Here is a 57,671-nt window from a genome sequence, read left to right as displayed (position 1 = left end):
TCGGCGCCTCGTCGAACAACAGATGCGCCTCGTCGAAAAAGAACACCAGACGCGGCCGCTCGGGATCGCCGACCTCGGGCAGGACTTCGAACAGTTCCGACAGGAGCCACAACAGAAAGGTCGCATATAGCCGGGGATTCATCATCAGCCGGTCGGCCGCCAAAACGCTGATGGCGCCGCGCCCGTCGCGAGTCGTGCGCATCAGATCGTCGATGCGCAATGCCGGCTCGCCGAAGAAATGCTTACCTCCCTGTTGTTCCAGGACCAGTAGCGAACGCTGGATGGCGCCGACCGAGGCCTTGCTGACATTGCCATAGACCTTGCTGATCTCGTCGGCCCGCTCGGCGATGTTGACCAGCATCGCCTGCAGATCCTTCATGTCGAGCAGCAGCAGGCCTTCCTCATCGGCGATGCGGAAGGCGATGTTGATCACGCCTTCTTGCGCATCGGTCAGGTTCATCAGGCGCGACAGCAGGAGCGGCCCCATCTCCGACACGGTCGCGCGGATCGGGTGTCCTTTCTCGCCGAACAAGTCCCAGAAAATCACCGGGAATTCCTGGAATTCATAGGGATCGAGCCTGATCGTCTCGGCGCGCTTGGTCAGAAAATCCTTCGTCTCCCCAATCGCGGCGATGCCGGACAGGTCGCCCTTGACGTCGGCACAGAAGACCGGAACGCCGGCATTGGAAAACGCTTCGGCCAAGATCTGCAAGGTCACCGTCTTGCCGGTACCCGTCGCGCCGGTGACTAGGCCGTGGCGATTGGCGTATTTCAGCAATAGCCGTTCGGCCGCCTGATAGCTGTCGTCGGGTTTGCGACTGGCTCCGATAAAAAGGCTGTCGTCCTGCGCCATGCTTGTCCTCTCCGGCAATCGTGCGGCAGGCCGTGGCGCCGTCCGCGTTGTTTCTTTCTATAGACAGCCCCACGCTGGCCGACAACGCCGCCGCTTCGCAGCGGACGGGAAAGACGGCCGTTTGCACATTTGCCAAAAGTCCCTGTTGCCGACCGGTTCGACCAATTGTATCGGGAAGCGCTGCCAGACCGAACCGCGGCGCCGGCACCGACACGACGTGAGCCGAATGACGGAGCACCCGCCGTACAGGCGCACCGACTTCGTTCGAGGCGATCGCCGTTGTTGCCGGTCGCGAGCGGGACCTTTAGTCTGTCGCGAGGAGATCGGGAGGATCGAGCCGGAACGCCATGAACCATAAATTGATCAGCGGGATGACGTTTCCGGACATTGACGAGGCCGGGTGGAAAGTGATCGCGGAAAAGGCGCTCAAGGGCGCCGATTTCGACGAAACCCTCGTGTCCCACACCGACGACGGCATCCGCATCGATCCGCTTTATACGCGCTCGGCCCATCCCAAGCCGATTTCACGTGTCGACCCCGCCGCGCCCTGGCGTGTCGTCCAGCGTGTCGACGATCCCGACCCGGCGCGCGCCAACCGCCAGGCGATCGCGGATGTGGACGGCGGCGCGACCGGCCTGGCGATCGTGTTCGAAGGCGCCCCCAACGCCCATGGTTACGGTCTGCCATGCACCGACGAGGCCTTTGACAGGGCCCTCGACGGCGTGCCGCTCAACAGGCTGGGGCTTCGGATCGACACCCACCCGATGAGCCGCTCGTCGATCGACTGGCTGGTCGCCTCGCTGACGGCCAAGCGCGCCGACCCGGCGCGCCTGCATCTGTCGTTCGGGATCGACCCGGCCGCGATCTTCGCCGGCACCGGACGCCTGCGCATGTCGATCGAGGCGCTCGAGGCGTCGATGCCGCAATCGCTGGCCCATTTCTTCGCGCTCGGCCTGCCGGGCGTGCTCCTGGAAGCCGACGGCCGTGTCAGCCACAATGGCGGCGCCAGCGCCGCGCAGGAACTCGGCATTATGCTCGCCTCGGCGGTGTCGCATCTGCGCATGTTCGAAAAGGCGCGCCAACCGCTGGTCTATGCCGCGCCGCATGTCGGCTTTGCGATCGCTGCCGACCAGGACCAGTTCGTGACGACCGCCAAGATGCGGGCGCTGCGCCGGTTGTGGCAGCGCGCCCAGGAGGTCTGCGGCATCGAGCCGTCGCCGGCCTCCATCCACGCCGAGACGTCGTGGCGGATGATGACGGCGCGCGACCCCGAAACGAATATCCTGCGCGCCACGATCGCCGTCTTCGCCGCCGCCGCCGGCGGCGCCGATTCGATTTCGGTGCTGCCGCATACACTCACTCACGGCCTGCCCGACGGTTTCGCGCGTCGGGTGGCGCGCAACACCCAGCTCGTGCTCGCCCAGGAGGCCGGCATCGGTTTCGTCGCCGATCCCTCGGCCGGCTCGGGCGGGATCGCCCATCTGACCGAAGCGCTGAGCGAAGCGGCCTGGGCGGAGTTTCAGCAGATCGAGCAGGAGGGCGGCGCGCTCAAGAGCCTTGCCGCCGGTGCCTTCCAGGCCAGGGTGAAGACGGCCGCGGCAGAGCGCCGTGAGGCGCTGCGCGAGGGTCGGCGCGCGATCGTCGGCACCACGCTCTATCCGCTCGCCGAGGAGCGCCCGGTCGCCACGCTTGCCGCCGAAAGCCGCCCCGCGCCATCGGACGGGACGACGTTTTGCGAGACGCTTTCGCCGCGACGCCTCGACGAACAAGTCGGAGAAGACGCATGATTCCGGATTTTTCGACGATTGGCTGGCAAAAGCCGGCGAGCCTTGCCGCGCCGGACGGCCAGGCGGTGCGCGAGACGCCGGAAGGGATCGCCATCAAGACCTTTTACGGCGAGAACGATCTCGCCGGCCTCGCCCATCTCGACACGTTTCCCGGCGCCCCGCCCTTCGTCCGCGGCCCCTATCCGACCATGTATGTCCAGCGGCCCTGGACGATCCGCCAATATGCCGGGTTTTCCACGGCCGAGGAATCGAACGCGTTTTACCGGCGCAACCTCGCCAGCGGCCAGAAGGGGCTTTCGATCGCCTTCGACCTTGCGACCCATCGCGGTTATGACAGCGACCACCCGCGGGTGGCCGGCGATGTCGGCATGGCCGGCGTTGCGATCGATTCGATCCTCGACATGCGCCAGCTCTTCGACGGCATCCCGCTCGATGAGATGACGGTGTCGATGACCATGAACGGCGCCGTTTTGCCGATCATGGCGCTTTATATCGTTGCGGCCGAGGAACAGGGCGTGGCCGAAAAGGACCTGGCCGGGACCATTCAGAACGACATCCTCAAGGAGTTCATGGTCCGCAACACATATATCTATCCGCCTAAACCCTCGATGCGGATCATTTCGGACATTTTTTCCTACACCGCCCAGCGGATGCCGAAATTCAACTCGATCTCGATTTCGGGCTATCACATCCAGGAGGCCGGCGCGACGGTCGACCTGGAACTGGCCTACACCATCGCCGACGGCATCGAGTACGCCCGCGCCGGCGTGGCGGCCGGTCTCGACATCGACAAATTCGCCCCCCGGCTGTCCTTCTTCTGGAACGCCGGCATGAATTTCTTCATGGAGGTCGCCAAGCAGCGCGCCGGCAGGCTGTTGTGGGCGAGCCTGGTCCAGAAGAATTTTGCGCCGAAGAACCAGAAGTCGCTGGCGCTGCGCGCCCATACCCAGACCTCCGGCTGGTCGCTGACTGCCCAGGATCCCTACAACAACATCGTGCGCACCATGATCGAGGCGATGGCGGCCACGCAGGGCGGCACGCAGTCGCTGCACACCAACGCCTTCGACGAGGCGCTGGCGCTGCCGACCGACCATTCCGCGCGGATCGCCCGCAACACGCAGATCATCCTGCAGGCAGAGTCCGGCACCACCCGCATCATCGACCCCTGGGGCGGCTCGGCTTTCGTGGAACGGTTGACGCACGATCTGGTGGCGCGCGCGCTCACCCATATCGAGGAGGTCGAAAGCCTCGGCGGCATGGCGGCGGCGATCGAAAAGGGCGTGCCGAAGATGCGTATCGAGGAAGCCGCGGCCCGCACCCAGGCACGGATCGATTCCGGCCGCCAGGCGCTGATCGGCGTGAACGCCTTCAAACCGGCCGAGGACATGGAGGTCGACGTGCTGAAGGTCGACAACGCCCAGGTCCGCGCCCGCCAGCTTGCCAAATTGCAGGAACTCAAGGGCACCCGCGACGTGGCCGCGGTGGAAAGCGCGCTCACCGCCCTCACCGACGCCGCGCGCGCCGGCGGCAACCTGCTCGACTTCGCCGTCAAGGCCGCCCGCGCCAAGGCCACGGTCGGCGAGATCTCGCTGGCGCTCGAAAAAGTGTTCGGCCGGCACGTCGCCACCGTCCAGACGATCGGCGGCGTCTACCGCAAGGAGATCGGCGAGGACCCGGTGGTGGAGCGGGTTCACGAGAAGGTCGAGGCCTTCCGCGAAAAGACCGGCGCGGCGCCGCGCCTGCTGGTCGCCAAGATGGGACAGGACGGCCATGATCGCGGCCAGAAGGTGATCGCGACCGCCTTCGCCGACCTGGGGTTCGATGTCATCGTCGGCGCGATGTTCCAGACACCCGAGGAGATCGCCAAGCTGGCCGCCGAGCACGACGTGCAGATCGTCGGCGCCTCCTCGCTGGCAGCCGGCCACCTCACGCTGGTGCCGGAACTGTCGCAGGCGCTCGCCAGGCTCGGCCGCGACGACATCATGATCGTCGCCGGCGGCGTCATCCCGCCGGACGATTTCGACGCCGTGTTGAAGGCCGGCGCGACGGCGATCTTTCCGCCCGGTACGGTGATCCCCGAAGCCGCCGAGGACCTCATCGACACGCTTCTGGCGCGGTAACGCAACCTCGTTCCAACGTGCGTTGCAACACATGCCTCGCCCTGTTATAATGAGCGTTGCAACGGCAAGGCCGCGACCATGAACACCGTCATCCGCAAGATCGGCAATTCCGAAGGCGTGATCCTGCCGAAAGAACTGTTGAAAAGCCTCAATCTCAAGGCTGGGGATAGTGTTGTCGTCTTCAAGGAAGGGGACGAGCTACGCATGCGACGCGTCGAGGATTCGGCCGACGAGTTCGAGCGCAAGATGAAGATCGCGCGTGAACGCATGCGAAAATACGAGGTCACGTACCGCGCGCTTGCGAAATGACGGAATTCCATACGCGGGAGTTCGTTGAGGCCATGCATGCTGAACAGCTTCGCTTGCACGGCGGAGCGCCAGGCATTCGCGATGTCGGAATGCTCGAATCCGCTTTGGCGAGACCGCCCCAGAAGGCAATCTATGGCGAACCGGACATATTCGACCTGGCAGCAGCGTACCTCTTCGGCATTGTGAAGAACCGTCCGTTTGTGGACGGAAATAGACGAACGGCGCTGGCCGCGACCGACCTTTTCCTCGTCTTCAATGGCTGGAGCCTGGAGACCGACGACGCCAGTCTGATCCAATTTGTCCTTATGGTTGCCGCCGGCGAGATCGACGAGGCTGGCGCCGCTGCGTTCTTGCGCGACCACACCGAACAAGCCTGAAGCGTCCACCTGTCACCACCAGGCACCGCCAGCGCCCGCGCCGCACCGGGCTGGCATGGCACTTGCTCCGCGACAGTGACGAATCTCGGAGCTGTGCCAATGCTGAACAGACGCGCGTTCCTGGCCGGGCTGGCCGGTGCCGGCGGGCTCGCCGCCGGCGCCGCGCAGGGCGCCGCCCTGTCCGGTATTGAGACGGCCTCGATCCGCGGCACGCTCGACGCGAGCGAACTCGGCGTACAGCCCGGGCTTTACGACGACCAGAGCGAGGCCTTCGCCCGGGTGCTCGACAAGGCGGCCGAGCGCGACGCGCCGGTCTATCTGCCGCCGGGCGACTACGTGGTTTCCAACCTGATCCTGCCGCGCAAGCTGCGCCTGACCGGCGTTCCGGGCGCCTCGCGCATCCTTTACGGCGGCAACGGCCATCTGTTCCTGGCCGAGGCGGCCGAACATCTGGAAATCTCCGGTCTGCTGATCGACGGTGCCAATCGCTGGCTGGGCGATCATGTCGACGGCCTCGTGACGGTGCGCGGCGCGCGCCATCTCCTCATCGACAATTGCAGCATTCTGGGCAGCGGCAAACACGCGCTGGCGCTGGAAAACGTCGCCGGCCGCATCGAGCGCAGCCAGATCTCGGGCGCCGCCGACGCCGGGATCTACAGCGTCCAGGCCGGCGGCCTCGCCATTACCGGCAACACCGTCGCCGATTGCGGCAATGGCGGCATTCTGGTGTATCGCTGGCAGGCGGGCGAGGACGCCACCATCGTGTCGGGCAACCGCGTCGAGCGCATCGCGGCGCGCAATGGCGGCACCGGGCCGTTCGGCAACGGCATCAATGTCTATCGCGCGGGCGGCGTCATGGTTTCCGGCAACCGGGTCGCCGACTGCGCCTTTTCCGCGATCCGGGCCAATGGCGGCAACAACATCCAGATCACCGGCAATAGCTGCCAGCGTTCCGGCGAAACCGCGATCTACTCCGAATTCGCCTTCGAGGGCGCGGCGATTTCGTCGAATATCGTCGACGGCGCGGCCAACGGCATCTCGATCGTCAATTTCAACGAGGGCGGTCGTCTGGCCGTCTGCGCTGCCAATCTGGTGCGCAACCTGTCGCAGACCGGCCCCTACCCGGCCGATTCACCCGGGTTCGGGGTCGGCATCACCGCCGAGGCCGACACCGCCGTCACCGGCAACGTGGTGGAAAACGCGCCGCTGTTCGGCCTCCATCTCGGCTGGGGACCTTATCTGCGCAACGTCACGGCGAGCGGCAATGTCATCCGCGACGCCGGCACCGGCATCGCTGTCTCCGTGGTCGAGGGCGCGGGCGCGGCGGTGATTTCCGACAATATCATCTCCGGTGCGCGCAACGGCGCCATCCGCGGCCATCGCTGGGCCGAGGCCGTGACCAAGGATATGGCGCGGGTCGGCAATGCCGGCTTTGCCCACCTCACCGTCGAGCGCAATCACGCGAGCTGACGTCGCGCCACTCCGGCGCCGGCGCGGCAGCCTCAGGCGAGCCCCTCGGTCGCCCGGATTTCGCCGACCCTGATGCCGCGTCGGCTGACGACCGGCGGGCGGGCCATATCGCGCAAGGTGGTCGCCAGCGGGTCGCCGGCGGCAAGCAGTTTCGCCAGCATCGCGGCCAGCATGGTTTCGGAGGCGCGGGTCGCGCCGTCGTCGCATTTCAACGCGACGCCGAGGCCGAGCTCGGGAATGGCGGCGCAATAGACCCCTTCGGCGCCGGTCTTGCAAAAAATCCGGCCCGCCGCGGCCGCCATCAGCCTTTCGTCGATCCGCGCGCTGCCCGACATGAAAAACGGCTCGGCCATGCAGGCGCCGAGCAGCCGCTTTGCGGCCTCAGCACGCCGCGGCGCCAGTCCCGCGCCGGTCGCCATGCGCGCAAAGCCAAACGCCAGCGCGCGCAGCGGCACGGCGTGGGTGGGGATCGAACAGCCGTCGACGGCGGCATTGTCGCGGTCGTGCACGGCGCCGGTGACCTGCTCCATCACCGCCCGCAACTCCCGCTGCATGGGATGGTCGTAGCCCGAATAGCCGCGGTGCGCGGTGCCGCCGTGGCAGCAAACGCACAGGAAGCCGGCATGTTTGCCCGAGCAATTGTTGTGCAGCGCGCTCGGCGTCTGGCCGGCGCGGGCGAGGTCGAGCGTGGCCTGTTCGCCGAGCGGCCAATGGCTGCCGCATTCGAGCGCGTCCTCATCGAGGCCGGCCCTGGCCAGCATCGCCGCCGCGCGCTCGGCATGCGCGGCCTCGCCTGAATGGGAGGCACAGGCCAGCGCCAGATCGCGGTCGTCGAAACCGCAGGCGTCGGCGGCGCCGCTTTCGACCAGCGGCAGGGCCTGGATCGCCTTGATCGCCGATCGCGGAAAAACCGGCCGGTCGACATCGCCGATCTCGAACATCGTGCGCCCGTCGGCATCGATCACCGCCACCGCCCCGCGGTGACGGCTTTCCACCAGCGCACCGCGCATCACTTCGACCAGAACGGGATTTGTCATCGCCTCACCGGAAATTCACTGCCCTGCTTGTCCCTATCGACCTATGCTTTCACACTCGCCAAGGCAAAGGAAAATCCATGGGCGCATTCCTCAGGCCGGTTGTTTTGAGCGTTGTGATGCTGTTCGCCCTGCCGACGGTTGTGACCGCCTTGTGGTGGTCGCTCGTCGACCGGCCTGCCTCCTGGCGTTCGGCGGACTGGAGCAGCAGCGGCCTCCTGCCGGCCCCGGAAAGCAGCGACGCCGCGATCTACGTGCTCGCCGCGCGCACCGGCGGTTTCAAGGGCGCGTTCTCGGCCCATAGCTGGATCGTGCTGAAAAGGCCGGGCCAGCGACACTACGACCGCTACGACAAGGTCGGCTGGGGGCTGCCCGTGCGCCGCAACGGTTTCGTGGCCGACGGCTACTGGTATTCGAACCCGCCGCGGATCGTGCAGGCGATCTCCGGCGAGGCGGCGGCATCCCTGCTGCCGGTCGTGGAGGCGGCGATCGCGGCCTATCCCTTCGCCGGCCGCTGCGACTACCGGATCTGGCCGGGGCCGAACTCCAACAGCTTCGTGGCCCATGTGCTGCGCCAGGTGCCGCGGCTCGACGTCGCGCTTCCCGCCAACGCGGTCGGGCGCGACTACGCGCCAGGCCTCGCCTCGGTCAGCCTGTCGCCGGACCGTCGCAACCTGCATGTCACGCTCGGCGGGTTCGCCGGGCTGGCGGTCGGGCGGCGCTACGGTTTCGAGATCCATCTCTTCGGCCTGGTCGCGGGCGTCGATATCGCGCGGCCGGCCCTGAAGATCCCGGCCTATGGCCGGCTGGAATTGTTGCGCCGATAGATTTCCAGAAGCCCGCGAATGGTGACGTCGGGATCGAAATGGTGAATGGCGGCGGTGGCGTCGTAAAACAGCGCCGCGATACCGCCGGTCGCAACCACCGTCATGTGCTCGCCGCGCTCGGCCTGGATGCGCGCGATCATGCCCTCGATCAGGCCGATATAGCCCCAGAACACGCCCGACTGCATGGCGCTGACAGTGTCGTTGCCGATCACGCGTTGCGGTTTCTTCAGCGCGACCCGCGGCAGTTTGGCGGCGGCCGAGTGCAGCGCTTCGACCGACAGGTGAATGCCGGGCGCGATCGCGCCGCCCTCGAAGCCGCCATCGGCCGCCACCACGTCGATAGTCGTCGCCGTGCCGCTGTCGACCACGATCAGCGGCCCGGGATAGGCAATGTGGGCGCCGAGCGCGTTGACCACCCGGTCGGCGCCGACCTCGGCCGGCTTGGCGACGCGGATCGGAATGCCGAGCTCGGCGTTCTCGCCGATCACCAGCGGCTCGGCGCCCAGATAGCGGCGCGACAGATTGCGCAGGTTGAAGATCGATTGCGGCACCACGCTGGAGATGATGCAGGCGTCGAGCAGGCCCAGATCAAGCCCGCTCATCGACAGCAATTGGTGCAGCCAGACAGCGTATTCGTCCGCGGTCCGGTTGGGTTCGGTGGCAGAACGCCATTGGGCGATCCAGGTTTCGCCGTCATGCACGGCAAACAGGCTGTTGGTGTTGCCCTGCTCGATCGCAAGCAGCATATGGTCGTTCCCTCGCCTCGCCGTCCGGCGCCGCTTTCCCCTCAAACGGCGCCCGGACATCTGATCGGGACCACGGCGTCATCTGATCGACCCGACGCCATGGCCCGTCATTCTGTTAAAGCATGATCTTTTCCGAAAATAGTGTCGCGTTGCTGGGATTTCGGCCTAATCGGTCAGGAGAGCCGATGCGGCTTCGCCGAGCGTCGCGGCTTCGCCGGGCTTGCCGTAGCGAATGTCGTCGACGACAAGCGCGCCGCCCTCGCCCGCAACCAGCACGAGTTGGTCCGTCCAGCCGGCATCGCCTTGGCCATACATGACGTCGACGAGCGTGACGCCGCCCTCGGTAGCGACCGCCCCTGCGGTACAGATGTTCGCGGCGGCGGCGCCGCTCGCCCAGGGCACGCCCGCGCCGAACGCGGTTTCGCCCTGCCCGCCGGCGACCAGAGCGGCGGTTACCTTTTCGGTCAGACCGGACGACAGGAGATACATCCGTCCCATGCCCTGGTCGAGCTCGGCCAGGCCGCAGAACGCCTGGGCGAGCGCTACGGCCTCGTCCTCGGCGGCGTTTGCGGTTCCGATCGCGGCGAAGCCGATCAAGAAGGCCGTGGCCAGACTTTTCATATCGATGATCTCCGTTGATGACACAGGCCCGATTGGCAGAAATCAGCCTTGCAATGGCAACAGTCCAGCGGCGAGAAATCCGCCATCCACGGCGAGCGTCTGGCCGGTGATGTAGCTTGCCTCGGGCGAAAGCAGGAAGGCGATTGCGGCGGCCACCTCGTCGGCCTCGCCGTAGCGGCCTTCCGGCACATGCGCCAGCCAGCCGGCGCGCTGGCGGTCCTCGTGCAGCCGCGCGACCATTGGCGTGTCGATCGGGCCCGGCGCGACGCAGTTGACGCGGATTCCCTGGCCGCCGAGTTCGACCGCCATGACCTCCGACATCATCTTCACTCCGGCTTTCGACGCGCCGTAGGCCACCCGGCCCGCATTGGCGCGCAGGCCCGACACCGAGGCGATATTGACGATCGCCAGCGTCTCGGAGCGGCGCTCGACCGCCGCCTTGGAACAAATGAAGGAACCGACGAGATTGACGTCGAGAATGTGGCGCATCAGTTCCGCGCTCGTCTCCAGCGCCGGGATGTCGCGGGCGATGCCGGCCGAATTGACCAGACCGCCGATCGGACCGAGGCGCTCGACGACGGCGTCGAAGGCACCCTGGACCTCGTCCTCGTCGGTGATGTCGGCCTCCAGGAACAGCGCGCCCTCGTCGGCGAGCGCGTCCTCGGCATCGGCGAGCGCGTCGCGGCTGGCGTCGACGACCGCGACCGGCCAGCCGTCCTCCAGCAACCGCCCGGCAACCGCCAGGCCGATGCCGGAGGCGCCGCCGGTGACGACCGCCGCGTGCCTCATTTGATCCGTTCGAGGATCGACACGTAATTGGCGACCGCTGCGCCGCCCATGTTGAAGATGCCGCCGATGCGGGCGTTTGGAACCTGGATGCCGCCGGCCTCGCCGGTAAGCTGCATGGCGGTCAGCGCGTGCATCGACACGCCGGTCGCGCCGATCGGATGCCCCTTGGCCTTCAATCCGCCGGACGGATTGACCGGCAGCCGGCCGTTCTTGGCGGTCACGCCGTCGAGCGCGATCCGCGCGCCCTCGCCCGGCTTGGCGAGCCCCATCGCCTCATATTCAATCAACTCGGCGATGGTGAAGCAGTCATGCGTTTCCACAAAGGACAAATCGTCGAGCGTCAGCCGGGACCTGGCCAGCGCCCGGCTCCAGCCTTCCTTGCAGCCCTCGAAGGCGAGGATGTCGCGTTTCGACATCGGCAGAAAATCCTGCACGTGCTCGTTGGCGCGGAAGGCGACCGCCCGGCGCATCGACAGCGCGGTCTGGGTCTCGGCGAGCACGATCGCGGCCGCGCCGTCCGAGACCAGCGAGCAGTCGGTCCGCTTCAGCGGTCCGGCCACATACGGGTTCTTCTCGCTCTCGGTGCGGCAGAACTCGTAGCCGAAATCCTTGCGCATCTGCGCATAGGGATTGTCGACGCCGTTCTTGTGGTTCTTGGCCGCGATCATGGCGAGCGCGTCGGACTGGTCGCCATAGCGCTGGAAATAGGCGCTGGCGATCTTGCCGAACACGCCGGCGAAACCGGCCGGCGTGTCGCCGTCCTCGGGCAGGTAGGAGGCCTTCAAGAGGTTCTTGCCGATCTCCGGGCCGGGCGTCTTGGTCATCTGCTCGGCACCGACCACCAGAACGATGCGCGCCGCCTTGGCGTCGATGGCGCGCAGGCCCTGACGCACGGCGGCCGAGCCGGTCGCACAGGCGTTCTCGACCCGGGTCGCCGGCTTGAAACGCAGCCGGTCGTCGGCCTGAAGCACCAGGCTGGCGGTGAAATCCTGCGGGGAAAAGCCGGCGTTGAAATGGCCGAGCACGATCTCGTCGACATCCCCGGGGCCGATACCGGCATGCTCGATCGCCTCGGCCGCCACCTTGGTGATCAGACCCTCCAGCGTTTCGTCTTCCAGTTTGCCAAAGGGCGAGTGCGCCCATCCGACGATCGATGCGGTCATGCGAGCCTCCATCCGGTAACCGAGCAGTGTAACGGAAATGCCGTGCGCGGCAATTGATTGTTCAAGTCTGAACGTATTTTGCAACGCAGTAAAGTCCGCTACGCACTCCCACGCGGATTTTTTATTGATTGACCAGTCAATTAAAAATATAAACGCGGTCAGGGAGACCCCGATGCCGAAAGTCGGAATGGAGCCGCTACGGCGCAAGGCGCTGATCGAGGCCGCGATTGCGGCGATCGGTGCGCGCGGCTCGCTCGACGTGACCATGTCGGAAATCGCCGGCATCGCCGGCGTTTCCTCTGCGCTTGCCCATCATTATTTCGGTGCCAAGGACGATCTCCTCGAAGCCACCATGCGCCACCTCCTGTCGGAGCTCGGCCGAGACGGATGCGACGCGCTACGGGCCGCGACCCTGCCGCGGGCACGGGTGTCGGCGATGGTGGCAATCAGTTTTTCGCCGACCCAGTTCCGGCCTGAGACCATCGCCGCCTGGCTGGCATTTTACGTCGAGGCGCAGCGCTCGCCCTCCATGCGGCGGCTATTGAGGGTCTATGCCCGCCGGCTTCATTCCAACCTGATGAGCGGCCTGCGGCCTTTGATGCCCGCGCCGCGCGCGGAGCGGGTCGCCGAAGGCATCGCCGCGCTGATCGACGGGCTTTACATCCGCCGTGCACTGAAGGACGGCCCGCCCGACCCCAGGAGCGCGGTCGCGCTCGTAGAGGACTATGTCGAAACCATGCTCGCGGCGGAAGCGAGGACATCATGACGGCGCGCCCCAACATTTTGATCATCATGGTCGACCAGCTCAACGGGACGTTGTTTCCCGACGGTCCGGCCGACTTCCTGCATGCCCCGCATCTCAAGGCGTTGGCCGCGCGCTCGGCCCGTTTTCGCAACACCTACACCGCCTCGCCGCTGTGCGCGCCCGGCCGGGCCGCCTTCATGAGCGGGCAATTGCCGTCGCGCACCGGGGTCTACGACAACGCCGCCGAATTCGCCTCCTCGATCCCCACCTACGCCCACCATCTGCGCGCCGCCGGCTATCACACCTGCCTGTCGGGCAAGATGCATTTCGTCGGTCCGGACCAGCTTCACGGCTTCGAGGAACGGCTGACGACCGACATCTATCCCGCCGATTTCGGCTGGACGCCGGACTACCGCAAACCCGGCGAGCGCATCGACTGGTGGTATCACAATCTGGGCTCGGTCACCGGCGCGGGCGTGGCCGAGATTTCCAACCAGATGGAATATGACGACGAGGTCTGCTTCCACGCCGTGCAACGGCTTTACGACCATGCCCGCGCCTCCCAGGACGAAGATCGGCGTCCCTGGTGCCTGACCGTCTCCTTCACCCATCCGCACGATCCCTATGTCGCGCGCCGGCGCTACTGGGATCTTTACGAAGATTGCCCGGCCCTGGAGCCGACGGTCGCCCGCATCGCCGAAGAAGATCAGGACCCGCATTCAAGGCGGCTCTACCACGCCAGCGACTACGCCGCCTTCGACATCCGGCCCGACCATGTACGCCGCGCACGGCGCGGCTATTTCGCCAATATTTCCTACCTCGACGACAAGGTCGGCGAACTGATCGACGCGCTTGCGCGCACGCGCATGCTCGACGACACCGTGATCGTGTTCTGCTCCGACCACGGCGACATGCTCGGCGAGCGCGGACTGTGGTTCAAGATGTCGTTCTTCGAGGGGTCGGCGCGCGTGCCCTTGATGATTGCCGGCCCAGGCATCGAAGCTGGGCTCATCGCGGCTCCGGTCTCCAATCTCGACATCCTGCCCAGCCTGTGCGACCTCGCCGGCGCCGACATGAACGCCATCGCGAAATGGACCGACGGCCAGTCGCTGGCGCCGCTTCTTGCCGGCGGGACGCGCACCACGCCCGTGCTGATGGAATATGCCGCAGAGGGCTCCCACGCGCCGCTGGTCGCGATCCGTGAGGGCCGCTTCAAATTCGTCCATTGCGAGCTCGACCCGCCGCAGCTCTTCGAGCTCGACGCAGATCCGCTCGAAACCGTCAATCTCGCCGAACGTCCCGATCATGCCGAGATGGTCGGGCGCTTCATGGACATGGTGCGCGCGCGCTGGGACATGGCGGGCTTCGACGCGGCGGTGCGCGAAAGCCAGGCCCGGCGCTGGGTGGTCTATCCGGCGCTGCGCAACGGCGCCTATTACCCGTGGGACTTCCAGCCGCTGCGCCAGGCCTCCGAGCGCTACATGCGCAACCACATGGACCTGAACGTGCTGGAAGACCAAAAACGCTTTCCAAGAGGCGAATGATGACGGCCCCGCAAATCCCCGATCTCGATCATCTTCGTCGCGCCTACGCGCTCACCCGGCAGGCGACGCAGGTGACGCCATTGCTGGAATCGGCCTTTCTGGCCAAGGAAAGCGGCGCCGCACGCGTCTTCGTCAAGCCGGAATCGCTGCAATGGGCGGGCTCCTTCAAGGTGCGTGGCGCCTATTGGCGGCTGACACGGCTCGCCCCCGACGAGGCGCGGCGCGGCGTGGTCGCCTATTCCTCCGGCAATTTCGCGCAGGGCCTCTCGGCCGCCGGACAGGCGCTCGGCATTCCCGTGACCATCGTCATGCCGGTCGACGCACCGGCCGCCAAACGCGATGCGACGGCGGGTTATGGCGCGCGCGTGATCCTGAGCGAGCACGGCGCGCGGCCGCGCGAGGAGGTCGCCGCCGAACGGGCCGCCGCCATCGCCGCGGAAGAAAATCTGGTGCTGCTTCATCCTTTCGACGACCCCGAAATCGTCGCCGGACAGGCGGGCGCCGGACTGGAGGCGCTCGAACAGCTTGCTGACAGGAACGCACGCGCCGACATGGTGCTGTGCCCGGTCGGCGGCGGCGGGCTGATCGGCGGGGTGGCGCTCGCCTTTCGTCATCTCTCGCCGGACACGAAACTCTTCGCCGTCGAGCCGCAGGGCTTCGACGGCATGGGCCGCTCGCTCGCCGAGGGCGCGATCGAGCCGCGTCCGGCCGGTGCGGCAACGATCTGCGACGGGCTGATGGCGCGCGCACCGGGCGCGGCCCCCTTCGCCGCCGTGGCGGCGGCCGGCGTCACCGGCGTGGCCGTTGCCGACGCGTCCGTGCGGCGCGCCATGCGCATCGCCTTCGAACGGCTGAAGCTGGTGCTGGAACCGTCCGGGGCGGCGGCCATTGCCGTGTCCGGCAAGACGGTGCTCGTCATCGCCACCGGCGGCAATGTCGCGCTCGCCGATTTCACCCGGCATGTCGGCGATGCGTGAGAGCCGGCATCGCCTGTCGCCCCAACCTTGCAGCGGGAGTATCAGCGCCAATGCTTGAAGCCGATTACGTGATCGTCGGGTCCGGTTCGGCCGGCGCGGCACTCGCCTACCGGCTGTCTGAGGACGGACGCCACTCGGTGATCGTCATCGAATATGGCGGCACCGATATCGGCCCGCTCATTCAGATGCCGTCGGCCCTGTCCTTTCCGATGAACATGAGCCTTTACGACTGGGGTTATGCCAGCGAGCCGGAACCGCATCTGGGCGGGCGCGTTCTGGCCACGCCTCGCGGCAAGGTGCTCGGCGGCTCGTCGTCGATCAACGGCATGGTCTATGTGCGCGGCCACGCCCGCGACTTCGACCATTGGGCCGAGACCGGCGCGACCGGCTGGAGCTTCGCCGACGTGCTGCCCTACTTCAAGCGCATGGAAAATTCGCATGGCGGCGAAACGGGCTGGCGCGGCACGGACGGTCCCTTGCATGTGCGCCGCGGCGAACGCAAGAACCCGCTCTACGCGGCCTTCATCGAGGCCGGCAGCCAGGCCGGTTTCGAACTCACCCAGGACTATAACGGCGCCAAGCAGGAAGGCTTCGGTGCGATGGAGCAGACCATCCATCGCGGTCGGCGCTGGTCGACGGCCAATGCCTATTTGCGGCCGGCGCTGAAGCGCAAGAACGTGAGTCTCGTCAACGGCTTCGCGCGCAAAGTGATCATCGAGAATCAAGGCGCCACCGGCGTCGAGGTCGAACTTCGCGGAGCGATTCAACAAATTAAGGCAAAGCGCGAGGTCGTGCTCTGCGCCTCGTCGATCAATTCGCCCAAGCTCTTGATGCTGTCGGGCATCGGCCCTGCGGCCCATCTCGCCGAGCACGGCATCGATATCATCGCCGACCGGCCCGGCGTCGGCGCCAATCTGCAGGACCATCTCGAACTCTATATCCAGCAGAAATCGCTGAAGCCGGTCACGCTCTATTCGGTGCTCAATCCCGTTTCCAAGGCGCTGATCGGCGCGCGCTGGCTGCTGTTCAAATCGGGCCTCGGGGCGACCAACCATTTCGAGGCGGCCGCCTTCGTGCGCTCGCGCGCCGGCGTCGACTATCCCGATATCCAGTATCATTTCCTGCCGGCGGCGATCCGCTACGACGGCAAGGCGGCGGTGCCGGCGCACGGTTTTCAGGCTCATGTCGGACCGATGCGCTCGGCCTCGCGCGGCACCGTCACCCTGCGCTCGGCCGACCCGCGCGCAAAGCCCGTCATCCGTTTCAACTATATGGCGCACGATCAGGACTGGGTCGATTTCCGCCACTGCATCCGGCTGACCCGCGAGATTTTTTCGCAGCCCGCCTTCGACGAATTTCGCGGCGACGAGATCGCGCCGGGCAGCCACGTCAAAAGCGACGCCGAACTCGACGACTTCATCCGCGAGCATGTCGAAAGCGCCTATCACCCCTGTGGCACCTGCCGCATGGGGCGCGCCGACGACCCGATGAGCGTGGTCGATCCCGACTGCCGGGTGATTGGCGTAGCGGGGCTGCGCGTCGCAGATTCCTCGATCTTCCCGCGCATCACCAACGGCAATCTCAACGGTCCGTCGATCATGACCGGCGAAAAGGCGGCCGACCACATTCTGGCGCGCGCGCCCCTGTCCCCCTCGAACCAGGAACCGTGGATCAATCCGCGTTGGCGCGACTCCGACAGGTGATCGGCCGGCGACCCGACATGGCCCGCCGCGCCATCCCGTCCCGTTAGGTCGGAGCGCCCGGGGCGTCTGTTTGCCCCCCCTCGCGCAGGAGGCCCGAAGACGATAAGGGAGGGGCAACGCATGCCCCGCCAAAAGGAGCAAACCATGAAAACCCAACCCAAGGCGTCGCACTATATCAACGGCAGCTATGTCGAGGACGAGGGCGGTCAGACAATGGACGTCTTCTACCCCGCCACCGGCGAGGTGATCGCCCGGCTGCACGCGGCCACCGACAATATCGTCGAGCTTGCCATCGAGGCCGCGCGCGCCGCACAGGGGGCTTGGGCACGGATGAGCCCGACCGAACGCGGGCGGGTGCTGCGCCGCGCGGCTGACCTGCTGCGCGAACGCAATGACGAGATCGCCCGACTGGAGACGTTCGACACCGGCAAGGCGATCCAGGAAACGCTGGTCGCCGACCCGGCCTCGGCCGCCGACGCGCTCGAATTCTTCGGCGGCGCGGTTGCCGCCTATAATGGCGACTATGTCGATCTCGGCGGTCCCTTCGCCTATACGCGCCGCGAGCCGCTCGGCGTGTGCGTGGGCATCGGCGCCTGGAATTATCCGATCCAGGGCGCGGGCTGGAAGGCCGGCCCGGCGCTCGCCATGGGCAACGCGATGGTGTTCAAGCCGTCCGAAAACACCCCGCTTTCGGCGCTGGTCCTGGCCGAAATCTTCACCCAGGCCGGGCTTCCGGACGGGTTGTTCAACGTCGTCCAGGGTTTTGGCGATGTCGGCGCCGCGCTCGCCAGCCATCCGGTGGTGGCCAAGGTGTCGCTCACTGGCTCGGTGCCGACCGGCCGCAAGGTGCTTTCGCTCGCCGGTTCGCAGATGAAACACGCCACGATGGAGCTCGGCGGCAAGTCGCCGCTGATCGTCTTCGACGACGCCGATCTCGAAAACGCCGTCGGCGGCGCCATGCTCGCCAATTTCTACTCCACCGGCCAGGTCTGCTCCAACGGCACGCGCGTCTTCGTCCAGGACGGCATTCGCGAGCGGTTCCTCGCGCGGCTGATCGAGCGGACCAAGAAGATCCGCATCGGCGACCCGCTCGATCCCGAAACGCAGATGGGACCGCTGATCAACAAGGCCCAGCACGACAAGGTGTGCGGCTATATCGAGATCGGCAAGGCAGAGGGCGCGACACTCGCTTGCGGTGGCGGCGTGCCGCATCTCCAGGGCTTCGAAGGTGGCTTTTTCGTCGAGCCGACCGTCTTCACCGAGGTCGGGGACGACATGCGCATCGCCCGCGAGGAGATTTTCGGGCCGGTGATGAGCGTGCTGTCGTTCAGCGAGGAAGCCGAGGCGATCGCGCGCTCCAACGACACCGAATTTGGCCTGTCGGCCGGCGTGTTCACCCGCGACCTGGCCCGCGCCCACCGCGTCATCGCCGACCTGCAGGCCGGCACGTGCTGGATCAACCACTACAATCTGTCGCCGGCCGAGATCCCGTTCGGCGGCGTCAAGCAGTCGGGCATCGGACGGGAGAACTCGCTCGCCGCGCTCGGCCATTATTCGCAGATCAAGACGGTCTATGTGGAGACCGGCGACGTCGACAGCCCGTATTGAGGTCGCGGCGACACGCCTTGCCCGAAGAGCGGAACCGGCGCGCGGCCTACCCGGCCCCGTCGTTCGCCCCGTCCGTCTTGTCGAGATAGCGCGTCAGCGCGAACACCAGATGGTAAAAGATGCTGGCGGGCACTTCGCGCGCCACCGAGCGTCCTTTTTCGTCGACCCGGTCGATCCACAGGCCAGTCGGCGCGGGATCGATATGCCAGCGGAACAGCCGTCCGACACGCGCCTCGATTTCCGGCTTCAGGTCCGGGCCGCCGGCCCCGTCGAGCGCCATCGCCGCCTTGATCGCCTCGGCTTGCGGCCATGAGCGCGACAGCTGGTCGAGCGGCATGCCCGACCGCGACACGGCGGCATAGGCAAGCCCGGTCGCCCGGTTCAGCCCGTTGGCGACCGCCGAGGCGTAGAGCTTGCGGGCGATGCCGACCAGATCGCTCTGCCCGGTCTTGTCGGCGAAATCGACCAGCAGCGAGGCCCATTCGAAATGGTGGCCCGGCTCTGTCCACTGCCCCTTTTTGCCCGCGGCCGGGGTGAAATCGTCGTCGAAAAACTCGCCGACCGTCCAGCTGTCGGGATCGAAGAACCGGCTGCGGAACAGGTCGATGATGCGCGAGGCGCGGCGCAAATGGACGCGCTCGCCGGTCACGTCGTACCAGGCCAGGAACGCCTCCAAGAGATGCATATGCGGGTTCGACCGGCGCAGGCCGTTGCCGCCGGGAAACTCCAGAAACCCGGTCAGGCGCTCGTCCTCGAGATGGGCGTCGATGAAGGCGAATGTCTCCGCGCCGAGCGCGCGCGCGGCCTCGTTGCCCGACAGATGGGCGTGCGCGAGCGCAAGCAGCACGCAGGCGTGATCGTAGGCGTCTTCGACCGGATCGACCACCGCGCCGTCGACGCCGATCGCGCGCACCCAGCCGCCGTTTTCGCTGCGCCCCCTGGCGGCGATGAAATCGATGCCATGCGCGATGATCCTGTCGGCCGGCCCGTCCCAGCCGCGCGCCTTGGCGACGGCGAAGGCGTAGATCTGGCGCGCCATGGTGCGCATGCGCTTGGGCTTGCCGAGCGGGCGGCCGGCGAAGTCGAGCGCCTCGTGGAACCCGCCGCCGACCTCGTCGACGCCGGCCGTCGCCCACAGGGGCAGGGTTTCCTCGAACAGCCAGTGACACACCCGCCGGCGGTGCGCCCCGACGACAAGCACGCGGTCGCTGCTGGGGGTGAAGCGGGTCTCCAGCCGGCCGCTCTGTTCCAGCCGCTCGACGATCTTCTTGACGTTCTGGCTCTGGGCCACCGGCGCGACGAAGGTCGCGTCCTGGGTCGCCACGATCGCAACGTCGCGCATGCCGATCACCGACAACAGCCGGCCCTCGCTGCGCAGATAGGAATGCGTGGTGTCGAAGGCGACGACATCGCCGATCACCACATTGCCGTTCTCGTCGGAGGCGCCGACGTCGAGCAGCGACTGCCACGAGCCGAGATCGTTCCAGCGGAAGCCGGCCGGCACCATGGCGATGCGCTCGGCCCGCTCCATGATCGCGTAGTCGACCGAGATCGCGGGAACATGCTCGTAGAGGTCGAGCGGCAGATAGAGACCCGACAAATCGCTTGACGCCGCGACAAACGCGCGTTCCGCGCCTGCCCAGATATCCGGCTCGTATTTCAGGAAGGCGTCGCGCATCGCGCTCGCCCGGAACAGGAAGATGCCGGTGTTCCAGAAGAAATTGCCGGCCGCCAGATAGGTCTCGGCCGTTTGCAGATCGGGTTTTTCGACGAAGCGCAGCACGTCGCGGACCTGGTCGCCCTCCTCGCCCGCCGCTTCGATATAGCCGTAGCCGGTCTCAGGCTGGCCGGGCCTGATGCCGAACACCACCAGACGCCCGTCGCGCGCCGGTTTGGCCCCGGCGGCGACCGTGGCCCAGAACTGGCTGTCCGTGCTGATGGCGTGATCCGACGGCACCACCAGAACCAGCGCGTCGCCGTGCTCGGCAAGAGTCTGCAGCGCAGCGACGGCGACGGCGGCGGCGGTGTTGCGTCCGACCGGCTCGAAGATCGGCCTTCCTCCCGAAAGATCCATGCCGGCAAGATCGGCGCGCAGCCGCTCGGCGTGGCGTTCGGAGCCGATCAGGTAGACCGGCCAGCCGCCGTCGCCTCCCGCCTTCAGCCGGCGCAGGGTCTGGGCCAGCATCGAACCGGCGCCCGACAGGTCGTGGAACTGCTTGGGATTGTCCTCGCGCGACAGCGGCCACAGCCGGGAGCCGACGCCGCCACTCATGACGAAGCTGACGATTTTCTCAGTCATGGCGTCTCCGGCCCGGTCGCGTCGTCACAGGGTCTGGTTGTAGGCGCCAACCTGCGGGTAGGCGCGCAGCACGGCGTCGAGCGCGGCGAACATGTCCCGCTTGCGTTCTTCCGACACGGGGCTTTCCACCACAACCACGAGTTCGGGTTTGTTCGACGAAGCGCGGATCAGGCCCCAGGTGCCGTCCTGATTGGTGATCCGCACGCCGTTGACCGTCACCATGTCGGCGATCGGCTGGCCGGCGAATGTGGCGCCGCTGTCGCGCAGCGCCTCGAGCCCGGCCACCACCTTGTCGACCACGGCGTATTTTTCCTCGTCGGCGCAATGCGGCGACATGGTCGGCGAGCCGAACGTGTGCGGCAGGTCGCGGTAAAGCTCGGCCATCGACTTTTGCGGGTTGCGGTCGAGCATGTGGCAGACCGCGATCGCCGTCACCAGCCCGTCGTCGTAACCGCGCCCGATCGGCGGGTTGAAGAAGAAATGGCCGGATTTCTCGAAACCCGCGATCGCGTCCAGTTCCTTGACCCGGCGCTTGATGTGGGAATGGCCGGTCTTCCAGTAATCGGTCCGCGCGCCGTTGGCCATTAACACCGGGTCCGTCAGAAAAAGCCCGGTCGACTTCACGTCGACGACGAAGCGCGAGCCGGCATGTTCGCCGGATATGTCGCGGGCAAGCATCACGCCGACCTTGTCGGCGAAGATCTCGCCGCCCTCGTCGTCGACCACACCGCAGCGGTCGCCGTCGCCGTCGAAGCCGAAACCGACATCCGCGCCGCTGCGCAGCACCTCGTCGCGAATCGCATGCAGCATTTTCATGTCTTCGGGATTGGGGTTATAGCGCGGAAAGCTGTGGTCGAGTTCGCAGTCGAGCTCGACCACCTCGCAGCCGATGCGCCTCAGGACTTCCGGCGCAAAGGCGCCGGCGGTGCCGTTGCCGCAGGCCGCCACCACTTTCAGTTTACGAGCGATTTTCACGCCCGAAACCAGATCGTCGACATAACGCTGGCGAAAATCCGGCACGAATTCGTAAGCGCCGCCGCCGGACAGGTCGAAATCGGCGTCGAGTACGATCTTTTTCAGCGCGTCCATCTCGTCGGGACCGAAGGTCAAGGGCCGGGCTGCGCCCATCTTGACGCCGGTCCAGCCGTTTTCGTTGTGCGAGGCCGTCACCATGGCGACCGAGGGCGCGTCGAGCGCGAACTGGGCGAAATAGGCCATCGGCGACAGCGCCAGGCCGATATCCCTGACCCGCGCGCCGGCGGCCTGCAGCCCCGACACCAGCGCCAGCTTGATCGCCATCGAATAGGATCGGAAATCGTGGCCGACGACGATATCGGGTCCGGCGCCAAGCCGCCTGATCAGCGTTCCCAACCCCATGCCGAGCGCTTGAACGCCGATCAGATTGATCTCCGGCGCCTTGTCGGACCCGGGATGACCGAACCACCAGCGTGCGTCGTATTCGCGAAACCCGGTCGGCTTGACCAAAGCTCTGGTTTCGAAGGCAAAGCTGTTCGGCGTCGCGTCGGCGAGCGGTTTTTGCATGGCGATGGCGTGGCTCCGGTCACTGGTGATGGCGCCAACCTAGCAGCGATCGCTTACCGTCGGCTTAAATCGTCGCCGGGGCCGGACCGGCGGCGACAGGGCACGGTTTTCAGCCCGCCCGGCCCGCCATCGAACAAGCGCGAATTCGCTACCGTTTCATGCTTGCAGGATCGCGGCACGAACGTTATAGACCGCCGGTCTGGTTTTGCGGAGTGTAGCGCAGCCTGGTAGCGCACCTCGTTCGGGACGAGGGGGTCGCAGGTTCAAATCCTGCCACTCCGACCAGACGGCGCACAAAAACGCGCACAGCCCCCCCCGAATCCCCGCCTTCTTGCCGCGTTCTGCCCTCCACAGATGGAGACAGACGATGACGCATTATTTCGTCAAAGTAGACAGCCGGGGCACTCTTGTCGCCGCTGTAGATGATGCGAAGCACCGCGCCGCTGCTGTGTTTGGCAACACGGGAAAAACACCGATCGATATGATTTCTCAACAGGATTGGGATTCGTGGGACGCCGGCGGTGAAAAAGCCAACGTCGGTGGCCCATCAGGACCAACCGCATGACCAAACCCCTCGCTCCTGTCGAAGGCGCCTCTTGGAGCTGGACCGGCCGGTGCAAGAGGGGGAAGATCGTGCAGTGTCCCAAATGCGGGAAGATTGCAGCGTTTTAGCCGGTGAAAGACAAGGACCATGTATGAGAAAGCGCTTGTGTTTGCGACCACGGCCCATGCGGCGGTTGGACAGCAACGAAAATACACCGGGGAGCCTTACATCGTTCATCCGATAGCGGTAGCCGAAATCGTAAAATCAGTGCCGCATACACCCGAGATGATCGCAGCCGCCCTGTTGCATGATGTCGTCGAGGACACCCTTGTCACAATCGAAGAAATCGAGGCCCAATTTGGCGCGAAGGTTGCCGAGCTTGTCGGTTGGCTGACCGATGTTTCGAAGCCGGAGGACGGCAATCGTGCAAAGCGCAAGGCGATGGACCGCGACCACATCGCCAAGGCTCCACCAGAAGCCAAGACGATCAAGCTCGCAGACCTGATCGACAACACGGCATCGATCAAGGCGCGCGATCCGGATTTCTGGAGGGTCTACAGGCGTGAAAAGGCCGCGCTGTTGAATGTGCTTCAAGAAGGCGACAAGAGCCTTTTGGAGCGTGCCGCTTTACAGTTAGAGGACAATGACGAACCAGGCGCTCGTAACTCAGCTGGATAGAGCGGGGGAGTCTAAGTCCGCAGGCCGCGGATTCAAATCCTGCTACTCCGACCGGATTTCCAAAAATATCAATGAATCGATCGATCATGACGACGGCCTGCCGCCCGCGGCGGTTCGGTCGACCTCGCGCATTCCCGATCATTCCAGCCCCAATTCCTCGACCATCGCCTTGCGCATGAGGAATTTCTGCGGTTTGCCGGTCACCGTCATCGGCAGTTCGGACTTGAAGCGCACATATTTGGGGATCTTGTAGTGGGCGATCTGGCCGCGGCAATGGTCGCGGATTTCGTCCTCGCTGGCCTGCTCGCCCGGCTGCAGCACGATCCACGCGGCCAGTTCCTCGCCATAGGTCGGGTCCGGCACGCCGAACACCTGCACCTCGGCCACCTTGGGGTGGCTGTATAAAAACTCCTCGATCTCCCGCGGATAGAGGTTCTCGCCGCCGCGGATCACCATGTCCTTGACCCGGCCGACGATGCGGCAATAGCCGCGCCCGTCGAGCGCGGCGAGATCGCCGGTATGCATCCAGCCACCCGGATCGACCGCCTCGCGGGTGCGCGCCTCGTCGTTCCAGTACCCGCGCATCACCGAATAGCCGCGGGTGCACAATTCGCCCTGCGCGCCGACGGCCACCGTGCGGCCGGCCTCGTCGACAATCTTGACCTCGACATGCGGGTGGATGCGGCCGACCGTCGACACACGGTCGTCGAGCGCATCGTCGGGGCCGCTCTGGAAGGAGATCGGGCTGGTTTCCGTCATGCCGTAGCCGATCGTCACCTCGGGCATGTGCATGTCCTTGACCACGCGGCGCATGACTTCGATCGGACAGGGCGCGCCGGCCATCATGCCGGTGCGCAGGCTCGAATAGTCGCGGCGGGAAAAATCGGGATGGTCGAGCATGGCAACGAACATGGTCGGCACGCCGTATACGGCCGTGCAGCGCTCGGCGACGATCGCCTCCAGCGTCGCGCCGGCCTCGAAGGCCTCGCCGGCAAACACCATCGCCGCGCCCGCCGTCACGCAGCCCAGCGTGCCCAGCACCATGCCGAAACAATGATAGAGCGGCACGGGAATGCACAGCCGGTCGGCCTCGCCGAACCCCATCGCGCGCACGGTGAAGGCGGCGTTGTTGACGATGTTGTAATGCGTCAGCGTCGCGCCCTTCGGCGCGCCGGTGGTGCCGCTGGTGAACTGGATGTTGATCGGATCGTCGGGATCGAGCGCGCGGCTGATCGCGTCGAGGCGCATCATCTGCGCCGGCCCGGCGAGGCTCGACACCGCGTCGAAGTTGAACATGCCGGGCGTTTTTTCAGCGCCCATGCGGATCACGATCTTCAGCGCCGGCAGCTTTGCCGCGGCGAGCCGGCCCGCCGCGCATGTGTCGATTTCCGGCGCCAGCGTGCGGATCATGCCGAGATAGTCCGACGATTTGAACGCGGCGGCGGTTACCAGCGCCTTGCAGCCGACCTTGTTGAGCGCGTATTCGAGCTCGGAGAGCCGGTAGGCGGGATTGATGTTGACCATCACCAGTCCGATCCTGGCGGTGGCGAACTGGGTGATCAGCCATTCCGGCCGGTTGGGCGACCAGATGCCGATGCGGTCGCCGCGCTCCAGCCCGAGGCTGAGCAGGCCGGCGGCGAACGCGTCCACCGCCCGGTCGAGGTCGTAATAGGTGTAGCGCTTGTCGAACTGGCGAAACACAGCCGCCTCGCGCGGTCCGAACCGCGACACCGTGTCGGCGAACATCGCCGGAATGGTGACATGGCGCAGCGGCATGGTGCGTTCGCCCGAAACGTAGGACTTGCCGTCGCGCGGCGCGATCTGCGCCGGCGCCGGTTCGGTGGCGTCGTTGGCGTCCCACAGGCTTTGCGAAAGCCTGCCGGCCAGAGATTCCGACAAGATGGTCATCGCACGCTCCCCTTCACATGGCGCGCCAGTCGCCGAGGCTTTCGAAGGCGGAGGCCGCGCGGTAGATGGTGCTTTCGCCGTAATTGCGCGCGACCAGCATCATGCCGACCGGCAGTCCCTCGCTCATCGCGCACGGCACGTTCATGGCCGGATAGCCGGAGGCGTTGAAAGGCGCGGTGTTGCCGACCATCTCGAAGGCGCGCTGCACGTAAAGGTCCAGCGGCGCGTCGGCGGGCGGGATCGGCTGCGCCTTCATCGGCAGGGTCGGCATCAGCACCAGGTCGTATTTGGCGAACACGGCGTCGTAACGCATCGCCAGCCGGCGCATCAGGTTCTGCGCCTTGCCGTAGAAGCGGCCGCGATAGCGCGTCTGGAAATATTCGCCGAGGAACATGCAGACCTTGAGGCTGGCAGACAGTTCGTCGGCACGGCCGCGCCAGGTGGCGAAATGGTCGACCATGGACGGCAGGAACAGGCCGCGATAATTGGTGCCGGCGCAGTTGCCGTGCATCATGAAATCCTGAAGCCCCTCGACGGTGATCGCCGTCCAGTAGTCGGGCGCGGCTAGATGTTCGGGCACGGAAATCTCCTCGACCTCGGCACCCAGTCCCTTGAAGGCGTCGGCCGCCGCCCTGACCTTCAGGTCGACGTCGGGCTCGCTTTCGGGCCGCGCGAACCCCTCCGCCAGGACGCCGATGCGCAAGCCCCGGCAACCGCGCCCGACGGCGTCCGTGTAGCGCTCGAGCGTGGGTTTGTACTGGCGCGGATCGAGCCCGTCCTCGCCGGCCAGCACCTCCAGCAGCAGCGCGTTGTCGGCGACGTTGGCGGTCACCGGGCCGACATGGTCGATGGTCTGCTCCACCCCCATCACGCCCGAATAGGGCACCAGGCCGTGCGTCGGCTTCATGCCGTAAGTGCCGCAATTGCTCGACGGGATGCGGATCGAGCCGCCCTGGTCGCCGGCGATCGCCATGTCGACCTCGCCGGTGGCGACCAGCACCGCCGAGCCGCTCGAGGAGCCGCCGGCCATGTAGCCGCGCTTGTAGGGATTGTGCACCGGGCCGGTGGCGCTGGTGTGGCTGCCTCCCGACAGGCACAGATTTTCGCAGGTCGACTTGCCGACGATGATCGCGCCGGCGTCGAGCATGCGCGTGACGATGGTGGCATCGATCTCCGGCACGTAGCCTTCCATGACCGCCGAGCCGTTCATCATCGGAACGCCGGCCACGCACACCGTGTCCTTGACCACGATGCGCTTGCCGGCCAGCGGGCCGGTCGGCGCGCCGCGGATCTCGGTCTTGTAGTACCAGGCGTTGAGGGGGTTGTCGGCCGGGTCGGGACGGTAGCCGGGCGCGCGCGGATAGTTCACCTGCGGCAGGAAGTCGGGCGCGGCGCTCAGCCGGTCGTAGCCCTGCAGATAGGGCTCCATGACGGCGAGATAGCGGGCGAGCTCGTCGTCGGCCATCGAGAAGCCGAGCGTGTCGCGCATGGCGCGCATCTGGTCGAGGCTGGGTCGTTTCACGGTCATGGCTTGTGCTTTCGCCGGGTCCCTCGCCGGGACGGGGTTGGGGATGGACAATGCGGGCGCACGGGTGCCGCCCGGCACCCGCGGCAGGGCCGGGGCCGGCACGGCGTGGCGCAGCGGCGCGTCGAAAACGCGCGCGGCAGCCGCCGCCGGCGGGCGCGGCGCGTCGACCGCCCCGGCCGGGGGAGCGCTGCCTGGGCGGGTGCGGCGCGCGGCGCCGAAGCCAAGAAAGGCTTCCACCCGGCGCGGATCGGCGAGGGCCCGCGCGTCGATCTCGGCCTTGATGGCGCCGCGCTCCAGCACCAGCACGCGGTCGGACAGGGCGGAGATGAAATCGAAATTCTGCTCGACCAGGAGGATGGTCAGGCCCCGTTCGGCGCGCAGCCTGGCCAGCGTCTCCTCGATCTCCTCGATGATCGAGGGCTGAATGCCTTCCGTCGGCTCGTCGAGCAGGACAAGCCAGGGATCGGCGATCAGGCAGCGGGCGAGCGCCAGCAATTGCTGCTCGCCTCCCGACAGCGAGCCGCCCGGCCTGTCGAGCAGGCGCTCGATGCGCGGAAAGTCGCGCAGCACCCCGGCAAGCGCCTCGGTCTCGCCCGCCTCGCCGTCGTCGCGCCAGGCCAGCCGGAGATTGTCGCGCACGCTGAGCTGGGGAAAGATTCCCCGGCCCTGCGGCACGTAGCCCAGGCCGAGCCGGGCGCGTTCGTGCGGCGGCAGGGTCGTGATATCTGTGCCGGCCAGGCTGATCGAACCGCCGCTCGCCGGCAAGAACCCCATCACCGCCTTCAAAAGCGTCGATTTGCCCATGCCGTTATGGCCGAGAATGCCGACGATCTCGCCCTCGCCGACCGCAAGATCGATGCCGTGCAGGACCGGAATGCGGCCGTATCCGGCAGCCAGCGCCCTGACCGAAAGAGCTTCGGACGCGTCCGCCATGCGCTATCCCTTCTTGCCCAGATAGATGTCGCGCACCCTGGGATCGGCCATGACGGCGTCGACATGGTCCTCCATCAGGATGCGGCCCTGCGCGAACACGGTCACGGTCCTGGCGATCGCGCGGATGAACTGCATGTCGTGCTCGACGATGATGATGGCGGCCTGCCTGCCGATCTCGGCGATCACGGCGGCCAGCCGCTCGATCTCGTCAGCCGTCATGCCCGCCGCCGGCTCGTCGAGCAGCACCAGCCACGGACGGGCGGCGATCACGATGCCTAGTTCGACGCGCTGGCGCTCGCCATGCGCCAGCTGTCCGACCGGGCGCGCGGCCAGGTCGCCGAGATCGAGCCGCTCGAGCGCGTCGGCGACCGCGCCGTCCGCTCCCTGCCGCCCGAGCACGCGCAACGCCGCCAGCCAGATGTTCTCGCGCACGGATAGCCCGTCCATGACGCTCGGCACCTGCGTCTTGATGCCGATGCCGAGCCGGGCGATCTCGTGCGGATGCCAGCCGGTCGTCTCCTGGCCGTCGATCAGGATCTCGCCGGCGCTCGGCGTCAGCATGCCGGCCAGGCATTTGAAGAACGTGCTCTTGCCGGCGCCGTTCGGTCCGATCAGGCAGCGCAGCTCGTCGCGGCGCAGAAAAAAGTCGACCCCGTCGACGGCGTTGACGCCGCCGAACCGCATGGTCACGCCCCGGGTCTCAAGCACGATGTCAGCCATCGGCGCCTCCCCGGGCGGGGCGCAAACGGCGCCGTGACGCGCGCCTGGGCCGGCGCCGGCGCGCCAGGCCGACCCACTGGCCAAGCGTCGGCACCACGCCGCGCGGCAAAAGCAGCACCGAGAGAACCAGAACCAGGCCGAGCACCAGCGTGTTGTCGATCAGCGTCTGCTGGCCGAGCGCGAATTTCAGATAGCCGAGCAGCATCGCGCCGACGAACGGGCCGACCAGCGTGCCGAGCCCGCCGACGATACACCAGATGATGATCTCGGCCGACTGGCCGAGCGAAAACAGCCCCGGCGTGACGATTTCGGCCCAGCTGGCAAACAGTGTCCCGGCCAGGCCCGCCACCGCGCCGCCGACGGCAAACAGCGCCGTCTTGCGCAGCCGGGCGTCGTAACCCATCAGCTCGACCCGCGCCTCGTTCTCCCGAATCGCGACCGCCACCCGGCCGAACGGGCTGGCCAGCAGCCAGCGCAGCAGGGCGTAGACGACGAGGACGATCGCCACGACGAGATAATAGAAATCGTCGCCGAAGATGTAGGCGTCGGGATCGCCGGGCACGTTGAGCGTCTGATAGCCCGGTATGCCGTTGAAACCGCCGAGCCGCGCCTGGCCGATCGCATATTCCGGACCGGCGGTGGAGTTCATGAACTTGAAGAAGATCAGCGTGACGACCAGCGTGATGACGCCGAGATAGACGTCCGACAGGCGGCCGTAAAACATCATCGCGCCGAGCAGGCCGGCGAACAGGAACGGAACCAGGATGCCGAGCGCGAAGGGCAGCGTGCTTTCGCCGAGATTGATGGCGGCGATCGCGTAGCTATAGGCGCCCAGCCCGTAAAACGCCGCCTGACCGAAACACAATATGCCGCCGAAACCCCAGACCAGGCCGAGGCTCATCGCCAGAAGGCCGTAGATCAGAAGGATGGTCAGCGTGTAGGTCTCCAGCACAGCCGGCGCGGCCAGCGCCAGAAGGACAAAGGCGCCAAGCACGGCCAGCGTCGCGCCGATCTGCGGACGCCCGCTCACAGGCGCCCCCTGAAGAAACGGCCGGTGATGCCCTGCGGCAAAAGCCGCAGCAGCACGACGGCGGCAACCAGCAGCGCCACCTCGCCGACCACCGGGCTCGCGGCGAAGGTGAAGAGCTGGGACACCAGCCCGAACAGCGTCGCGCTCGACAAAAGCCCGACGATGATCGAGGCGCCGCCGGAGATCACCGTGATGAAGGCCTTGGCGATATAGGTGCCGCCGGTGGTCGGCACGAGACCGACGAGCGGGGCGAGCAGGCCGCCGGCGAGCCCCGAAAGCGCCGAGCCGCAGAAAAAGGTGACCATGTAGACGCGGTCGGGACTGTAGCCGAGCGCGGCGGCCATGTCGGCGCGCTGCATGGTGCCGCGCGCGACCAGCCCGGCCCTTGTGCCGGCAAGCAGCGCGTACATGGCAACAAGCAGCAGCGCGGCGACGACGATGATGAAGAAATTGTAGCCGTTGATCTGGTAGCCGCCGATGGCGAAGCCGGCGATCGGCGGCGAGATGCCGGTGGTGGTGTTGCCAAAAATCATGGTGGCGAGCCCGATCATCACCAGGCTCAGGCCCCAGCTCGCCAGCATCGTGTCGACGAGGCGTCCGTAGAGATGGCGGATGACGAGGCGCTCGACCACCAGGCCGATCAGGCCGACGACCAGCGGAGCGACGATCAGCATGGCGACATAGATGTTGATGCCGGCATTGACCGCGACGATGGTGGCGTAGCCGCCCGCCATCAAGAATTCCCCATGCGCCAGGTTGATGACGCGCATCATGCCGAACACGACCGCCAGGCCGGCGCTGATGACGACCAGCACGGCGATCGAATAGAAAATTTCGACGATGAGGACCGTTGCGAGGTCCATGCGGGCCCGCTCCCTGTTCGCGTTGTCCTGCCCCCGCCGACAGCGGCGGTGGTCGCGACCGGCCCGGTCGGCCGGCCGCGCTCGCGTCAGATCTTGATTTCGTATTGCGTGTTGTCGTCGGGATTGGCGACGAGATCGCACACGCCCTGGGTGTCGACGGGCTGGCGCTGGGCGAAGCTTTCCAGCACCTTCAGCTTCTGGCCGGCGAACTCCATCAAGTGCACGTCGAGCACGGCATGATGGGTCTTGGGGTCGATGGCGACCTTGCCGCCGGGACCGTCGATCGACAGCCCGCCCTCGAGCGCGGCGATCACCGCGTCGCGGTCGAGCGTGCCGGCCTTGCGCACGCCCTCGGCCCACACATGCACGCCCTGATAGTTGGAGACCGCGATCTCGTGGATCAGGCTGGTGTCGCCGTATTTGTCGGTCCAGCCCTTCAGGAAACGCTCATTGGCCGGCGAGGCGATCTCGGACGAATAATTATAGGCGACCAGAATGCCGTCGCCCTCCTCGGCGGTCAGCACCTTGTGCTCGTTGCCGACGCCGAGCGTGGTCGAGGCCATCGGGATCTTCGACTTCATGCCGGCGGCGGCCCATTGCCGGTAGAAAGACAGATGCGCCCCGCCGACCAACGCGGAGACCACGATGTCGGGCGCGGCACTCTGGATCTTGGCGATCGTGGAGCCGAAATCGGCGACGTCGAGCGGGAAGAAATCGGTCTGTACCACCTCGCCGCCGGCATCGGCGGCATATTTCTGCATCCAGCGCGCGGTGATCTGGCCGTAATTGTAGTCGGCGGCCAGGATGTAGATTTTCGGCCCCCATTTCTTGATCGCGGCAGGCACCACGATCTCGACCTGCTGGGCCGGGGTGACGCCGGTAACGAACAGATTGCGGTCGCACACCCCGCCCTCGTAGAGCACGTTGTAGAAATACAGGACCTTGCTCTTGCGCAGCGTCTGGCGGATCGCCTCGCGCGAGGCCGACAGAATGCCGCCATGCACGACGTCGACCTTGTCGCGACGGGCGAGCTGCTGGCCGAACTGGGTGTAGAGCGCCATGTCCGACTGGGTGTCGTAGGCGGCGATCTCAACCTGGCGGTCGAGCAGGCCGCCGCTAGCATTGATTTCGTCGATCGCCAGCCGCATCGCCATGTCCATCGGCTTGCCGTAGGCGTCGAAGATGCCGGACATGTCGAGGATCGAGCCGAACTTGATCGGATCGGCGGCGCGCGCGCCGGGCACGGCGGCGAACAGGCCGCTCGCGGCCAGGGCGGCGCTGCCTGCAAGGAATTCGCGTCTGCTGGTCATCTTTCTCTCCCCTGTGATGGTCGCGGCGGCGTTCAGCCGTCTTTCTTGGGCCGGGTCGCGGCGGCGGCCCGCCCGGCGGCGTCGGCGGTGCGGCCGGCGAGCTGGGCGTCGAAATCGAGCCCGATCTCGTCGCCGAGCTTCTTCATGAACGGCAATTGCACCGACATGCCGAGAATGGAGTCCAGTGCCTGGCCGAAGGGCGTGCCGTCGCCGTCGCCGGCACCGTTGCGGCCGCCGAGCCCGCCGATCTGGTTGATGCGGATCGATTCGATCTTTTCGACCGGCTTCATCATCTGGGTGGCGATCTCCGGCAACCGGTCGATCTTGTGCATTTCGACGCGCGCCCGCAGCACGGCGTCGGATTGCTGGTTGTCGGCCTGGATTTCGGCCGAGCGTCCCTCGGCCTCGGCCACCAGCCGGTCGCGCTCGGCCGTGGCGCGTAGCTGCACGGCCTCGCTCTCGGCCTTTGCCGTCGACAGGATCGAAGAGACTTTCGACTTCACGCGGACACCGTCGGTCTCGCTGTCCTGCTGGGCCTTTACCTGGGCCAGCTTGCGGCCGCGCTCGGCCGCCGCCAGGTCGCGCGAGGTCTGGACCTGCTCCTGCGCCTCGATCAGCCCGACGCGCGCCGTCTCTGCCCTGGCCTGTTCCTGGGTCTCCTCGCCACGCTTGGCCGCGATGCGGATCGCATTGTCGATCTTGGCCGCCTCGACCTCCAGCAGCGCCTCCATCTCGCGCCGGCGCAAGGTCAGGTCGCGCTCGATCTCGGCCTGTTTGAGGTCGCGCGCCTTGACGATGCGCTGCTCCTCGGCAAGCCGCTCGGCCTCGGTCCGGCTTGTTTCCAGCTCGCTGTTGTGACGGATGCGCTGGCGTTCGATCTCGAGCTTGCTGACGATCTCGAATTCCTGCTGCTCGCGTTCGATGGCCAGCCTTTGCTTGGTCTGCTCAAGCTGGCGCCGCCTGACGGTCGTGTCGGCCTCGGCCTCAACGTCGATGCGCGCCTTACGGTTTTCCGCGATCGTTTCGGCGAGCCGGCGCATGCCGACCGCGTTGAAGGCGTTGTTGTCATCCAGGTCCGAAAACGGCGTCTGGTCGAGATGGGTCAGCGACACCGAATCGACCACAAGCCCGGATTTGGCCAGATTGGCGGTTAACCGCGCGACCACCGCCTCGGAAAAACCGCCGCGGTCGACGTGGAGTTCGTCCATGGTGCGGCGTGCGACCTCGGCCTGGACGGCATCGACGAGTTTGCCCGCCATCAGCGCCTGCATCTCGTCCTCGCGGAAAGCCTTCGAGCCGAGCGCCTGGGCCGCCGTTGCGATCCCGTCCGGCGTTGGATCGACCCGGACGTGGAACTCCAACGCCAGATCGACCCGCAACCGGTCTTCCGAGATCAGGGCCCGAGCGCCGGTCCGCTCCACCTGCAGACGCACCGAACGCATGTTCATGCGGTCGACCCGATGCAGGATGGGCAGCGCCAGCGCGCCGCCGTCGATGATGATTTTGCGGCCGCCTGCGCCCGTGCGGATCAGCGCCGCGTCACGCGTCGACTTCACGTAGAACCGGTTGAGGAACAGGACCGCGACCGCCGCCACGACGATGATGAGAATGATTCCAACCAGCCAAGCCACGCGACCCTCCCCGGCCTTGCGTGCGAATATTATTTGAATTGGAAAATTTCTTAAGGCGTTTTATTTTCCAAATCAAGTAAATTCTCGAACCGGAACTACGCTTCGGCCGCCGTCGAACCGTCCGCGAAGCGGTCGCTTCGCGGACAGGGAAGTGTCGTGGATATCAGGACAGGCGGTCGAGGATCGAAAATTGCAGCCCGTCGGCGCGCGCAAGATAGGTCGAGCACGCCTTGCGGTCGTTGTTGTAGAAAACCCCGCCACGGGCGCTGGCATAGGAAATCGGGCCTGATGCGCCGGCGTCGCGCTGGCGCATCAGGCCGGCATAGAAGCCGATGCCCTCATACATGGACTGGCCGAGCGAATTGAGCGCAGGCGCCGCGCCGTCATGGATGGCATGGTAGCGCTCCTTGAACGACAGGTTCTGATCCGTCGCCAGCGCGGAAAAATAGGACGCCGCGGCGAAGAGACGCTTGGTGTTGGCCGCTCCCGTCGCCATCAGGATGTTTTCCTCGATCGCGGTGGAAAAGCGGAATACGCTGCGGTCGAGCCCCATTTCGCCGAAGCAGCGGTTGAACTCGACAGAATCCTGCCCGACCAGCGAGATCAGCACGATGTCCGGCTCCGTGCGCATGATGCGCTCGACCAGCCAGGCCGGTTCTTCGAGGCCGAAGGGCACATACCCCTCGAAGGTCACCGTTCCGCCCTGAGCGGCGATGCAGGGCTTGGCGATCGCGTTGGAGGCGCGCGGCCACACATAATCGTTGCCGATCAACGCCCAACGCCGGGCCGAAAGCATCCGCGACAACCGTCCGATCGCGGGCACGAGCTGGTCGCTCGGCGTTTCACCGATGGTGAAGACGTTGGGTGTGTGCTCGTGACCTTCATAAAGCGGCGTGTAGATATGCGGCACGCGACCGCCGAGCAGCTTGTTCAGCCGCTGGCGCACCGAACTGACGCTCATCCCGACGATGCCGGCGACCACGCCGTCCTCCACCAGTCCGCTGAGCTCGTATTCGAGATCGCCCACCGTGCTGTCGTCGGAATTGAGGAAGACCGGTTCGAGCGCAACCCCGCCAATGCCCCCGCCGGCATTGACTTCCGAGATCGCCAGTTGCGCGCAGGAAATGCACGACGGACCCCATAATCCCGCCGACCCGCACATCGGCACCAGAACCGCGACGCGATGCGTCCGCGTTCCGCCGATCGGCGTCAAACGTTCCAGATCGCCTGGAAAACCCAGGCCGGGCGGCGGAAAGGACCTCCCCCTCACCTCGATGATTCTCGCGGCGGTCAATCCTCCTTGCCTCCCAGCAATTGACCCGCTTCATTTTCCAAGTAAAATATCGGAAGAATGCGATCAAATCAATCGCGTCGAATCGGGCGCGGCGGCGCGGGCCGAACCACGGACAAGCCGACTGTGATCCAGAACGGGACAAGCCAGGTGCCCACGCCTTCCATCGAAACCTATCTGACCTACCAACTGGCGCGGGCGCACCGGCGCCTGCACGCCGAACTCGACGAGCGGCTTCAGGCCGAAAACATCTCGGTGGAGCAATGGCGCGTGCTCGAAATCCTCGCCGATCGCGCCGGCCGGTCGATGGGATCGCTGGCCGAGCTAGTGCTGATGAACCACCCCGCCCTGACCAAGCTGGCCGACCGGATGGTGGCCAGCGGGCTCATCCACCGCGTCGCCGATCCCGACGACCAAAGGCGCGTGCTGGTTCATGCCACCGACCGGGGCCTGGCCATTCATGCGCGGCTGCGCCCGATCGTCGACACGCATGGCCGGCGGATCGAGGAAACCTTCGGTGCCTCCAAGGCCGCCGCCTTGCGCGCGCTTCTGGAGGACCTTGCCGACGGACACGAGGCCCTGGCGCGCGGCTAGAACCGTTTGTGAAGTCCAGCGGAACGGCGATACACGCGAGATCTATTTCAGGTTGTACCGGGCGTTAGGGCGACGTGGGAGGTTGCATGCTCTAGTTGGGGTATGTGCACCAAGTCCGCCTTCCCCCTGATTCGTCGCCTCGCCGCCTGCCGGACGGCGGTCACGGCGGTTGAATTCACGATTCTGGCGCCCTTGTTTCTAAGCATGTTCCTGGGGATGGTCGCGTTCGGCATCCATCTCGCCGCCTCCCACTCGCTGCAGCAGATCGCCGCTGACGCCACCCGCACCGCCATAGCCGGGCTCGATCTCGCCGAGCGGCGCGCCCTGGCGACCAGCTTCGTCGACGCGAACGCCAATTCCTATCCGTTCATCGACCGCGACAGCCTCGCCTTCTCAGTCGTTGAAAACCCCGCCAATCCGAACCAGTTCACCGTGTCGGTGCTTTACGACGCACGCACCCTTCCGATCTGGAACCTGATGAAGGGGCTGCCGATGCCGCCGACCGAGATCCGGCGTGTTTCGACCATCCGCGTCGGAGGGCTGTAAGATGAGACGTTGCCGCGCACACCGTCAGGGCCGCGCCACCGGTTTCGTGGCCGACCGCAAAGGCAACCTGGCCACCATGAGCGCCTTCCTCGCGCCATTGGCGCTGGCCATGGCCGCCTTCGCCATCGACGCCGGCGCGCTCTACAACGAAAAGCGCGAGGTGCAGACTTTGGCCGACATCGCCGCGATCGCCGGCGCCAAGCGGATCGACGCGGCCGAGGCCGCGGTGATCGCGGCCCTTCGCGACAATCATTTGGGAACGATCACGGTGATCCGCGATGGCCAGCATCCCGAAATTCCCGGTTCGGGAGAAAACCTGCTTACGGTCGAGACCGGGCGGTACAAGCCCGATCCGGCGCTGCCGGTAACGGTCCGCTTCGAGCGCGGTCTTGCCAACGCCAACGCGGTCAAGGTCACCATCACCCGTACGGGCAAACGCTTTTTCGGCGAAACCCTGATGGGTAGCCCGAAGATCGCGGTGACGTCGACCGCCAGCGCGACGCCGAAAGCCGCCTTTTCGATCGGCTCGCGGCTTGCAAGCCTGAATGGCGGGTTGGCGAACGATCTGCTCGGCGGGCTGCTCGGCACCAATCTGTCGTTGACGGCGATGGACTACAATGCCCTGCTTGACGCCGACGTGTCGCTGTTCGGCTTTCTCGACGCGCTTGCCTCCGAGGTCGATCTCGACGTCGGCACCTATTCGCAACTGCTCGCCACGGAAGTCACGATCGGCGACATCGCCAAGGCGGTCGCGGCCACCGAAGGCGCGAGCCCAGCGCTGAAGACAGCCCTCAACGGCATCGCCACCACCACGCTCGAAGTGCCGCTGTCGCAGATGATCGACCTCGGCAACGCGGCCTCGCTGGCGCTCGGGTCGGGCCGCGGCGCCTTCGACGCGACAGTGGGCGTGATGGAACTGATCACCGGCAGCGCGGTCGCCGCGAACGGCCAAAACCAGCTTGCCCTCGACCTCGGTGCGACCATCCCCGGCCTGGCGAAGGTCACGGCCGCGGTGGCGATCGGCGAGCCGATGCAGCAAAGCGGATGGTTCGCCCTGGGCGAGCACGGCTCGGTCGTGCGCACCGCCCAGACGCGGGCGCGCATCGACGTCCAGATCGGCGGGACGGGCATTTTGAGCGGCGTCGCGATCAAGCTGCCGCTGTTTTTGGAGGTCGCCTACGCGGAAGGCCGGCTGAAACGCGTCGCCTGCCCTGACGGCACGACCTCAAGCGCCCAGGTGACGGTCGCGACCCGTCCGGGCATCGCCGAATTGCGCATCGCCGAGACGTCGACCACAGGTTTCGCCGACTTCACGCGAACGCTTTCCTTCCAGGATGCCGACATCGTCTCCGTGCCGCTCATCAAGGTGCGCGGCCAAGCCCGGATCAATATCGGCAACGGTCAGCCGACCGATCTGCGCTTCAACGCAACCGATATCCGCAACGCGACGGTGAAGACGGCGTCGACCCGCGACATCACCACCTCGCTGACAGCGTCGCTGCTCGAAGAGCTCGACCTGGAAATCCGGGTGCTCGGGCTCGGGCTCGGCCTGAATGCCGTCAGCACCACCTTGGCCGGCATTCTGGGGACCGTCACGCCCGCGATCGACGGCCTTTTGGACACCCTTTTGGGCGTCCTCGGCGTGCGGCTCGGCGAGGCTGACGTCAAGGTCAGCGGTGTGAGCTGCGCCCGCTCCGTCCTGGTCCAGTAAGCCCGGCACCAGCCGCGCGACAACCACCTCTCCGGCTCGCGCGCCAAAGAATTCGGCGGTCCTGCCACGACTCTGCCCGTTCTGAGGCAGCCACCTTCGTCACGGGCACATCGCCCGGCATCCGCATGGCCGCCGGAGGGGCCCAGCCCGCTGCTTTTCGGGCGCGTGCCGGCCATGCAAAGATTGCCGAAAGACCAATCGGCCGGCATAAGCTCGCGGGAAAGCCGACGAACAAGCGAGGGCTAGATGATCCTGTGCTGCGGCGAAGCGCTGATCGACATGTTGCCCCGTCCCGGGGACGACGGCGTCAGCGCCTATGTTCCACATCCAGGCGGGGCGATATTCAACACCGCCGTAGCGCTTGGCAGGCTCGGCGTTGCGGCCGGGTTTTTTTCCGGGTTGTCGACCGATCTGTTCGGCGACCTGCTCGACGATGCCTTGCGGGCAAGCCATGTCGACACCCGCCATATCCGGCGCTCGGGGCGGCCGACCACGCTCGCCTTCGTCACGCTCGACGACGGTCAGGCGCATTACCTGTTTTACGACGAAAATTCAGCGGGCCGGATGCTGGAGGTAAACGATCTGCCGGTGCTCGGCGACGAGGTCGAGGCTTTGCATTTCGGCGCGATCAGCCTGATCCCGGAACCGTGCGGATCGACCTACGAGGCGTTGATGGTGCGCGAACGGGATCGCCGGGTGATCATGCTCGATCCCAATATCCGCCCCGGCTTCATCACCGATCCGCGACTTCACAGGACGCGCATCCGACGCATGGTCTCCATGAGCGACATCGTCAAGTTGTCCGACGAGGACCTTGTCTGGCTGACCGGCGGCGGCGACGACGGCGCCGCGCGCAGCCTTCTCGATCTCGGGGCCGGTCTGGTGGTGGTGACGCATGGCGAGGCCGGGGCGAGCGGCCATGTCGGCAACCGCAAGATCGTGGTTCCCGCGCGAAGGCTCACCGTTGCCGACACGGTCGGCGCGGGCGACACGTTCAATGCCGGGCTGCTGGCGTTTCTGTCAGAACATGAGCTGCTGTCGAAATCCGCACTTGCCGGCATTGGCGACGACGCGCTTGAAGGCGCGCTCGCCCTTGCCGCGCGCGCGGCCGCCGTCACGGTGTCGCGGACGGGTGCCGATCCGCCCTGGCGCGCGGAGCTCGGCTGACGGAGGCAGGACTTTCCGAACGGCCCGTCAGCGGCCGGTGTCGGCCATGGGCACGGCCCCGCCCATGGCGATGAACCAGGGATTGGCCCATTCCTCGCCCTGTGCCTGCCGCCGCCCATAGGCCAGATCGCCGCCGCCGACCTCCACGGTGCGCCCGCCGGCCGCGCGCAGCACCGCGTCGCCGGCGGCCGTATCCCACTGCATGGTGCGCGAAAAACGCGGGTAAAGATCGGCGTCGCCCCGGGCGAGCAGGCAGAACTTGAGCGACGAACCGACCGAGACGGTTTCCTTCGCGCCGCAGGCCGCAATATAGGCGGACGTCTCGCGGCTGAGATGCGAGCGGCTCGCCACCACCAAAGGCGGCTCGACGGCCGGCCGCACCGCAAGCCGCGCGCGCTCGACAACGGCGCCGTCGGCTGCGACCCGGGCGCGTTCTGCGTGGCCGGGTCTGGCCGCATAGAGCTCGCCGGTGGCGGGCGCCACCACGACGCCGATCGCCGGAGCGGCGGTTCTGATCAGGGCGATGTTGACGGTGTAGTCCGGGCGGCCGCAGACGAATTCCTTGGTGCCGTCGAGCGGATCCACCAGAAAGAAGGTCTCGCCGGTCGCAGTGTCGGCGACACCGGCGCTGGCCTCTTCCTCGCCGACACAGGCAATATCGGGAAAGGCCCGGCGCAATCCGCCCAAAATGGTTTTTTCGGCGCGGCGGTCGGCCTCGGTAACGGGCGAGGCGTCGGCCTTGCGCTCGGTCACGATCCCCCGCCGCGCGACATCGAGAATCTCCCGGCTGGCGAGGACCGCCAGTCTTTCCATCTCGCGCAGAAGCTCTTCGTCGCCCGCCATGATGCGTTCGCTCTACCCCGCCTGCTGCGACCAGACAAGGGCGATGGCGTTCCCGCTCGCATCGACGCCGCCGGTGGCGCGTCTTCGCCATTGCCACATCGGGCCGGGCTTCGTAAACCTGTCATGACAAAATGCGCGCTGACCGGCCGCACGGATGCCGGGACGCGCATGGCGGCGCGAAAGCGGGGCGGCCGCCCGGGTCTCGCGCCTCCCCGCGGAGCCGGCCATGCGCATAGCGAACCGAAACAGAGTGTTGGTCACGGGCGGCGCCGGCTTCATCGGCTCGCATCTTTGCCAAAAATTGCTGGCGGACGGCAACGACATCCTGTGCGTCGACAATTTCTATTGCGGCGTGAAGGACAATCTGGCCGGCGTCGCGCAGGATCCGCATTTCGAGCTGATGCGCCACGACGTGACCTTTCCGCTCTATGTCGAGGTCGACGAGATCTACAATCTCGCCTGTCCCGCATCTCCGGTCCATTATCAGTCCAACCCCGTCCAGACGACCAAGACCAGCGTTCACGGCGCGATCAACATGCTGGGGCTTGCCAAGCGCACCAAGGCGCGGATTCTGCAGGCCTCCACAAGCGAGGTCTATGGCGACCCCGAAATTCATCCGCAGCCGGAGAGTTATTGGGGCCACGTCAATCCGATCGGCGTGCGTTCCTGCTACGACGAGGGCAAGCGCTGCGCCGAGACGCTGTTTTTCGATTACCACCGCCAGCATGGCGTCGAAATCAAGGTGGTGCGCATCTTCAACACCTATGGTCCGCGCATGCACCCCAACGACGGACGGGTGGTCAGCAACTTCATCGTCCAGGCGCTGAACGGCGAGGACATCACCATCTATGGTGACGGCTCCCAGACCCGCAGCTTCTGCTATGTCGACGATCTCGTGGACGGCATCGTCAAGATGATGGCCTCCCCCGCGGCGCTGATCGGACCGCTCAACATGGGCAATCCGGCCGAGATGTCGATCCGCGATCTGGCCGAAAAGATCCTTGCCTTGTGCGGCGGGCGCTCGAAGCTGGTTTTCAAACCGCTGCCGCGCGACGACCCGAAACAGCGCCGGCCCGACATCGCCCAGGCCCGCGACCGGCTCGGCTGGCAGCCGCGGGTCGGGCTGGAGGACGGGCTTGGGGAAACGATCGCCTATTTCAAACGGCAGATGGCGGCGTGAGGGCGGTGCCCGGCCCGGCTGCCGTCAAACAGCACGTAATTTCAACGCCCGTCCCGGTTCTACTCGTTGACGGAAGTCATGTGCCGTGCCAATTGACAGCCGCGGGGTCGCCACCCGCACGACCATCGCCCGCGATCGGACATCACCTGCCGCCTTCTGTCCGCGACAATATCAGGCACCACACACTGCGCGTTTAAACATTGCCGGACCAGATGATGACGATGGACGCCCAGGAAAGGCCGAATAGCATGCCCGACCGCCGTCCGCGCGTTTCGGTGGTTTGTCCGTTCTACAATGAGGAACAAATCATCGAGCGAGCCACACTCGAAATGTGCGAGCGCTTGCAGGCGAGTTTTCCCGGCGATTTCGAACTCATCATGGTAAATGACGGGTCGACGGACGGGTCGCATGATCACTTGATCGAGGCGTTGCAAACGGTGAAACTCGGCCCCGTCCGGGTGCTCAGCTATCCGTTCAATCAGGGCCGCGGACGCGCACTCAAAACGGGCATTGATGCGGCCCGCGGCGACATCATCGTAACGACCGAGGCGGATGGGTCCTGGGGAGAGGATATTGTGGCACGTCTGGTGGCCTTTCTCGACACCTATCCCGCCTACGATTTCGTGGTCGCCTCACCGCACAGGAGCGGCGGCGGGCTGGTACAGGTTGATCCGCGCCGCGCCTTTCTCAGTCGCGCCGGCAACTGGCTGATCCGTAACCTGTTCGAAAGTAATGTGACTATGAACACCGGCATGACACGCGCCTATCGGCGAAGTGTGATCCAGCCTTTGGTGGTGTTCGAAAGCGGCAAGGAATTCCACCTGGAAGTTCTCCTGAAGCTCCTTGCTCTCAATTTCGTTGCAGGCGAGATTCCGGCCGTGTTGACTTGGCAGACGCACCGGCTCGCCCGAGACCCTACTGCCAAACGCAAGTCATCGACGCGCATCCGGCGCACAATCTTCACCCATCTGCGGTTTTTGGTGATGGCACAGCCTGTGCGGCACTTTGCCGTTCTCGGCGCTGCCACGTCGCTGCTCAGCCTGATCTTCCTCGCCCTGGCAATGCGCAACCTCTTCATTGGCGAACCGTCCGGATTGTTCGCGCTCGTCGGCCTGAACCTTATCCTCTTTACGCTGATGCTGATTGGGACGGCGGTGACGCTTTATCAGGTTCGCGAGGTGATGATCGAAAACTGGATGAAATATTACCCGAAACCCCACCCCCCATCCGCACGCCCGCTCAAAACCGAGCACGGTTTCACGGCCGACTGACGCGGAAAAACAATGTGTGGAATTGCCGGATATGCGGGAATTGACGACCCCGAACTGATCGGACGCATGTGCGCCGCTCTGGTGCACCGCGGCCCTGACAGCGGCGGCTCAGCTGCGTTTCCGGAAGCCGGTTTCTATATCGGCATGCGGCGTCTTGCCGTCATCGACCTGAAAACCGGCGATCAACCGATGTTTGCCGCGGAAGGTCAGGTCGGACTGGTTCACAATGGCGAAATCTACAATTACCGAGAGGTTCGCGACGAACTGCTCGCGCTCGGGCACGACTTCGTTACCACCAGCGACACCGAGGTCGTTCTGAAGGCCTATCTCGCCTGGGGAGAAAAGGCATGGTCGCGCTTGCACGGCATGTTCGCGATAGCGGTCGCGGATCTCCGCGACGGAATGCCTGTTCTCAAGGTCGTCCGTGATCGCGTCGGAATAAAGCCGCTTTACTACGCTGTTGATGCCGACCGCTTCCTATTCGCCTCCGAGACCAAGGCTTTGATGGCATGGGACGGCTTTGACCGGACGGTCGACCTCGCAGCCGTTACGGACTATCTAGCGCTGCGATATGTCCCCGGCCCCCGCTCGATGTTTCGCGGCGTACGAAAACTTCCGCCGGGCCACGAGCTCGTCTTCACCGGCGGGCAGGCCCATCTGCGCCGCTATTGGTCCCCTCCGGGACCCGGCGTCCAGTTAGCCGATCGCGACCCCGCCGACGCGGTTGCCGATTTCGGTGAGGCGATGCGCGCGTCGGTGCGCCGCCATATGATCAGCGATGTCCCTGTTGGCGCCTTCCTCTCCGGGGGGGTCGATTCCAACACGATCGTCGCGCTGATGGCGGAACTGAGCGGAGAGCCGGTTCGAACCTTCTCCATCGGCTTCGCCGGGCATCCAGACGATGATCTGCGCCGCGCGGCAGCCACCGCTCGAATGATCGGCGCGCGTCATACCGAGATCGAATGCGGGATCGAGGACTTTCTGTCTCTGCCGGACCTCTGTTGGTCCCTCGACGAGCCCCTGGGCGATGCGATCGTCGTGCCGATGTCGGTACTGGCGCGCGAAGCGCGTAAGGAAGTCACCGTCGTCCTATCTGGAGAAGGCGCCGACGAACTGCTGGGCGGTTATCTATTCCACCGCAAGATCGTCGACCTGTGGCGCTGGCGCGACCGCCTGCCCCGACCGGTCTGGTCGCTGGCTTCGGCCCTGATCGAGCGGCTGCCGGTCACCCTTCTCGACCGCGCTTTCGACTATCCCGGCAAGCTGGGCAGCTCCGGCCGGAGCAAGATCGCCGATCTCGTCCGGCAGATCGGTAGTGGCAATCTGGCCGAACTCTATCGCGCGTCGATTTCGCTGTTCGACGCCAAGGACATCCTTCAGGCAGCCGGTTCGGCGCTGCCCATGCCAGCGCCTCTTGCGGCTCCGCCAGACAACGGCACCGTCCTGCAGCGGCTACTCGGGCTGCAATACGCACACTGGCTGCCCGACGACATTTTGATGAAGTCTGACAAGATCACCATGGCACATTCGCTGGAATGCCGCGTGCCGTTCATGGATGACCTCGTGATCCAGGCGGCCGCCCGATGTGCGGACGACGTCAAGCTACGCGGCGGCAAAAACAAATGGGCGCTGCGCCGTTTCGCAGAGACCTTGCTAGGCCCCGAGACCGCAGCGGAGCCGAAGCGGGCCTTCTACGCACCGCTCGACCAGTTCATGCGCGACCGTCGCTTTCGCGATATGCTGCGCGGTATGCTTGATCCAGAACGACTGAAACGGCGCGGGCTTGTCGACCATCGTTATGTCGCTCGGCTGCAAGGCGCTGGGGAAGACGACGGCTTTTTGTCGGAGAAACGGCTTTTCGCGATTTTCATGCTCGAATTGTGGTTTGAAAAATTCGCGCCCGATGCAAGCTGGGCATAAAGGAAGAATTACGTGAAGATCGTTGTCCAGAATTTCAAGACGGGTGTGTTGTCCGTTTCCGACGCGCCGCCTCCCTCCTTGTCCTCAAACGGCGTTCTGGTTCGTGTTCATACGTCCCTGATCAGCGCCGGAACCGATCGCGCCATCATCGGATTGGGCCGTAAATCCTATCTCGGCAAGGCGCTCGACCGGCCTGACCTCGCGCGAAAAGTTATCGACCGCGCGCGCACAGAAGGGCTCTGGCCGACCTACAAGGTCGTCAAGAACCTGATCGCCGAACCCATTCCGCTCGGCTATTCCCTGGTCGGAACAGTGATCGCCGTTGGTCGCAACGTCAACGACATCGCGATCGGCGACAGGGTCGCCGGGGCCGGCCTCGGTCATGCCAACCATGCCGAAGTGGTGTCGGTGCCGCGCAATCTCGCCGCCCGCGTCCCGAAGGCGGTGAGCGACGACCAGGCAGCCTACGTGACATTGGGCGCAATCGCCATGCACGGCATCCGCCAGGCCGACCAACAGATCGGCGCAACCGTCGTTGTCGTCGGCCTGGGGCTGGTCGGTCTGGTCACGCTTCAGATCGCCGCCGCCGCTGGTCTGCGCGCCATCGGCGTCGACATCGATCGGCAAAAGCTGGAGCTTGCCCGTGCCAATGGCGCGACGGACGCGTTCTTGATGTCGGATCCCGCGCTCAAGGCGACGCTGGGCGAAATGACGAGTGGCCGGGGCGCAGACGCAATTCTTTTGACAGCAGGATCGCGCAAGTCCGGTGCGGTGTTCGAAGAAGTCGCGGAGCTCTGCCGCGACCGGGCCCGCGTGGTGGTGGTCGGCGACGTCAAGATGGACCTGTCGCGGCGCAGCTATTTCGAGAAAGAAATCGAGATCCTTCAATCCCGTTCCTACGGGCCGGGCCGTTACGACCCGGAATACGAATTGGAGGGTAAGGATTATCCGATCGGCTATGTCCGCTGGACGGAACGCCGCAATCTGGAAAGCTATCTGCAACTCGTCGCCGATGGCCGGTTCGACCCGGCCAGGCTGACGACCCACCGTTTTCCGATCGAAAAGGCCGTCGAGGCCTATTCCCTTGTAACTGGCGAAGCCAAGGACGAGGGGCTGAGCGTCGGCATCCTTCTCGATTACGACCGGACGAGCACGGTCGAGGACACACCTCCGGCGCCTGCGGTCAAACGCGCGGTCAAGGCCGACAGGATCGGGCTTGGCCTCATCGGCGCCGGCCAGTTCGCCAAGGGAATCCTGCTCCCGGCGATGATGGAGTCCGGAGCGTTCGCCCTACGCGGCGTATCATCGGCACGCGGACTTTCCGCGGTCTCCGTCGCCGAGCGATACGGCTCCGATTACGGCGTCTCCGACAGTGACAAGGTGCTCGACGACGACAATGTCACGGCGGTTTTGATCACAACTCGCCACGACAGTCATGCCCGCTACGCGATCGCAGCGCTCGAAAGAGGAAAGCACGTTTTTGTCGAGAAACCGCTGGCCCTGACAGCGGGGGATCTGGTCGCTGTCGAGGCGGCGTGCAGAAACTCCGCCGGCACGCTCACGATCGGCTTCAACCGGCGTTTTTCTCCGATGGTCACTCAGGCGGCCGCGCATTTTGCCGACCGCCGCGAACCGCTCAGCATGCTCTATCGCGTCAATGCCGGGCGCGTTCCGCTCAAATCCGAGATGGGGTGGGTGCACGATCCGACCACAGGCGGCGGGCGTATAATCGGCGAAGGTTGCCACTTCATCGACACCTTCCAGGCTATCAGCGGCGCCACCCCGGTCGAGATTTCCGCCGTTGCGGCCAATCCACGGCGGGCGACGCTATCGGGCGACGACACGGTGAGTTTCACGATAGGATTTGACGACGGCTCGATCGGAACTGTGCACTATTGGGCCAATGGTGACCCGAGCTATCCGAAGGAATATATGGAAGTCTTCGGTGGCGAACGGGCCGCGATCCTAAACAATTTTCGGCAACTCGACCTTGTCGCCAGCGGAAAGACGAAACGGACGAAGAGCTTGAGTTCCGACAAGGGATACAATGCCGAGGCGCTTGCCTTCGCGCAGGCATGTCGAACGGGAGTACCGCCCATCGCGCTCGAGAGCCTGTTGGCGACGACACGAGCGACATTTGCTGTCAAGGACGTGCTCCGCGGCCTGTCGTCCAGCATGGATACGGATAACGGATAAACCGGCGATGCAGACCCCCACTCCTTTGAAGCCGCGCCCAGACGAAGACCCAATGTGGGCGCTCTGGCAGGCCAAGGCGCCCGAGATCTACGAACGAATATATTACCAATCCAACCCGGTGGTGGCCGCCATCAACCTTTCGGGCCATAGGCTGATCGAGCGGACCTATCCCAACGGAACACATTTCGGGCGCGTCCTTGAGGTTGGAGCTGGTACCGGCATCCATCTCGACTTCGTCCGTCACTCTTTCGACGACTACCTTGTTACCGACATCAATGCGGACCTCCTCGACAAGGCCAGAGAGCGCCACGCCGGCGACCCGCGTCCGATTAACTACGAAATCGCGGATGCGCTGGCGCTACCCTATCCCGATGCTTCTTTTGACCGGGTCGTATCCGTCTACAATCTTGAGCATTTGCCCGAGCCACACCGCGTCCTGGAAGAGTGGCGACGTGTTTTGAAGCCGGGCGGCGTGCTGTCGGTCGCCATACCGGCGGAAGGCGGAATACCCTGGAACCTTGGCCGTCACCTGACCACACGACGCTCATTTGCCCGCGAAGGGCTCGATCTCGACTACATCATAGCGCGCGAACACATCAATGCGTGTTACAGACTCGTCTCGCTCCTACGACACTATTTCGAAGACCGCGACGAACGCTGGTATCCTGTGCGCATTCCGACCCCGCACCTCAATTTGGTTTTTGCCTGCAACTGCCGCACCAAGGTTAGTGGCGCACCGGCAGACCCGTTCCACGCCACCCGGCCAGAACGCACGGGAGTGGCCTGACCGTGTCGAACCTGGCTCTGGTAACCCTCGTCGGTGTATGCATCGGCTTCGGCCAATTTTGCTTCGCCCTGTTCGTTAGGGGATTGCCACCCACGCCGGAACTGGTTCCGCTGGCCGTCGCGACGTTGCGTTCGCCGTGGCTCTACGGCACCGTCGCGCTCTATGGCAGCGGTGTCGTCTTCTACGGGTTGCTGCTGCGCCAAGCGACGCTGATTTCCGCAAACATCTCGATCATCGTGATCGTCGCTGCCTTGAGTTGCGTCTTTAGCCTGATACTTGGAGAAAAGCCGAGCATGGCGCAATGGATCGGCGTCGGCCTCGCGATCCCGAGCATCGTATTGTTGAGAGGGTAAGCGTTGAGCACGGTCTACCTCGACGCGATCAAGCCCCTGCTGGGACGAACCCTGTCCATGCTTGACTGGGAGCCGACCTCGCCCTCTCATGGCAGTTTCGACCGAACCTGGTGGTGCTGGAAATTCACCGACTTCTCTGCGTCACGCTTCCAGGAAGGCGCTTACCTTCTGGCCTGGCTCTTGACCTCGCCGCACGCGCCAATACCCGTCCACGGACGCGAACGTCTTCGCGACGGCGCCGCCGCGGCGATCCGTTTCTGGAGAAGCCTGCAGCACGCTGATGGCAGCTTTGACGAGGCCTATCCGTTCGAGCGCAGTCTCGCCGCCACAGCCTTCACAGGGTTCTATGTCGGATGCGCGGTCGAGCGGCTTGGCGACCTGTTGAATGTGGATGAACGCGAGCACGCCCTGGCCGCGCTCGAGCGCGGTGCCCGGTGGCTTGCCGCAAACGGGGAATATCATGGCATCCTATCCAATCACCTCGCGGCGGCGGCGGCGGCGCTACAACTGGCTGGCGACCTGACCGGCACCGACCGCTTCCAGGCCGCTAGGGATCGCTATCTAGAGACGATTCTGCGCGAACAGCAACCGCGGGAAGGCTGGTTGCGCGAATATAGCGGCGCCGACCCTGGCTATCAAAGCCACGCCATGTTTTACCTCGCGGAAATCCAACGCCGGACCGGCGACGACATCCTGCTCGACAGCCTTTCCAAAGCGTCCGACTTCCTGGCCTGGTTCGCCCATCCCGACGGCACGCTGGGCGGCGAGCATACGAGCCGCGGAACCAAGTTTTTCTATCCCGCCGGTCTGGAGATGCTGGCCAAGCGAATTCCGTCCGCAGCCGCGATAGCCGCCCATGCCCGCGCATCGCTGTCCAAGGGTCGCGGTGTCGGCGCGGCCGAAATGGACGCCTGGAACCAGTTTCCGCTCGTCAACAACCTGCTGTTTGCCGCCGACGCAGCCACACCACTTGCAGACGCCCCGCCTCTTCCCTGGCAAGCCCCCAGCGCGCGAAAGACATTTCCCGAAGCCGGGCTTGCCGTCGCCCGTCGGCGCGATCGAGTGCTTGTCGTCGGCGCCAAGGCGGGCGGCGTGGTGAAATTGTGGAAAAGCGACGGCGACTTGCTATACGAAGATTGCGGCTACGTGGTCGAAAACGCTCGCGGCTGGGCCGCGAGCCAGGGCGCGTCCACCTGTCTATTCCGAGAGGCCTCCGCCACCCTGACAGTAGAGGTGAAAAGTAACTTCGCGCGCCTAACGGCAGAGCGGCTTTCGCCACCACGCTTCATCGTCTTTCGCCTGTTCACCATGACGATCGGCAGGCTTCCAGCGCTCGCGCGCTGGCTGAAGTCGCTAATGGTAAAAAAACTCGTCTCGACACGAGCCAAGGCCAACGGCATTCTCCACCGACACATTGTCTTCGAAGAGGATGGGACTCTGATCGTCGAAGACAATATCGAAGGCGTCGTCTCCATGCCGCAACCGGCGGGCCGGCTGGTGCCCTTTCATATGGGCTCGTCACGATATGCGGACGCTACAGATGCGTTGGGCGCGAAGCTGGCATGCCCGTCGCTCGAACAGGCTGACAAAGGGCGCTTTCATCGCCGCTTTGTAGTTTCGACATCAGGACTCTAGCGACAATGATCATTCCGCTTTCGCCACAACAACAGCGACTGACGATCATTGCAATTGCAGTCACTTGGTACATTTTTCATCTGCACGCGCTCAATGTTGTCCCGCTAGCCGGAGCAGACGAAACGAGCCTTCTCAACATCCCGTTCCGGTTCGTCGAACTCGGCGACTGGCGCTATCCGCTCATCTATTCAGACACCTACAACGCTGGAGGCGTCAGGGCCTATCCGTTCCTGCTCTCCTTCGCGCCGCGCGCGCTGTTTCACGAACTGGTCGGGTTCTCAGCCGGACTGTCGCGCTGGTTTTCGGCGCTGTTGATGCTGGGAACGGCGATGATGACGGTCGTGTTGGCGTTGCGTCATTCCGGCTCGCGGCAGATTGCGCTCGCCATCGCGGCCGTATTCACTGCGAGCCCCACCATATTCCATCTCTCGCGCAGCGTGCGGTTCGAGCAAGAAACCGTCTTTTTCGGCGTCGCCAGTGTCGCCCTGCCATTCCTCCTGTTGAACCGCGCCCACAATGCGGGCGCGACGCCACGGCCATGGCGCGGGACATTGGTTTGGGGTTTGGCCTCCGCCTCGTGTGCGCTGGCCGCCGGCGCGCACCCGCTCCCGCTCGGCTTCGGGCTGCCGCTCGCCGTTAACATCTTCCTAGGCCACGCCTATTGGGCACCGCGTGACGGCTTGAATAGGATCGGCCGACTTGCCTGTGTTCTCGCGGGCGGACTTCCATTCGTTGTCGCTTCGGTTGCTCCGCTCGCCTACGTGAACGGCGGCTACGCCAACTATCTGGTAGCGATGGCGGGCTTCGTCGAACAGCGGAACAACACCTTTACCGACCTTTACGCGGCCATCACGCCGAGCTTCTTGTTTTTACTGGGCCGTTCCGCGGCAGTTGAGATCACCGCGATCGCTGAGACCACCTTTGCCTGGCGAAACGAGATCAAGGTGTTGGCGCTCGGCGCCAAGATCAGCCCGTTCATCATCGTCGCTATCTTGCTCGCCGCCGCTTTCAAGTCCCGGCGACGTTTGCTGCGTGCCGACGGCCTGCCTGGGCTTGTCGGGTTGTCAACGCTTTTCGGGCTTGTCGCGGTCAAGGTGCTTTATTCACCGAGCACGAACTACGGCGTCTATATCGCAGTGGGGTGCCTGCTCGCCTCCGCCATGCCACCGGCGATAATTGTCAACGGCCCGGACATCTGGCGCAGGACGCTGTTTGGCGCCCTCGCGCTGACGGCAGCGAGCAGTTTCCTGACCTCGATACCGCATGCGGCGGACGTGGCGACGGCCAGGTTGTGGAATGCGTTTACACTCGACCGCAAATTCGCTTTTTTGCGCGAGGAGGGTGAAAAGGCCTTCGGCCCGATCCGGCACGCCTCGCAGCCATCACCGCGAATCTACACCGACACCGTTGCCTGGATGGCAGCATTTCCGCAGGAACATTCCTACCTGGAAATCCTGTCCGGCACCAACACGGGCTCCGTCGATGGCGTCGCTGTCGACGTGGTTTCACTCGACTGGTTCCTGAAAAACCTCCCCGTCGCCGAAGGGACCGCGACAGCGCAGGAACTCAAGACTGATCGCTTCTTGTCAGCCATTAAGCCGCTTCAACTGGGGACGATCATCCACGCGCGCCCTTATGGAGAAGACACGCTGCTTTATCGGCGACCCAGCGATACTAACGTGCCACTGCGGTTGCGTCACATAACCTGGAACGAGGACATTGCGCTTGAGGCCGATCTGTCATTCGCCCTTGCGCGAAACGGTGACGAATGGGCTTTTCCCCGCATCGTCGCGCCTGGATGCTATCTTGTTGCCGCCCGTCCGGTCGGCATCGATCCACGTCCGCCAATGATCGTCGGCGCGGCGCCGGCGGATGAGCCCGGGCAACTTGCTTCGCTCGGCGTCGGTGCGAGGACGGGTGCCGATATGATCTTCAAGCTTGCCGTCACCGACACCGTTTCTCTGCGTCCGCTCTCCGCGCCGGGTATCGAGCGGATCGACGCACATCGGCTTTCGCCGGATCCCGCGATCTGCGCCAAGCTGTAGGTGCGTTTCAACGGGGGCACATCGACCGTCACGGGTAGCTGGCGTCCAGATCAGGTTGCCCCGCAAAGACTTCGACATTCCCATTCGGAAACACGACCGCGCCAGCTACTCAACCCTTTCGAGACGGGCTCTCGGATATGAAAAGCAACATTGCGAATATTGCAGTTTTGTGACATTTAATTGGCTCTTGAAATGCACTTTTCCAAATGGGAGATCAACATGCGCAAAGCCACAGCCCTATTTACCGGCGCAGCCATGGTGGCCTCGATCACGCCTGCATATGCCTATCTCGATCCTGGTACCGGCAGCATGCTACTTCAGGGGCTCATCGCTGGCGTGGCCGCCACCATGGCAGCCGGTTCGCTCTATTGGGCGAAGGTCAAGAGTTATTTCTCACGCAAGGCCGAGGATCAGACGAAAGACGATCTTGGCAAATGACGATGCATGGGTTCTTGCGCCATCCCGGTTCATACCGGGACCCGAGGGGCCACATTTATGTAGCGGGATCCGATATCTTTCGTACAGTCAGCAACGATGTTTGGCCGGAGTTTCAGACGATCCGGCCGGTCTTGGCGCGCTTCGTTGATGAAGGTCGCTTAGTTGCGTTCGAGGAGGTAGACGATGCGCCGGATGATCGAGGGCACACACTTCGCCATCCGCACCTTCCTTTCATCTCTTACCCGTATGAATGGCCTTTCGAGGCGTTGAAGTCGGCCGCGCTGTTCCATCTCGATTTGCAAATCGACGCTCTGAAGCATGATGTCACACTGTCCGATGCCAGCGCCTACAATGTCCAGTTCATCGGGGCGCAGCCAATTTTCATCGACCATCTGTCATTCAGACCGTATACGGAAGGAGAGTATTGGACAGGGCACCGACAGTTTTGCGAGCAATTTCTCAATCCACTCTTGCTTCGATCTTGTCGTGGTGTCGCGCATAATGAATGGTATCGAGGCTCGCTTGAGGGCATCCCTACCAGTGCATTAAACCGGCTATTGTCGCTGCGTCACAAATCTACTTGGAACGTTCTGACGCATGTCGTGCTACAGGACAGGTTGCAATCCAGAACCCAAAAGGATGCGACCACAGCCGACAGAGTTCGAAGCAAGAAGCTTGCCAAGAGGTCCTATCTGGCGATACTCGGACAGATGAGAGCGTGGATTGCGCGCCTGTCCCCAGCCGACCGCGACACCACGACTTGGGCATCATATGCCGAGAACAACACCTATGATGATGAAGAGAAGGCGCAGAAACGACAGTTTGTTCGCAATGCCGTAGCTCGTTATAGTGTGGGTACTGTAATTGACCTTGGTTGCAACACTGGAGATTATTCCCGGTCCGCCCTGGATGGAGGTGCTAAAAGAGCAATCGGCTTCGACTACGATCAGCAGGCGCTTGACCGAGCTTTTTTGAACGCTGCAAAGAATGGTACGCCATTCACACCGCTATTCCTTGATGCGGCAAATCCGGTACCTGACCAGGGCTGGAGGCAATTGGAGCGAAGTGGTTTTGCGTCACGCGCCCAAGCTGACTTTGTTCTGGCGCTCGCTTTTGAACATCACCTAGCGATTGCACGTAACATCCCGTTGTCCGAGGTTGTGGACTGGCTCGTCTCAATCGCGCCGTTTGGCGTTATCGAATTCGTTCACAAAGACGATCCGACGATCCAGAAGATGTTGGAACTTCGCGAGGACATTTTTGGGGAATATTCCGAGGACACATTCCGGGCTGAACTGCTGCGCCGTGCGGAGATTGTCGAGACGCAGACTGTGTCACGATCTGGCCGGACACTCTATCTCTTTCAGCGACATTGATGACGAAAGAACGGGTCTTCCTTATGTTAGCTCCGGCGCTCGCGTTTGCGGCTCCGGTGATAGCCGCCTTCCTTGACCTCTCGATCCCTATTTTCAGTGGGCCGGCCTTGCGTTTTGTTGGCGGAGTTGCAGCGGCTGGCCTCGGAATTGGGCTTATTTTGGCGCTGGTGTACCGATCAGGGTTTGTTTGGTCCTTGATCTTTACTGCCGTCGCTGCCAGTGCGTTTTTGATCTTGCTCGATATCGCTGCGAATGCTTCGACGTGGCTGCATGAATATGGCAGTCCCGTGCTGACCTACGTAGCGTTCGTCATGGCTATGCTGCCCGTCGCGTGGGCGATATGGCCTCTCCGCAACACGCTGCCAACCATTATGTTCATGAGCGCAGCTGCGTTCCTGTTGTCTACCGTGGTAATTCCAGTCGCCTCCGGAAGACCAAGCCCGACGACTGAGATCGGCTCCGCTGAATACCCCGCCCCCGTGCTTTATTTCGTGCTTGACGAAATGATCGGACCCGAAGGGATCGATCGAAGCATTCCGGGGGGCGAGGAAGCCTATGCTGCCCTACGCGATCTATTCGAGAGTCATGGATTTCGGCTTTACGGGAAGGTGTTTAGCCGGTTCTTCAAAACAGCAGATTCGATTCCAGCCTCACTTGCATTCGAGTGGACCGGCAACAGAGTGCCCAACTTGACGGATCCCCATCGGCTGTTCGACAAGTTCGTTGAGGACGGTCATCGCGTCACAGTTTATCAGACTGAGCATCTCGACTTTTGCAGTGAGCAAGTCGATCGATGTGAGGTTCTTCCGTCATTCAACCCAGTGAGCAGATATATTAATCATCCGGGGATCATGTCTGCGGGAATTTATGAGGTCATGAGACAACGCTTCGAGGGCAGCGCAATTATCGAAGGTTATGTCGGTTATCTGAAGAGAACATCCAGCTATGTCGTTCCGAAGAATTTCGATGCCCATGCGTTCCCTTCTTGGATGCAGAAGATCGGAGATGATATCGTATCTGGATCGGTGACGAGCGCTGTTTTCGGACACATCCTTTTCCCACATGCGCCATTCGTTAGCGATGCAAATTGCCGTCAAAACCTCAGGCGAGAGTCGCCCTACTACCTTTTTGAAATGCGTAAATTGTCAGGTGCAAGCCGGGAGCGGGCGCGTGCGGCGTATTACAAGGACTATTTCGCCCAAGTCCAGTGCATGATCAGTAGGCTTGGTCGGTTCCTTGAGCGGGTCAAGTCGGCGCCTGGCCTAGAAGAGGCCATTCTGGTATTCCATGGCGATCACGGCTCCAGAATCTCGGCCGGGAAATACACAGAGAATGTGTCGGACAAGGATATGGTAGACAACTACTCTACTCTGTATGCGATTAAAGGGCCTGGAATCGCTCCAGGATACGATTTACGTAAGGTTTCTTCGCAGCGACTCACCGCCGAGTATTTCAGTGGAAAGTCAACTCGCGAACTGGGACGCGAGGACATGACGGTTGTAATTGATTCGAAAGCCGCCGCGAAAACTGTTCTTCGGCAAATGCCAGACTTTTGACGCGGCTAGGTGGGGCCGTCGCTGATATCAGGCACTAATTTGATGTCGCGGATTTCTGTCTGAACTGTGTTGTCTCCGCCTAAATTGACCACGACGACCTTTCTTACTGAGGCCGTGCCAGGGCGAAACTGGTTGTGGTTGTCGTCTCCTTCACCCGAAATAATCCCCTCAAGAAGCACCCAACCATTCTCGGAATTGATGTCAGTCCCTTGAGATGCGGCATAGCGATAAGTGCCCGGGCCGGACGTCAACATATCTCCGCGTTGATCGAGAGTAGCGAGGCCAGCAAATATCTTAGCCTCCTGGGGCGACCCATCTGGTTTCGGATGAACGCGCACTTCGACGGAGTATTGGTACGAGGCTGTAGTGTCGACTTTAATTGTGGGTGAAAAGACAATCAGCGGCCCCTGGATGGCGACAACTGGAACGTCTTCTTCGTCTCTGTAGAAACTGACCGCTTCATTCTCTGAGAGTGGACTGAAATCCGGATTGGTGACATAGCCACTGAAACCACTTCCAGGCACCACACGGTGCCCGAGGAGGAAGAATGCGCTGCTGGCAGAGAGAATAACCGCCCCGATTCCGAAATATGTTGCTAGCGATCTCATTCAGTCAAATTTCCGGACGAGGGAAATTCGGCAATTGCTGCACCGCCCGTTCTGGAATTCTTAAGACGCATTGCCGGCTGCTCTATCCATATCCATGACGCCAACCCCGCCACGATGGCGAGCAGAACTACGAGCGGGAACATCAAATATGTGCCCGTCCAGCCGAGCCCAACGAATGTGCTGACGGCGAGCATGTGCCAGAGATAGACGCCATAGGAAACGTCGTATTTCACTAACAGCGCAGACCGCAGCAACGGCGATGCCCCGACGAAAACAGTCAGGATACACACCAATGCCGTCCTGATAATATCGTTAGCCTCTGGCTCGAATTTCCAGTCTAACCAACTGGCATCGTAGACAATCGTCAAAACCGCCAAAGCAAGCCCGGCCACCACGATCACAAGATTGCGGGCGGGTGGCGGAATGTCCAGCACCCAAAGCCGGAAAATCATGCCGGCTGCAAACATCCAAAAATACGGGAGAAAAGTCAGAAGTGTCACATTTACCGGTGTGCTTACTAGGCCTCTGATGGAAATAAGCAGCCCGATTGAGAGCATGGCCAATATAGCATAAGCGACAGTCGCCAAACCTTTTCGGTGGGCAATCTGACCGAATATCGGAATGCTTACGTAGAAGCTCAATTCAACTGTGAGCGTCCATAGTACACCGCTCGGGTACGTCTTGAAGAAACCAAAATCCGAATACGGATAGCCTCCGGCTACGAGGCTGGCGATGTATTGTGAAGCCGTGGTGAGAAACACAATCCCGAAAGTCGCATCGCTGACCAAACCGAGCTTCATCGGGTCGTAGCCACCGGCCCAAGCGAAAACCATTTCTAAAATGAGAATATTGACAACCAGGGCCGGGTAGATGCGCAGCGCCCTAGCCTTGCAAAAGGAGCCGATTTCGGGGCGCCTGATGAAACTATCGAGGACGAGAAAACCACTGGTTGCGAAGAAAATCGGCACGCCAGGGAACTGCGCTACGATCTGGAAGATAAGATTGGGCGTCAGTTGCAGATGGGCAACTGAGTGCATGTACACAACCTGAATCGCAGCCAATAGCCTGATTGCGTTGAAGCTATTCCGGTAAGGGTTGAGCGTGTCTGGACGCCGCAACGTCTGCGATGCTGTCATTCTCGGCATGAACCATGGTTGGGCATGAAAATCAATTCGGCGGGCTTTCTTTTTCGGCGAGTGTCCGTATCGATGGTGTCCCACCATATGATGTAGGTGGCGGCATTGATCGCCGCGCTTCCGGCATTGTTGGGCTGAACAGCGCACCACTGCGGGCAGGCTGATAAGGGGATCATCGCTCAGTTGGCAGACGTTTTCCAGCGTCATCTATAGGGCGCTATGGACGGCCCATCGGTTATTCCATTCGAGTAGCAGCGCCGACGAAGCGAACGATTGCATCGTTGTTGGAGAAGGTGCCGACGACGATGATGGGACCCTTGATCTTCTCGAACGCGCGTTCGTGGCGGAACCAGCTGAACACCGTGCTTCCGGGCGGGAGGTCCCACGGCGGAAGCCGCCGCGCATGACATGGAAGATCGCATTCATGATCTCGTGAGCGGCCATCCGCAGGGTCGCCCGTCCTCGCCCCCATCGGCGTGATCAAATTTCCTTCGCGATCCGTCAGATCGGTTTCGTAGCGCAGGTGCTCTCGGGCTATGTTCGCGACGGGTAGCTGGCGTCCACATCAGGTCTCTCCGAACAGGCTTCGACACCCAATTCGGAAACACGACAGCGCCAGCTAGTCAGCACGTTCGGCACAGGCTTTGAGAGACCCGCATCCTACCGTCACCACCAAAAGAGGAAGAGACGATTACGGACAAATGCCGGTAAAGATAGAAACTTCTACAAATTTCTGTGAAAAATCCCGCATATTTTTCTGGAGATAACCCCACCGTTTGCAATGTCATCAGCACAACGATATCCTTATTGGGAAAGTGGAAGCAACGGGGTGGAAAACGGGATATATCTAGCGGCTTTTATCGTCGGCACGGCGGCTGCGCTTATTTTCGGCCGACGCCGGCGTATGTCGGCCCACCATTACGGCATCCTTTGTGGTGTTTTCGTCTTCTCCCTGCTCTCGGCGGCCAAGCTGTCCGGCCCTTACAATCAAGCGAGATCGACCGCCTGTACTCGAGGTTTGCACCGGTACGACAAAAGCATCCAATGCTATGCGACAACGTCGTCGATAGATTTCCAGTTTTGGGAAAAGCGACGAGGGCGTAGTCGAGCAGACACCTCCTTACCAAAACCTGCACTGTCAGCACATCGATAGCGCGCTCTTTTTTCCTGCTCTCGGTTCACTATTGCCAAGGTCAACCTCTTTTTGAGAAAACGCGCTCTGGGAGGGGATCATACCTGACGTGAGCCCCGCAAACTCCTCCAGATGAAGGTAGAGTCCGTCGATTGCAGGAGACGGACGGATGAAGCGTTCACGGTTCACGGAAGAGCAGATCATCGCGGTGTTGAAGGAGCAGGAGG

48 protein-coding genes, 1 tRNA gene and 1 pseudogene (1 of these 50 running past the window's edge) are annotated in these 57,671 nt (G+C 64.1%); 29 read left to right on the top strand and 21 right to left on the bottom strand.

The window, feature by feature from the left end:
- Positions 1–853, bottom strand: partial view of a helicase HerA-like C-terminal domain-containing protein gene (locus GN330_RS21525; RefSeq protein ID WP_156715452.1) — the 5' portion only. 719 nt of this gene lie to the left of the window's left edge; only the first 853 of its 1,572 coding nucleotides appear in the window; the start codon lies at positions 851–853; its stop codon lies off the left edge, out of view.
- A gap of 347 nt (positions 854–1,200) precedes the next feature.
- On the opposite strand from GN330_RS21525, the gene GN330_RS21520 reads away from it, so the two are divergent.
- The 5 genes from GN330_RS21520 to GN330_RS21500 all read left to right on the top strand — a co-directional run bounded on the left by GN330_RS21520 (position 1,201) and on the right by GN330_RS21500 (position 6,916).
- Positions 1,201–2,640, top strand: coding sequence for a methylmalonyl-CoA mutase family protein (locus GN330_RS21520; RefSeq protein WP_156715450.1), 1,440 nt, complete (start codon positions 1,201–1,203; stop codon positions 2,638–2,640).
- Positions 2,637–4,760, top strand: coding sequence for a methylmalonyl-CoA mutase (gene scpA, locus GN330_RS21515; protein ID WP_156715447.1), 2,124 nt, complete (start codon positions 2,637–2,639; stop codon positions 4,758–4,760). Before GN330_RS21520 ends, scpA begins: the two co-directional genes overlap by 4 nt.
- Positions 4,761–4,838: 78 nt before the next feature.
- Complete coding sequence (locus GN330_RS21510; RefSeq protein WP_156715445.1) at positions 4,839–5,069, top strand: AbrB/MazE/SpoVT family DNA-binding domain-containing protein; 231 nt, start codon at positions 4,839–4,841, stop codon at positions 5,067–5,069.
- A complete protein-coding gene (locus GN330_RS21505) occupies positions 5,066–5,446 on the top strand; it encodes a type II toxin-antitoxin system death-on-curing family toxin (protein ID WP_156715443.1) in 381 nt (126 codons plus the stop codon). Before GN330_RS21510 ends, GN330_RS21505 begins: the two co-directional genes overlap by 4 nt.
- A 99-nt stretch (positions 5,447–5,545) precedes the next feature.
- A complete protein-coding gene (locus GN330_RS21500) occupies positions 5,546–6,916 on the top strand; it encodes a TIGR03808 family TAT-translocated repetitive protein (protein ID WP_156715441.1) in 1,371 nt (456 codons plus the stop codon).
- A 32-nt stretch (positions 6,917–6,948) separates the two neighbouring features.
- Here GN330_RS21500 and GN330_RS21495 read toward each other — a convergent pair whose 3' ends face one another.
- On the bottom strand, positions 6,949–7,953 hold the full coding sequence (locus GN330_RS21495) for an asparaginase (protein WP_156715439.1): 1,005 nt from the start codon (positions 7,951–7,953) through the stop codon (positions 6,949–6,951).
- A gap of 77 nt (positions 7,954–8,030) precedes the next feature.
- Here GN330_RS21495 and GN330_RS21490 point away from each other — a divergent pair, with 77 nt between their 5' ends.
- Positions 8,031–8,777 (top strand): DUF3750 domain-containing protein, encoded by a 747-nt coding sequence (locus GN330_RS21490; RefSeq protein ID WP_156715437.1) that lies wholly within the window; start codon positions 8,031–8,033, stop codon positions 8,775–8,777.
- Here GN330_RS21490 and GN330_RS21485 read toward each other — a convergent pair.
- From GN330_RS21485 to GN330_RS21470, 4 genes are all read right to left on the bottom strand, one after another.
- The gene (locus GN330_RS21485) at positions 8,747–9,523 is read right to left on the bottom strand and encodes a type III pantothenate kinase (RefSeq protein WP_156715435.1); all 777 of its coding nucleotides are present in this window, start codon (positions 9,521–9,523) and stop codon (positions 8,747–8,749) included. The two genes, GN330_RS21490 and GN330_RS21485, sit on opposite strands and share 31 nt — an antisense overlap.
- Before the next feature lie 165 nt (positions 9,524–9,688).
- The gene (locus tag GN330_RS21480; RefSeq protein ID WP_156715433.1) at positions 9,689–10,144 is read right to left on the bottom strand and encodes a hypothetical protein; all 456 of its coding nucleotides are present in this window, start codon (positions 10,142–10,144) and stop codon (positions 9,689–9,691) included.
- A 42-nt stretch (positions 10,145–10,186) separates the two neighbouring features.
- Positions 10,187–10,933 carry an SDR family NAD(P)-dependent oxidoreductase gene (locus tag GN330_RS21475; protein WP_156715431.1) on the bottom strand — a complete coding sequence of 249 codons (747 nt, stop codon included), beginning with the start codon at positions 10,931–10,933 and terminating at the stop codon, positions 10,187–10,189.
- On the bottom strand, positions 10,930–12,096 hold the full coding sequence (locus GN330_RS21470) for an acetyl-CoA acetyltransferase (RefSeq protein WP_156715429.1): 1,167 nt from the start codon (positions 12,094–12,096) through the stop codon (positions 10,930–10,932). Before GN330_RS21470 ends, GN330_RS21475 begins: the two co-directional genes overlap by 4 nt.
- Before the next feature lie 172 nt (positions 12,097–12,268).
- Between GN330_RS21470 and betI the strand changes: the two genes are divergently transcribed.
- From betI to betB, 5 genes are all read left to right on the top strand, one after another.
- Positions 12,269–12,862: a transcriptional regulator BetI gene (gene betI / locus GN330_RS21465; protein WP_156715427.1), complete on the top strand. Its 594-nt coding sequence runs from the start codon at positions 12,269–12,271 to the stop codon at positions 12,860–12,862.
- On the top strand, positions 12,859–14,385 hold the full coding sequence (betC, locus tag GN330_RS21460) for a choline-sulfatase (RefSeq protein ID WP_156715425.1): 1,527 nt from the start codon (positions 12,859–12,861) through the stop codon (positions 14,383–14,385). The genes betI and betC overlap by 4 nt, the downstream gene beginning before the upstream one ends.
- Positions 14,385–15,362 (top strand): pyridoxal-phosphate dependent enzyme, encoded by a 978-nt coding sequence (locus GN330_RS21455; RefSeq protein ID WP_156715423.1) that lies wholly within the window; start codon positions 14,385–14,387, stop codon positions 15,360–15,362. Before betC ends, GN330_RS21455 begins: the two co-directional genes overlap by 1 nt.
- A gap of 50 nt (positions 15,363–15,412) precedes the next feature.
- Positions 15,413–17,065 carry a choline dehydrogenase gene (gene betA, locus GN330_RS21450; RefSeq protein ID WP_156715422.1) on the top strand — a complete coding sequence of 551 codons (1,653 nt, stop codon included), beginning with the start codon at positions 15,413–15,415 and terminating at the stop codon, positions 17,063–17,065.
- A gap of 144 nt (positions 17,066–17,209) precedes the next feature.
- Positions 17,210–18,673: a betaine-aldehyde dehydrogenase gene (betB, locus tag GN330_RS21445; protein WP_156715421.1), complete on the top strand. Its 1,464-nt coding sequence runs from the start codon at positions 17,210–17,212 to the stop codon at positions 18,671–18,673.
- Positions 18,674–18,719: 46 nt separating this feature from the next.
- Here the strand turns inward: betB and GN330_RS21440 are convergent, their stop codons facing one another.
- The gene (locus GN330_RS21440; RefSeq protein WP_156715420.1) at positions 18,720–20,972 is read right to left on the bottom strand and encodes an AGE family epimerase/isomerase; all 2,253 of its coding nucleotides are present in this window, start codon (positions 20,970–20,972) and stop codon (positions 18,720–18,722) included.
- Between the two features lie 24 nt (positions 20,973–20,996).
- Positions 20,997–22,514, bottom strand: a complete 1,518-nt coding sequence (locus GN330_RS21435; protein ID WP_156715419.1) for a phosphomannomutase/phosphoglucomutase — start codon at positions 22,512–22,514, stop codon at positions 20,997–20,999.
- A gap of 208 nt (positions 22,515–22,722) precedes the next feature.
- Here GN330_RS21435 and GN330_RS21430 point away from each other — a divergent pair.
- The 3 genes from GN330_RS21430 (at position 22,723) to GN330_RS21420 (ending at position 23,736) form a co-directional block, all read left to right on the top strand.
- Positions 22,723–22,799 (top strand) — tRNA-Pro (locus tag GN330_RS21430).
- A gap of 82 nt (positions 22,800–22,881) precedes the next feature.
- Entirely contained in the window at positions 22,882–23,079 is a 198-nt protein-coding gene (locus tag GN330_RS21425) for a hypothetical protein (protein WP_156715418.1), read from the top strand.
- Between the two features lie 126 nt (positions 23,080–23,205).
- Complete coding sequence (locus GN330_RS21420; RefSeq protein WP_156715417.1) at positions 23,206–23,736, top strand: HD domain-containing protein; 531 nt, start codon at positions 23,206–23,208, stop codon at positions 23,734–23,736.
- 138 nt (positions 23,737–23,874) lie between these two features.
- Here the strand turns inward: GN330_RS21420 and GN330_RS21415 are convergent, their stop codons facing one another.
- From GN330_RS21415 to GN330_RS21380, 8 genes are all read right to left on the bottom strand, one after another.
- Positions 23,875–25,512, bottom strand: a complete 1,638-nt coding sequence (locus GN330_RS21415) for an AMP-binding protein (RefSeq protein ID WP_246188817.1) — start codon at positions 25,510–25,512, stop codon at positions 23,875–23,877.
- 145 nt (positions 25,513–25,657) lie between these two features.
- The gene (locus tag GN330_RS23890; protein WP_156715415.1) at positions 25,658–28,105 is read right to left on the bottom strand and encodes an amidase; all 2,448 of its coding nucleotides are present in this window, start codon (positions 28,103–28,105) and stop codon (positions 25,658–25,660) included.
- A 3-nt stretch (positions 28,106–28,108) separates the two neighbouring features.
- Complete coding sequence (locus GN330_RS21405) at positions 28,109–28,825, bottom strand: ABC transporter ATP-binding protein (protein WP_156715414.1); 717 nt, start codon at positions 28,823–28,825, stop codon at positions 28,109–28,111.
- On the bottom strand, positions 28,818–29,855 hold the full coding sequence (locus GN330_RS21400; protein WP_197435273.1) for an ABC transporter permease subunit: 1,038 nt from the start codon (positions 29,853–29,855) through the stop codon (positions 28,818–28,820). The genes GN330_RS21405 and GN330_RS21400 overlap by 8 nt, the downstream gene beginning before the upstream one ends.
- Positions 29,852–30,718: a branched-chain amino acid ABC transporter permease gene (locus GN330_RS21395; protein WP_156715412.1), complete on the bottom strand. Its 867-nt coding sequence runs from the start codon at positions 30,716–30,718 to the stop codon at positions 29,852–29,854. Before GN330_RS21395 ends, GN330_RS21400 begins: the two co-directional genes overlap by 4 nt.
- A gap of 86 nt (positions 30,719–30,804) precedes the next feature.
- Positions 30,805–32,028 carry an urea ABC transporter substrate-binding protein gene (locus GN330_RS21390; protein ID WP_156715410.1) on the bottom strand — a complete coding sequence of 408 codons (1,224 nt, stop codon included), beginning with the start codon at positions 32,026–32,028 and terminating at the stop codon, positions 30,805–30,807.
- Between the two features lie 32 nt (positions 32,029–32,060).
- Positions 32,061–33,659 (bottom strand): flotillin domain-containing protein, encoded by a 1,599-nt coding sequence (locus GN330_RS21385; RefSeq protein WP_156715408.1) that lies wholly within the window; start codon positions 33,657–33,659, stop codon positions 32,061–32,063.
- Positions 33,660–33,822: 163 nt separating this feature from the next.
- Positions 33,823–34,953 (bottom strand): substrate-binding domain-containing protein, encoded by a 1,131-nt coding sequence (locus tag GN330_RS21380; RefSeq protein WP_156715406.1) that lies wholly within the window; start codon positions 34,951–34,953, stop codon positions 33,823–33,825.
- 147 nt (positions 34,954–35,100) lie between these two features.
- Here GN330_RS21380 and GN330_RS24045 point away from each other — a divergent pair, with 147 nt between their 5' ends.
- From GN330_RS24045 to GN330_RS21360, 4 genes are all read left to right on the top strand, one after another.
- Positions 35,101–35,544, top strand: a complete 444-nt coding sequence (locus GN330_RS24045; protein ID WP_197435272.1) for a MarR family transcriptional regulator — start codon at positions 35,101–35,103, stop codon at positions 35,542–35,544.
- A 192-nt stretch (positions 35,545–35,736) separates the two neighbouring features.
- Positions 35,737–36,090, top strand: a complete 354-nt coding sequence (locus GN330_RS21370; protein WP_246188802.1) for a TadE/TadG family type IV pilus assembly protein — start codon at positions 35,737–35,739, stop codon at positions 36,088–36,090.
- A 1-nt stretch (position 36,091) separates the two neighbouring features.
- Positions 36,092–37,801, top strand: a complete 1,710-nt coding sequence (locus GN330_RS21365) for a TadG family pilus assembly protein (protein WP_156715399.1) — start codon at positions 36,092–36,094, stop codon at positions 37,799–37,801.
- A gap of 246 nt (positions 37,802–38,047) precedes the next feature.
- A complete protein-coding gene (locus tag GN330_RS21360; protein ID WP_156715397.1) occupies positions 38,048–38,968 on the top strand; it encodes a carbohydrate kinase family protein in 921 nt (306 codons plus the stop codon).
- A 27-nt stretch (positions 38,969–38,995) separates the two neighbouring features.
- Here the strand turns inward: GN330_RS21360 and cysQ are convergent, their stop codons facing one another.
- Complete coding sequence (gene cysQ / locus GN330_RS21355) at positions 38,996–39,811, bottom strand: 3'(2'),5'-bisphosphate nucleotidase CysQ (protein ID WP_156715395.1); 816 nt, start codon at positions 39,809–39,811, stop codon at positions 38,996–38,998.
- 226 nt (positions 39,812–40,037) lie between these two features.
- On the opposite strand from cysQ, the gene GN330_RS21350 reads away from it, so the two are divergent.
- From GN330_RS21350 to GN330_RS21300, 11 genes are all read left to right on the top strand, one after another.
- A complete protein-coding gene (locus GN330_RS21350; RefSeq protein ID WP_156715392.1) occupies positions 40,038–40,991 on the top strand; it encodes a UDP-glucuronic acid decarboxylase family protein in 954 nt (317 codons plus the stop codon).
- Between the two features lie 215 nt (positions 40,992–41,206).
- A complete protein-coding gene (locus tag GN330_RS21345) occupies positions 41,207–42,262 on the top strand; it encodes a glycosyltransferase family 2 protein (protein WP_197435271.1) in 1,056 nt (351 codons plus the stop codon).
- Positions 42,263–42,274: 12 nt separating this feature from the next.
- Positions 42,275–44,182 (top strand): asparagine synthase (glutamine-hydrolyzing), encoded by a 1,908-nt coding sequence (gene asnB, locus GN330_RS21340; RefSeq protein WP_156715388.1) that lies wholly within the window; start codon positions 42,275–42,277, stop codon positions 44,180–44,182.
- A gap of 12 nt (positions 44,183–44,194) precedes the next feature.
- Entirely contained in the window at positions 44,195–46,378 is a 2,184-nt protein-coding gene (locus tag GN330_RS21335; RefSeq protein WP_156715386.1) for a Gfo/Idh/MocA family oxidoreductase, read from the top strand.
- 7 nt (positions 46,379–46,385) lie between these two features.
- Complete coding sequence (locus GN330_RS21330; RefSeq protein WP_164749738.1) at positions 46,386–47,165, top strand: class I SAM-dependent methyltransferase; 780 nt, start codon at positions 46,386–46,388, stop codon at positions 47,163–47,165.
- 2 nt (positions 47,166–47,167) lie between these two features.
- Positions 47,168–47,518, top strand: a complete 351-nt coding sequence (locus GN330_RS21325) for a hypothetical protein (protein WP_156715382.1) — start codon at positions 47,168–47,170, stop codon at positions 47,516–47,518.
- A 3-nt stretch (positions 47,519–47,521) separates the two neighbouring features.
- Positions 47,522–49,153, top strand: a complete 1,632-nt coding sequence (locus tag GN330_RS21320) for an ulvan lysase-like protein (protein ID WP_156715380.1) — start codon at positions 47,522–47,524, stop codon at positions 49,151–49,153.
- Between the two features lie 5 nt (positions 49,154–49,158).
- Positions 49,159–51,198 carry a phospholipid carrier-dependent glycosyltransferase gene (locus tag GN330_RS21315; RefSeq protein WP_156715377.1) on the top strand — a complete coding sequence of 680 codons (2,040 nt, stop codon included), beginning with the start codon at positions 49,159–49,161 and terminating at the stop codon, positions 51,196–51,198.
- Between the two features lie 219 nt (positions 51,199–51,417).
- Positions 51,418–51,636 (top strand): hypothetical protein, encoded by a 219-nt coding sequence (locus GN330_RS21310; protein WP_246188801.1) that lies wholly within the window; start codon positions 51,418–51,420, stop codon positions 51,634–51,636.
- Positions 51,633–53,012 carry a class I SAM-dependent methyltransferase gene (locus GN330_RS21305; protein WP_246188800.1) on the top strand — a complete coding sequence of 460 codons (1,380 nt, stop codon included), beginning with the start codon at positions 51,633–51,635 and terminating at the stop codon, positions 53,010–53,012. Before GN330_RS21310 ends, GN330_RS21305 begins: the two co-directional genes overlap by 4 nt.
- Complete coding sequence (locus GN330_RS21300; protein WP_156715375.1) at positions 53,012–54,568, top strand: hypothetical protein; 1,557 nt, start codon at positions 53,012–53,014, stop codon at positions 54,566–54,568. The genes GN330_RS21305 and GN330_RS21300 overlap by 1 nt, the downstream gene beginning before the upstream one ends.
- Positions 54,569–54,573: 5 nt before the next feature.
- On the opposite strand, the gene GN330_RS21295 is transcribed toward GN330_RS21300, so the two are convergent.
- The 4 genes and pseudogenes from GN330_RS21295 to GN330_RS23600 all read right to left on the bottom strand — a co-directional run.
- Positions 54,574–55,176, bottom strand: coding sequence for a hypothetical protein (locus GN330_RS21295; RefSeq protein ID WP_156715373.1), 603 nt, complete (start codon positions 55,174–55,176; stop codon positions 54,574–54,576).
- Complete coding sequence (locus GN330_RS21290; RefSeq protein WP_156715372.1) at positions 55,173–56,519, bottom strand: acyltransferase family protein; 1,347 nt, start codon at positions 56,517–56,519, stop codon at positions 55,173–55,175. Before GN330_RS21290 ends, GN330_RS21295 begins: the two co-directional genes overlap by 4 nt.
- Positions 56,520–56,613: 94 nt before the next feature.
- Positions 56,614–56,878, bottom strand: a pseudogene (locus GN330_RS23880) (transposase); the annotation flags it as partial.
- A 572-nt stretch (positions 56,879–57,450) separates the two neighbouring features.
- Positions 57,451–57,671, bottom strand: a 221-nt coding sequence (locus GN330_RS23600) for a hypothetical protein (RefSeq protein WP_210252327.1), incomplete at its 5' end; no start/stop codon positions are given.

This window comes from Nitratireductor arenosus, from assembly GCF_009742725.1.
Taxonomy (GTDB): domain Bacteria; phylum Pseudomonadota; class Alphaproteobacteria; order Rhizobiales; family Rhizobiaceae; genus Mangrovimarina; species Mangrovimarina arenosa.
Note: the sequence above shows the minus strand (reverse complement) of the source record. Positions and strands in the feature narration are given on the sequence as shown.

Coding starts and splice junctions, on each gene's coding strand:
- GN330_RS21520 (WP_156715450.1), top strand. CDS start 1,201: ATGAACCATAAATTGATCAGCGGGATGACGTTTCCGGACATTGACGAG.
- GN330_RS21475 (WP_156715431.1), bottom strand. CDS start 10,933: ATGAGGCACGCGGCGGTCGTCACCGGCGGCGCCTCCGGCATCGGCCTG.
- asnB (WP_156715388.1), top strand. CDS start 42,275: ATGTGTGGAATTGCCGGATATGCGGGAATTGACGACCCCGAACTGATC.
- GN330_RS21455 (WP_156715423.1), top strand. CDS start 14,385: ATGACGGCCCCGCAAATCCCCGATCTCGATCATCTTCGTCGCGCCTAC.
- GN330_RS21360 (WP_156715397.1), top strand. CDS start 38,048: ATGATCCTGTGCTGCGGCGAAGCGCTGATCGACATGTTGCCCCGTCCC.
- GN330_RS21505 (WP_156715443.1), top strand. CDS start 5,066: ATGACGGAATTCCATACGCGGGAGTTCGTTGAGGCCATGCATGCTGAA.
- GN330_RS21300 (WP_156715375.1), top strand. CDS start 53,012: ATGACGAAAGAACGGGTCTTCCTTATGTTAGCTCCGGCGCTCGCGTTT.
- GN330_RS21350 (WP_156715392.1), top strand. CDS start 40,038: ATGCGCATAGCGAACCGAAACAGAGTGTTGGTCACGGGCGGCGCCGGC.
- betA (WP_156715422.1), top strand. CDS start 15,413: ATGCTTGAAGCCGATTACGTGATCGTCGGGTCCGGTTCGGCCGGCGCG.
- GN330_RS21435 (WP_156715419.1), bottom strand. CDS start 22,514: ATGCAAAAACCGCTCGCCGACGCGACGCCGAACAGCTTTGCCTTCGAA.
- GN330_RS21315 (WP_156715377.1), top strand. CDS start 49,159: ATGATCATTCCGCTTTCGCCACAACAACAGCGACTGACGATCATTGCA.
- scpA (WP_156715447.1), top strand. CDS start 2,637: ATGATTCCGGATTTTTCGACGATTGGCTGGCAAAAGCCGGCGAGCCTT.
- GN330_RS21420 (WP_156715417.1), top strand. CDS start 23,206: ATGTATGAGAAAGCGCTTGTGTTTGCGACCACGGCCCATGCGGCGGTT.
- GN330_RS21480 (WP_156715433.1), bottom strand. CDS start 10,144: ATGAAAAGTCTGGCCACGGCCTTCTTGATCGGCTTCGCCGCGATCGGA.
- GN330_RS21390 (WP_156715410.1), bottom strand. CDS start 32,028: ATGACCAGCAGACGCGAATTCCTTGCAGGCAGCGCCGCCCTGGCCGCG.
- GN330_RS21310 (WP_246188801.1), top strand. CDS start 51,418: ATGCGCAAAGCCACAGCCCTATTTACCGGCGCAGCCATGGTGGCCTCG.
- GN330_RS21405 (WP_156715414.1), bottom strand. CDS start 28,825: ATGGCTGACATCGTGCTTGAGACCCGGGGCGTGACCATGCGGTTCGGC.
- GN330_RS21485 (WP_156715435.1), bottom strand. CDS start 9,523: ATGCTGCTTGCGATCGAGCAGGGCAACACCAACAGCCTGTTTGCCGTG.
- GN330_RS21425 (WP_156715418.1), top strand. CDS start 22,882: ATGACGCATTATTTCGTCAAAGTAGACAGCCGGGGCACTCTTGTCGCC.
- cysQ (WP_156715395.1), bottom strand. CDS start 39,811: ATGGCGGGCGACGAAGAGCTTCTGCGCGAGATGGAAAGACTGGCGGTC.
- betI (WP_156715427.1), top strand. CDS start 12,269: ATGCCGAAAGTCGGAATGGAGCCGCTACGGCGCAAGGCGCTGATCGAG.
- GN330_RS21295 (WP_156715373.1), bottom strand. CDS start 55,176: ATGAGATCGCTAGCAACATATTTCGGAATCGGGGCGGTTATTCTCTCT.
- GN330_RS21365 (WP_156715399.1), top strand. CDS start 36,092: ATGAGACGTTGCCGCGCACACCGTCAGGGCCGCGCCACCGGTTTCGTG.
- GN330_RS21345 (WP_197435271.1), top strand. CDS start 41,207: ATGACGATGGACGCCCAGGAAAGGCCGAATAGCATGCCCGACCGCCGT.
- GN330_RS21330 (WP_164749738.1), top strand. CDS start 46,386: ATGCAGACCCCCACTCCTTTGAAGCCGCGCCCAGACGAAGACCCAATG.
- GN330_RS21510 (WP_156715445.1), top strand. CDS start 4,839: ATGAACACCGTCATCCGCAAGATCGGCAATTCCGAAGGCGTGATCCTG.
- GN330_RS21490 (WP_156715437.1), top strand. CDS start 8,031: ATGGGCGCATTCCTCAGGCCGGTTGTTTTGAGCGTTGTGATGCTGTTC.
- GN330_RS21395 (WP_156715412.1), bottom strand. CDS start 30,718: ATGGACCTCGCAACGGTCCTCATCGTCGAAATTTTCTATTCGATCGCC.
- betC (WP_156715425.1), top strand. CDS start 12,859: ATGACGGCGCGCCCCAACATTTTGATCATCATGGTCGACCAGCTCAAC.
- GN330_RS23890 (WP_156715415.1), bottom strand. CDS start 28,105: ATGGCGGACGCGTCCGAAGCTCTTTCGGTCAGGGCGCTGGCTGCCGGA.
- GN330_RS21495 (WP_156715439.1), bottom strand. CDS start 7,953: ATGACAAATCCCGTTCTGGTCGAAGTGATGCGCGGTGCGCTGGTGGAA.
- GN330_RS21305 (WP_246188800.1), top strand. CDS start 51,633: ATGACGATGCATGGGTTCTTGCGCCATCCCGGTTCATACCGGGACCCG.
- betB (WP_156715421.1), top strand. CDS start 17,210: ATGAAAACCCAACCCAAGGCGTCGCACTATATCAACGGCAGCTATGTC.
- GN330_RS21440 (WP_156715420.1), bottom strand. CDS start 20,972: ATGACTGAGAAAATCGTCAGCTTCGTCATGAGTGGCGGCGTCGGCTCC.
- GN330_RS21415 (WP_246188817.1), bottom strand. CDS start 25,512: ATGCCGCTGCGCCATGTCACCATTCCGGCGATGTTCGCCGACACGGTG.
- GN330_RS21500 (WP_156715441.1), top strand. CDS start 5,546: ATGCTGAACAGACGCGCGTTCCTGGCCGGGCTGGCCGGTGCCGGCGGG.
- GN330_RS21470 (WP_156715429.1), bottom strand. CDS start 12,096: ATGACCGCATCGATCGTCGGATGGGCGCACTCGCCCTTTGGCAAACTG.
- GN330_RS21290 (WP_156715372.1), bottom strand. CDS start 56,519: ATGACGCTGGAAAACGTCTGCCAACTGAGCGATGATCCCCTTATCAGC.